Source organism: Salinarimonas sp. NSM, from assembly GCF_052380005.1.
Lineage (GTDB): Bacteria > Pseudomonadota > Alphaproteobacteria > Rhizobiales > Beijerinckiaceae > Salinarimonas.
The window spans coordinates 1-54140 of record NZ_JBQTCJ010000010.1; the positions used below are offsets into that span (position 1 = coordinate 1).

Sequence of the window (54140 nt, forward strand, 5' to 3'; positions counted from 1 at the left end):
GGCCGAGGGCCCGCGTCCGGCGGGCGGGGCGAGCCGCGCCGCGCCCTCCGGAGCCGCCTCGGTCCGCGGGTCGGCGGCCGGGGAACGGCCCCCGCCGAGCGCCTGCTGGATGGCGCGGGTCGCTTCGAGGACGCGCCCCGCCTGCGTCAGGGAAAGCGCCTCGCGCATGGCGGGCGGGAGATCGTGGCGGTTCATGAGCGGGGTCCTTCGGGGGATCAATGGATGCGCCCGGCCAGCGCCGCGCGCACGGCGGCGTCGGCCTGGAGGGATCCGAGAACGGTGATGGAGGCGATGGTCTCGCGTGCGAGATCGGGATCGACGTCGGCGGCGATGCGCACGAGGCCGATCACCTTGACGTGCAGGCGCGCCCCGGCGGCGCGGGCGGCCTCGAGGTCGGTGCGGTCGAGCACGCGCAGCCCCAGGTCGAAGGTGTGGCGCTCGATCGTGCGCGCCACGACCTCGCCCTCGCGCGTCAGCTGGTTGCGGATCGCGGTGCGGATGAAGTCGCTGCGGTTGCCGTAGAAGCCCTCCTGGACGAGGAGGTCGATGCGGCCGAGATCGACGTAGCCGAGGTTGAGGGTGAGCTTCTCGCTGTCGGGCCCCGCCTTATCGCGGGCCGTCCGCTCCTTGTCCGCCATCCTGTTCTCCATCCGTATGGATGGTATGTGGATGGCATCGGGAAGTGTGTCAAGGCGGACCGGGGCGGCCGCGCGGCTGCCCCGGGTGGAGCGGATCAGCGATCGAGGAAGTCCGCGTTCACCAGGAGCCCCTGCCGCACGAACCAGTCCGCCGTGCGCTTGAACCATTGCTGGTGATACGCCACCCGGGCCGGGTCGTTGCGCAGGCGGTTGCGGACCGCCGCCGCCGAGAGGCCGGTGGCCCTGGTGACGCCCGCGTCCTCGTAGGCGCGCGGGTTGTACATCTGGCCGATGAAGTGGAGGAAGATCTTCTGGATCGTGCGCGAGACGCGGGCCTTGGCCTCGCCGCTCGCGTCCCGCGCCAGGATCTCGGCGTGCAGCTGGGCGACGACGCCGCGGCCGAAGGAGATGTGGCGGCTCTCGTCCACGTGGTGGACGTGGTTGATCTCCTTGAGGATCGCCGGCACCGCGTCGTTGCGGCTGACCTTGTGATTGTAGAAGTCGACGAACTCCTCGAACACCAGCGTCGAGGCGAACATGTACAGGTCGCGCTCGAGCGGGTCCTCGATCTTGCCGGCGGGGATCGCCGGCGTCGGGTAGATCGTGCCGGTGTAGTCCAGGCAGAACTTCGCGAAGAACCACATGTGGGCGTTCTCCTCCGCGATGAAGAAGTGCAGGTACTCCGACCAGGGGGCGTAGCGGTCCTGGTAGATCGCCTGCATCACGAAGGAGAGCGCGTCCTTGATGCCGTGCACGTTCAGGCTGAAGAAGTTGACGCACTCCCAATGGCTGAGCGCCACCAGCGTCTCGCGCGGAAGCCGCTCGTGCAGCTCGGTGCCCCAGGTGGTCAGCAGGTCCTCGTCGCACCACAGGACATCGCGCGCGATGGCGTCCGGCGCCGGCCAGGCGAAGCGGGAATACGCGTCGTAATTGTTCTTGCGTGAGAGGTGGAGCAGCCGCTCGACGTGCTTGGGATCGGGCAGGTGCGGGGCGGCGGACGGGGCGGCGGACGTGGTGGCGGGGGCGGGGGCGGTGGCGACGGTCATCGGTCGGTCCTCCAGTGGGAGACGAGATCAGGCGAAGGCGGACTCCGTCGGAGCGGGTTGTGCGTCGAGCGAAGCGAGGCGCTCGCGCACGGCGTCGGGGCTCTCGAAGCGCTCCTGGAACATCGCGATCCAGCGCTCGAGCCCGAAGGCGACGCAGCTCGTATGCACCGGCGCGGGCCCGATCCGGATGCCGAACTTCGCGCCGAAGTAGTTGCGGTGAAGGTTGATCGAGGCGATGGCGCGGCCCGCCACGACGACCTCGCGCTTGGTCGGCGCGGCCTTCGACAGCACCGCGACCGAGCTCGACGCGTCGAAGAACGGGTCGGTGGCCGCCTCGAAGGCGAAGGGCACCGCGAGCGCCGCCATCAGCCGCTCGATTCGCGCCACGCCGTCCTCCGCGTGGGCGCGGGCGTCCTCGGCGCTGCCGAGGCAGACGATCTCCTTCATCGTGAAGTTGTAGCCACGATAGCGGTCGAGCGGCTTGTCCTCGTGGCGGAAGCAGCGCGCCACGCAGCCCACCCGAACGGGGCCGGGCAGCGTCTGGCCCTCGAGGTCGAGATAGACCTTGTAGCAGGTCGCGGGCAGGAGCCCGAGCCGGGTCGCCGGCGGGGCGTAGCCGGAATCGAGCCGCCGGCCGGCGGCGAAGGCGGGCAGGTCCGCCTCGTCGATGGCGCACATCAGGCAGGTCAGGTGCGGGAAGTTGCGCAGGTAGCCGAGGCGGTCGAGCTCGTCGGGCCGCAGCAGGCTGTCGAACTCCACGTTGTCCTCGGGCGGGAGCGCGAACAAACGCTCGATCGTCCCCTCGAGATCGCGCCGCAGCGCGGCCCAGCCGCCGGTGATCTTCATGACGTGGCCTCCAGGGCGCGCGACGCGGAGGTCGCCGAAGTCTCCCCGACGACGGGGCCGGGCGCGGCGGTGACGAGCCAGCTGCGGGCGACGCCGCGCACCTCCCGCGGGCGCGGCGGGTAGGGCCAGCGATCGGCGCCGGCGCCGGGGCTGCCGGGCTCCTTGAGGTCCTCGACCCGCCAGCCGGCCCGCGCCAGGAAGTCCTCGGGCTCGTCGGTGCCGAACCGCCAGGGATTGCCCTCGGCCTCCAGCACCTTCAGGAATCCCTGCGTGAAAGGGCTGCGCAGCAGCGCCGCACTCGTCATGTCGACGACGAGGCGGCTCCCCTCGGCGCTGAGCGAGCGGCAGGTCTCCAGCACGCCGCGCGCCTGGGCGTCGGTGAGGAAGAAGAGCAGGCCCTCGACGAGCCAGAGCGTCGGCGCCTGCGGGTCGAAGCCGGCGTCGAGCAGGGCGGGCGTCCAGCCCTGCGACAGGTCGGCGGCGACGGGCACGCGCCGCGTGCGCGGCATCGCGCCGGCCTCGGCGAGCCTGCGCGCCTTCTCGGCCAGCAGCGCCTCGTGGTCGATCTCGTAGACGCGGGCGTCCGCCGGCCAGTCGAGCCGGAAGGCGCGGGTGTCCATGCCCGCGGCGACGATGGCGATCTGGCGCAGATCCGGCCGGGCGGCGAGCACGGCGGCGCTGGCGTCGTCGAAGTAGCGCGTGCGGATCGTCACGAACTCCTTCACGCCGCCGCCGCGGTAGCGCTCGATCAGCGCGAAGCCGTCCGGCTCGGAGAGGCGGCGGGCGAGGGGGTCGACGAAGAGCGCGCCCTCGGGACGCTCGCTCTCCATGGCGCGGATCGCCGCGGTCCATTGCGCGGTGTAGGAGACGGGCTGCATGCGGAACCTCCCCTTGCGATAACAAAGCGATTCAGAGTTGTGTCGTGAGGCACGACTGGACCTTCCGGCGCGGCCCGCGGGCCGCGTCGGGGATGCAGCGTGATGCCTCGGCCGACGCGGGCAGCGACCGCGGCGGCTCAGCCGCCGGCGGCCTCGCGGCGGCGGAAGCGGCTGAGGAGGACGAGCGTCAGCACCGGCTTCGCCTCGCCCGGGCGGGAGAGGCTGCCCTTCTTCTCGATGGTGACGATGTCCTTGCGGAACGGGCTCGGCACGATCCGGCCAACATCGCAGCGGCCCTCGAGCGTGTCGCCGGGGCGCACGGGGGCGTGCCAGCGCACGCTCTCGAGCCCCGGCGAGCCCTCCACGGCGGCGCCGTCGAGCAGCGCGCGGACGTAGAGCCCCATCCAGATCGCGGTGGTGTGGAAGCCGCTCGCGACGAGCCCGCCGAAGAAGGAGGCCGCGCCCGCCTCCGCGGAGACGTGGTAGGGTTGCGGGTCGAACCGGCGGGCGAAGTCGACGATCTCTTCCGCACTCACGACGGTGCTGCCGAGCGCGTAGACCGCGCCTTCCGCATAGTCCTCCGCGTGGGTCGGCCCGCCGCCGCTCACGACGCCACCGCCTCCGGCGCGGCGGGCGCGAACCAGGCGGTGCGTATGGCGTCGAGGGTCCGGAAGGCCTCGATGTCGATGTCGTCGAGGGGGATGTCGCGCCCGCACAGCTCGGAAACGAGCAGCACGAAGTCGACGAAGCGCAAGGAATCGATCAGCCCCGTCTCGATCAGGTCGTCCTGGTCGGTGAAGGAACGCGGCTCGTCCTGGTTGTCCCGAATGAAGGTCCTCAGGCGCTCGATCGGGTCGGTCGTCATTGTCGGTTCCTCCGATGGATGAGGGGTGGAAACGAGGGTCTGCGGGGGATCAGGCGGCCCGGCGTGCGCCCGCGAACGGCAGAACCGCCGCCAGCGCGAGCAGGACGGCGCCGAAGACGAGCGCGTCGTCGAGATCGCCCCGGTCGCCGATCAGGCCGGCGGCCACGGGGCCGATCGCCTGCCCGATGGCGAACAGGACCGTGAAGAAGGTCATACCCTTGGCGATCTGCGCCGGCGGCATCGACCGGCGCACGATCAGCGCCACCGCGGAGGGCGCGATGAAGACGCCGAGCCCGAACACGATCGCCGAGACGAGCAGTGCGGGCGTCCCCGCCTCGACGAGCGGGATCGCAGTGCCGACGAGGCAGGCGGCGCAGGCGGCCGCCAGCGTCAGCCGCGGCGCCCAGCCCTCCAGCGCGCGGCGCCAGACGAAGGGCGAGACGCCCACCGCCACGGCGAGGGCGAGCCACACGCCTGTCGCCGCGCCCCAGGAGAAGCCCGCCTCGCGCAGCCAGGCGAGGATGAAGGTCATGTAGACGATGTAGCCCGCCGCGAAGAGGCAGTAGCTCGCCAGCGGCGCACCGAGACCGGCGAGCGCGAGGCCCTCCGGCGCGGCCGAATCTGTGGCGCCGCCGCGGCCGCGGCGGGCCTCGACGAGCGGCCAGATCGACAAGGCGACCGCCAGCGCGCCGAGCGCGAGCCAGGCCTCCGGCCAGCCGCCGGGGCCGGTGGCGGCGAGGAGCGGGTTCACGGCGAGCCCCGCGGCGGCGATGCCGATGCCGGCGCCCGCGAAGAAGAGGCCCGTCGCGGTGCCCATCAGCTGCGGCGTCTCCCGGTAGCGCGCCGCGATCAGCGCGCCGCCGCAGGAGAACGTCCAGGCCGCGCCGATGCCCGCCGCGATCCGCGTGGCGGTGAGCCACGCCTGGCTCTCGTGGAGCCCGGTGGCGAGGAGGCCGGCGAAGGTCAGCCACAGGCCCGCGGCGAAGAGCTGGGCCGGCCGGAAGCGGCGCAGGAGCAGGTACGCCGTCACCGCGCCCGCCACGTAGCCGAGCGCGTTCGCGGTGTTGAGCCAGCCCGCCTGGGTGTAGGTCCAGGAGAGGTCCTCCTGCATCGCGGGGAGGATCAGCGCGTAGGCGAAGCGCGCGAGCCCGTTGCCCACGGCCACGGCGAGGCCGAGCCCGAAGGCCGGCCACAGCGAGGCCGCATGGGGCAGGAGGGGAGGGGAGAGGGTCTGCGCGGTCATGGGGTCAGTAATGTTCCCAATCGCACACCCTGTCAATAGTTGTGTTTTATGCCGTAACGTAATTTTTGCATTGCAATATCGGCGCGTATGGGTTGTTTCTTCAACGTGGGCCTGACGGAGCGGCACAGGTGGACGATAGGGCACGGATTCGGCACGCGCCGGGTGCACCCGCGTGCCCTGCGGCCGGACGCGCCATCGTCCACGAGCGTGCGGCATCCCCGGGGGAGCTGCCCGGGGATGCCGGTGCCGGTCCCGTCAGCGGCGCGGGGATCGCCGCGTCGGGCTCACGCCGCCTGGAGCGTGGCCCTCAGCCGTGCCTGCCGTGCCGCCTCGGCCCCGCCGCGGCCGCCCTCGATCAGCATGAGGGTCGGTCGCGACGATCGCGTGCGCTCCAGGCGTCGAAGCGCGAGGCGGTAGGAAGGGTCCACCCGGTAGGGCTCCCGCAGGGCGTGGCGGACGTCGGAGCGCGTGACGCCGATGTCCTGGAGGAGGCGGTCGTCGAGCTCGGAGAGCCGCACCACGGCGCGGCGGTTGACCATGGCCTTCCAGAGCGCGGCGAGGGTCGCCGCGATCGAGACGAGGACGAAGCGGGCGAGGATCTCGCCCTTCGACGAAGCGGTCGGGGGGAGGATCTTGCCGGTCATGGTCGGCTCTCCTTTCGGGAGGGGTGGTGCGCCCGGCGCGGGTGCGGGCGGGCGCGAATGCGAAACGGCGGGCGCCGTGGTGGCGGGCCCGGCAGTCCAGATCGGCCTGGGTTTGCTGCCCCGCTTTCATGCCAGCTTCGGGCGGATGACGGAAACGAATGTTCCTGATAGGACGGATCACGCGCGCTAATGACACGGGGGCCGCGATGGCGCACATGATCGACGTCGAGCAACTGCGGACCTTCGTGGCGATCGCAGACCACAAGTCGTTCACGCGAGCGGGCGACGTGGTGCACAAGACCCAGTCCGCCGTCTCCATGCAGATGAAGCGCCTCGAGGAGCGCGTCGGCCGCCCGCTCTTCGCCCGCGACGGGCGCGGCGTGCGCCTCACCGAGGACGGCGAGCGGCTGCTCGACTACGCGCGGCGCATCGTGCGGCTCAATTCCGAGTGCCTTGCGAGCTTCGAGGAGGCGGCGCTGACCGGGCGCGTCCGCCTCGGCGTGCCGGACGACTACGCCGAGCGCTACCTGCCGGAGATCCTCGCGCGCTTCTCGCGCACGCACCCGCAGGCGGAGGTGACCGTGGTCTGCGAGCCGTCGCCGATGCTGATGGACCGCGTGCGCGGCGAGGACCTCGACCTCGCCATCGTCACCCACGTGGCGAGCCGCGGCTTTCCCGCCGAGATCGTGCGCATCGAGCGGCTCGTCTGGGTCGCCTCGGCGCGCCACGCCGTGCACGAGGCGAGCCCGCTGCCGCTCGCGCTCGGGCGCCCGACCTGCGATTGGCGCCAGGCGGCGACGGGGCGGCTCGAGGCGCTCGGCAAGCCGTTCCGCATCCTCTACGCGAGCTGGAACTCGAGCGCGGTCGGCGCCGCCGTCCAGGCGGGGCTCGCGGTCTCCGTCCTGCCCGAGAGTGCCGTGCGCGCGGGCATGCGCGTGCTCGGCCCCTCGGACGGCTTTCCGGCGCTGCCCACCTGCAAGATCGCCATCCTGCGCAACCGCGCCGCCGCGACCGCGCTCTCCGCGGCGCTCGCCGACGAGATCCGCGCGAGCCTCGACAACCTGGGCTCGGCCGCCGCGGCCATGGCCGAGACCGCGGCGGAGTAGCCCCCCGAGTCGAACGGTCGCGGGCCGTCGGCGGCTTCCATGTGGACAAGGGTCGACCCTGCGCTTGTCCCTGGGGGCCGAATCTTCGACGGTCGAACCACTTTGCAAGTCGGGAGTCGGGCGGGCTAAAGTCGAGAGCGAGGTGATTCGCGGGTCGCGCGTCGGTGAAGCCCGGCCGCGGCGGCGATTCATCCGGCGACCTCGGTCCGGGGCAGCGTATTTGCCCACCGTCACTCGTCCTCGACGTGCCCTCGACCCTCACTCGCGCCCCGCGGCGCCAATCGGAACGCCATGACCGATCTCCTCCTCCTCGACAGCGACCGCACCGAGCACCCCCTCGACGTGGTGGAGCGCGTGGCCGCGATGTGCGACTGGGCGTTCGACCGCGCGGAGGCGGACGAGATGTCCGTCGCGGTGCGCGGCACGCATGCGGACTACCAGGTGGCGTTCACCTGGATCGAGGACGTCGAGGCGCTCCACGTCGCCTGCGCGTTCGACCTGAGGGTGCCGGAGCGCCGGCGGGGCGAGATCCTCAACCTGGTGTCGATGATCAACGAGCAGCTCTGGGTCGGGCATTTCGATCTGTGGTCCAACGAGGGCGTGGTGATGTTCCGCCACGCGCTGCTGCTCACCGGGGGCGCCGAGCCGCGCCGCGGTCAGTGCGAGATGCTGATGCAGGCCGCCGTCGAGGCCTGCGAGCGGCACTATCAGGCCTTCCAGTTCATCATCTGGGCCGGCAAGTCCGCCCGCGAGGCCCTCGACAGCGTGCTCTTCGAGACCGAAGGTGAGGCCTGACCAGGCCGGCACCCCTGGGATCTCCGGAGCGTTCGCGATGACCGACGAAGCTTTTCCCGCGCGCCTCGCCCTCGTCGGCGCGGGCAAGATGGGCGGCGCCATGCTGGAAGGCTGGCTCGCCGCGGGCCTGCCCGGCGCCGCCGTCTCCGTGCACGATCCGCAGCCGTCCGAGGCGATCGCCGCCCTCGCGGCGGCGCGCGGGCTCGCCCTCGACCCCGATCCCGCGGCGCTCGGGCCGGTCGACGTGCTGGTGCTGGCCGTCAAGCCGCAGATGCTGGAGGCGGCCGCCCCCGCGCTCGCGCCCCTCGTCGGCCCGGGCACGCTTCTCGTCTCGGTGCTCGCCGGCAAGACCGTGGCGAACCTCCAGGCGGCGCTCCCCGCCGCCCGCGCGGTGGTGCGCGCCATGCCCAACCTCCCCGCGTCGATCGGCCGGGGCGCGACGGGCGCCTTCGCCAACGCGGCCACGAGCGACGCGCAGCGCGCCGTGGCGGACACGCTGCTGCGGGCGTCCGGCCTCGTCGAATGGGTCTCGGACGAGGCGCTGATCGATGCCGTCACCGGCGTCTCGGGCTCCGGCCCGGCCTACGTCTTCGCGCTCGTCGAGGCGCTCGCCGAGGCCGGCCGCGCCGCCGGCCTGCCGGAGGACCTCGCCATGCGCCTCGCCCGCCAGACGGTGGTCGGCGCGGGCGCGCTGCTGGGCGAGAGCGATCTCCCCGCCGCGACCCTGCGGGCGAACGTCACCTCGCCGGGCGGCACGACCGCCGCCGGCCTCGCCGTGCTCCAGCGTGAGGAGAACGGCCTCGCCGGCCTCGTCCGCGACACGGTGGCCGCCGCGAAGCGCCGCGCGGGGGAATTGTCCGGCTGACTTTTCCCGCTCGCCGGTCGCCCAAGCATGGATGCAGGCCGCCGACGCTCACCCCTCTTCACGAGGGAGAGGGGAGCTCCCGATCGTTCGACCGTACGGTCCGGCCCGACCGTCGGGCGTCGTACGCCGTATCCGGATTCGATGCGGATGCCATCCGCGCCGCGGCCTGCTAGGAAGGCGGCCTGTCAGCGGAGCCTCGCATGCACGACCCGTCCCCGCCCGCGTTCCTCCCCTGCCGGATCGACGGCTATACCGACCTGCCGCCCGGCAAGCTCGCGAACCTCGTCACCTACCTGGAGGTGACGCGTCCGCCGCCGCCCCGCGCGACCGTGCGGCCCGACCTCGCACTCGTCGAGACGACGCGGGACCTCGAGGCCTACCGCGCGCTCTACCGGCGCATCGGCGCGCGCTGGCTGTGGATGGGCCGGCTCGCGCTCTCGGACGCCGCGCTCGCCCGCACGCTCTCCGACCCGCGGCTGGTCTCGCGCACGCTCCTGCGCGGAGGCGACGCGATCGGGCTGATGGAGCTTCAGTTCGAGGAGGACGGCGAGGCCGAGCTCGCCTATTTCGGCCTCGTGCCGGAGGCGATCGGCGGCGGCATCGGGCGCTGGCTGATGGACGCCGCGCTGGCCCAGGCCTTCGCCCGGCCGATCGCGCGGCTCATGGTCCACACTTGCACGTTCGACCACCCGGACGCGGTCGCCTTCTACGTCCGCTCGGGCTTTCGCCCCTACAAGCGCGCGATCGAGATTCACGACGACCCGCGGCTCGCCGGGTACTACCCGCACGAGACGGCGGCGGAGCGCTGGCCGGTGGTGGAGGGGTGAAGCCCGGCGGGTCGGCCCTCACCGCGCCGCGCGGGAGAGCGCGATCGCGTCGAGCGCCGCCTGCTCGCGGGAATTGGCCGCCGCGCGCTCGCTGCCGCGCTCGCGGTCGTCGAGAATCTCGACCTTCTTGAGGTCCTCGAAGGCCTCCGCGAGCTGCCCCTGCGCGTCGTCGAGCTGGACCTTGAGGTCGTCGGCCGACGAGCGCAGGTTGTCGCGGCGCTGGGCCGCGGCCTTGGCGTAGGTGGGGTAGGCGAAGTGCGCCGGGTCCGAGATGCCGGCCTTGAGCTCCTCGGCCGCGATCTCCCTGTCGAGCTCGACGGCCATGCGCTCGAAGTCGGCCATCATCGCCTCGATCTGCGCGACCTTGCGGCGCTTCTCGTCGAGCTGAAAGCGCTTCAGGCGGATGAGCGTCTCACGCGACTTCATCGCAGTTCATTCTCCAGGGGATCACGCGCCTCGCTCGGCGTCGAGGAGCCGGGCGAGACGGCGGTAACCATCGCCGATGGAGGTTGACTCTTCCTTACCCTGCCCGAGGAAGGCCTCGAGCGCCGGATTGAGCCCGATCGCCTCGTCCACCTCCGCCGAGGATCCGCTGCGGTACGCGCCGAGCCGGATCAGCTCCTCCATGTCCGCGTAGGTCGCCATCACCTGGCGCGCACGCTGCACGTGCGGATAGAAGGCGGGATCGCAGGAGCGGGGCATCGTGCGCGAGACGCTCTTGAGCACGTTGATCGCCGGGTAGCGCCCGCGCTCGGCGATGGCGCGCTCCATCACGATGTGGCCGTCGAGGATGCCGCGCACGGCGTCCGCCACCGGCTCGTTGTGGTCGTCGCCCTCGACGAGCACGGTGAACAGCCCCGTGATCACGCCCTCCCCGGTGCCCGGGCCGGCGCGCTCGAGCAGGCGCGGCAGCTCGCCGAAGACGGTGGGCGTATAGCCCTTTGCGGTGGGTGGCTCCCCGGCGGCGAGACCGATGTCGCGCTGGGCCATGGCGAAGCGGGTGATCGAATCGATCATGCAGAGCACCGAGCGCCCCGCGTCGCGGAAGTGCTCGGCGAGCGCGAGCGTGAGGTAGGCCGCGTTGCGGCGCATCAGCGCCGGCTCGTCGGACGTGGCGACCACGACCACCGAGCGCGCGAGACCCTCCTCGCCGAGGTCGTCCTGCAGGAATTCCTGCACCTCCCGTCCGCGCTCGCCGACGAGGCCGATCACGGCGACGTCGGAGCCCGCGTTGCGGGCGAGCATGGAGAGCAGCACCGACTTGCCCACGCCCGAGCCGGCGAAGATGCCCATACGCTGGCCTTCGCAGCAGGTGAGGAAGGTGTTGAGCGCGCGCACGCCGAGATCCAGCGGCGGGCCGACGCGCCGGCGCGCGTGCGCCGGCGGCGGGTCGGCGCGGAAGGGGCGGAAGACGTCGCCCTGCGGCAGCGGCCCCTTGCCGTCGATCGGCCGGCCGAGCGCGTCGACGACGCGGCCGAGCCAGGCGGAGGAGGGCTTCACGCCCCCGGCGCTCGCCTCGACGCGGGCGGGGCAGCCCCGGCGCACGCCCTCGAGCGCGCCGAAGGGCATGGCCAGCGCCCGCTCGCCGGAGAAGCCGATCACCTCGCAGGGAACCCGCGCGCCCGCGGCGATCTCGATCGTGATGCGGCCGCCGAGCGTCATGGCCGAGACCGGGCCGGCGATCTCGATCAGCAGGCCCCGCACGGCGGCGACGCGCCCGTAGAGCGACAGCGGCTCGACCGATTCGAGCGCTCGGATGGCCGAATCGAGGCGGGAGGGCTGGTCGGACGGTTCTCTCACGGACGTCAACCTTCTGTTTACCCGCTTCGTTAAGACTGGATGAGGCGAGATTAAGCCCGAGGGGCGGATTTGCGCCAGTGCGAGTCGCGAGAGTCGCTTGGACGAGTTTCTTCATGCGTGACGTGAGCTGGATGGAGACCTGAATCGAACGGCAGGACAGGGATTTGGACGGATTCGTGAAGACGATGCCTCTACCCCCTTGCGCCGGAGAATCAGTTTGTTAACCATCGGGGCGTAGCGTCGCGAGTCGCAAATGGTGGGAGCGCCTCCGGCCACGGCCGGGGGAGGGCGGGATGTCCCGTCGGGCTCCACGACCAGGCTGGGGATGGAAGGATGCGCGTACTTCTCATCGAGGACGACAGCGCGACGGCGCAGAGCATCGAACTGATGCTGAAGTCCGAGAACTTCAACGTCTATACGACGGATCTCGGCGAGGAGGGTGTCGATCTCGGCAAGCTGTACGATTACGACATCATCCTCCTCGACCTGAACCTGCCGGACATGTCCGGCTACGAGGTGCTCCGGACGCTCCGGGTCGCCAAGGTCAAGACCCCGATCCTCATCCTGTCCGGCCTCGCCGGCATCGAGGACAAGGTGCGGGGGCTGGGCTTCGGGGCGGACGACTACCTGACGAAGCCCTTCCACAAGGACGAGCTCGTCGCGCGCATCCATGCGATCGTGCGCCGCTCGAAGGGTCACGCGCAGTCGGTGATCACCACGGGGGATCTCGTCGTCAACCTCGACACCAAGACGGTGGAGGTCGCCGGCGCCCGCGTGCACCTCACGGGCAAGGAGTACCAGATGCTGGAGCTCCTCTCCCTGCGCAAGGGCACCACGCTGACCAAGGAGATGTTCCTCAATCATCTCTACGGCGGCATGGACGAGCCCGAGCTGAAGATCATCGACGTCTTCATCTGCAAGCTGCGCAAGAAGCTCGCCAACGCGAGCCAGGGCAAGAACTACATCGAGACGGTCTGGGGCCGCGGCTACGTGCTGCGCGAGCCGGAGACCGGCGAGGACCGGATGGCCGGCTGACGCCGGCAGGTGCCTCGCGCGCCGGGCCGATCATCCCCCGACCGGCGGCGCGACCAGCACCATCCCCGACGAAGACGGGCCCTGCCGCGAGGCGGGGCCTTCTTCGTTTCGCATGCCGCTCTCGCATGACGGTCGAGCGCAACGGTCCGGCACCTACGGCGAGAAGCTCGCCGGCAGCGGCGGCTCCTCGCTGAGCAGCGTGATCGTCACCCGTCGGTTGGGCGCGATGTAGGGGTTGTCGGGGAAGGCCGGCTCGGTGTCGGCGCGGCCGGTCACCGACTCGAAGCGATCGCCGGGGAGCCCCGCGCCGGAGAGGATCTCGCGCACGGCGAGCGCCCGGCCCGCGGTGAGGCTCCATGGGTCGATCGCGGCCGGCTCGCCCGGACGCGCGGCGGCGGTGTAGCCGCGCACCGCGATCCGGTTCGGCATCTGCCGGATCGTCGGCGCGATCGCCTCGAGCACGAGCCGGGTGCGCTCGTAGGGGTAGATCGAATCCTCTGGAAACATCGCCCGCCCGTCCTGGTCGACGAGCGAGACGTCGAGGCCCTCCTCCGTCGGCTCGATCACGAGGTTGCGCGAGAGCTCGGCGATCTCCGGCATGTCCTGCAGCGCCTGGCGGATGCTGGCCGCGGCGCTGTGGAGGGCCTGCATGTCGGCCGCGGGCCGGCCGGCGCTCGTGTCGCTGGCGCTGGCCTGCGCGCCGCCCTCCTGCCCGGTGGTGCCCATCCGCGCATCGCCGGGCGACGAGAGCGCGCGCCGGATCGCCTCGGCCTGCGCGCCCGACGACTTGCTGCCCGACTCGTCCATGGCGTTGCCGCCGAGCACGCCGCCGGCGCCGCTGTTGCTCGGGCTGAGCGCCTCCGGCGCGAAATAGTCGGCGAGCCCGATCTTCTGCTCCTGCGTGGTCATGTTGATCAGCCACATCAGCAGGAAGAACGCCATCATGGCGGTGACGAAGTCCGCATAGGCGATCTTCCAGGCGCCGCCGTGGTGCGCATGCGCGGCCTTCTTCACCTTCTTGACGATGATCGGCTGGTTCGGCTTGGCCATCGGCTTCCCGCTCGCGATCGGGTCAGGTCGTGGCGGGCAGGTTGGAGGTCGCCGCTTCCACCTCGTTGAAGGTCGGCCGAACCTCGCTCATCAGCGCCTTGCGGGCGAATTCCACCGCCATCACCGGCGGCTGGCCCGCGATGTGCGCGAGGAGGCCCGCCTTGAGCGACTGGTAGTACTTCGACTCCGCCTCGAAGATGATCCTCAGCGACTGCGCCATCGGGCCGAAGAAGCCGTAGGCGACGAAGACGCCGAAGAAGGTGCCGACCAGCGCACCGCCGATCAGGTGCCCCAGCACTTCCGGCGGCTCGGAGATCGCCCCCATGGTCTTGATCACGCCCAGCACGGCCGCGACGATGCCGAGCGCCGGCGTCGCGTCCGCGATCGACTGCACGGCCGAGACGATGCGTTCCTGCTCCTGGTGGTGGGTCTCGAGCTCCTCGTCCATGAGGTTGTCGATCTCGTGGACGTTGTCGACACCCAGCGACACCATGCGCATGTAGTCGCAGACGAACTCGACCGCGTGGTGATTCGACGCGAAGGTCGGGAAGGCGTTGAACAGCGTCGAATTCGCCGGATCCTCGATGTGCTGCTCGATCGCCAGCACGCCCTTCTGCTGCACGAGCCTGTAGAGGGCGAACTGCATCGCCAGGAGCTCGACGTAGGCGGCCTGCTTGTACTTCGGGCCGCGCAGCAGCGTCGCGAGCACGGAGGGCATGGCCTTGAGCACCGGCCCCGTGTTGCCGATGATGAAGGCGCCGATCGCCGCCCCGAGGATGATGACGAACTCGAACGGCTGCCAGAGAACGTAGAGCTTGCCACCCATCGCGGCATAGCCGCCCATGACGCAGGCGAATACGACGACGATACCGATGAGGAGCCGCATGGAATGCCACCTTGGCACGGCAGCGGATCCGCCCGGTGCGGCGCCGCTGCTGCATCGGCACGGTGAGCGCGCCCGGTTAAGGGCGAGTGTAGAGGGGTGGCTCGGCGGTCCCACGTCGATGACCGTTGGCGCAGTGACTCACGCGACGACCTCGACCACGACCTCGTGGGGCGTATTGTTGCAGTAGCCGCGCGGATTCCACGCGGCGCCGCCCATCGGCTGGCTGCGGCCGGACGCGTCCCGCGCGCACGCGGTCAGTACGAGACGCGGCTGTGCCGGTACCACCACCTCGGTCTCGAACGCCCGCCAGGCCCAGCGCTCCGGCTGCGGCGCCAGCGTCGCGCGAAGCGGCGGCTCGCCCGCGACGTGGATCGTCACCTCCGTCACCGGCGCATCCCCGCTCCATGCGAAGCCCTGGACCCGAAGCGTCTCGCCGGCCCGCACGCGTGCGCCAGCGAGCGGCGCGGTGATCATGGCGTTCACCGGCATCGACTCGATCACGTCGAACTCGGTCGGATCGGCGGGCTCGCCGGGGCGATGGGGCCGGCGCGGCAGGCGGTAGTCCGTGCCGTTCATCTTCGCGCCGTCGTGCACGCGATCGCGGACCTCGACGCGCGCGAGCCACTTCTGCCAGGCGGACCCCGGCATGCCGGGCGCGACGATGCGCAACGGTGCGCCGTGGAGCGGTGTCAGCGGCGCGTCGTTCATGGCGAAGGCGAGGAGGGTCTCCGGCGCGAGCGCCTTGGCGATCGGCAGGCCGCGAGAGAGGGCCGGACCGCCGCCGGAGGTGCGATCCGGCGCGTGATGCCCCGTGTAGTGGGCCTCCGGGCGCACGCCGCAGGCCAGCAGCACGTCCGCGAGCCGCACGCCGGTCCATCGTGCGCAGCCGACCGCGCCGCGGCCCCACGGCAGGCCGTCCGTCGGAGGGTCGAAGCCGCTGCGGGTGTTGCCGGCGCACTCGAGCACTGCGGTGAGGCTTACGACCTCGAAGCGTTGCCGGAGCTCGTCGAGCGTGAACCGCGCCGGAGCCTCGACGCAGCCGTCGACGTCGATCGTCCAGCGGCTGGGGTCCGCGACGTGCGGCGTGTCGCCGTTGTTGCGCACGAAGAAGGCCGAGATAGGGGTCCGCTCCCCACAGAGGAGCGACAGCGGCGGCTCGGCGTTTAGCGCTCCGTCGGGGAGGATCTTCAGCCCTGGCTTCGCGGCTCGCAGGTCCGCGACTTCGGGTATGACCTTCATGTGCGAACCTCCGACCGCTCTCGCGCTCTTGGGAAAGGCTAGCCGAGCCGGGTTCCGATGAGAAGTGGTCGAGCGACGGTCGCAACTTCCCGTACTCCGTGATCGAGGCGCGTCCGGATCGTGACGTGCCGGCAGCCGCTCTCAGCCCGCCGGCGTGGCCCGCACCGCGCCGACCCGGGCGTGCCGGGTGGCGGAGGTGCTCGCCGCCCTCACGGACGGACGCCGATCGGCCATCGAAGCAATCCCCGCTTGCCGCGGGCCAAATTCCTGATAGCGTCACTCCGCCGCGCGCAACGATTCGCGGCTGTCGGAGGGGGACGCTCATGATCGATCGCAGGCACTTCATCGTCGGTGCGGGCACGCTGGTGGCCGCGCCCTTCGTCATGCGCCGCGCGGCGCTGGGCCAGACGCCGCTCGTCCGCCGGGACGTGATGGGCATGTCGGCCGACGACCCGTTCTTCAAGGACTACGCCGACGCCGTCGCGGCCATGCACGAGCTGCAGACGTCGAGCCCGAGCGACGGGCGCAACTGGCGCGCCCAGGCGCTGATCCACCTGAACCATTGCCCGCACTCCGGCGCGCCGCCCTATCCCGGCGTGGCGATGCCCTTCGTGCACTGGCACCGGTGGTACATCCGCTACTACGAGGAGATCTGCGGGACGCTCATCGGCAAGAGCGACTTCGCGCTGCCCTACTGGAACTGGCAGGCGGGCATCGGCCAGATCCCCGACCCGTTCTACGACGTCGACCAGCTCAACGTAACCTTCTGGAACGACCCGTCGGACGCGCAGTCGGACAACTGGGGGCCCGACGAGGTGACGACGACGGGCCTGCGCGCGCTCGCCGAGGGATCGGGCGTCAAGCAGGGGCCGCGCGGCGGCGCCTTCAGCGACCAGAACATCAATTCCATCCTGGCGCAGACGCAGTTCGAGCAGTTCACGAACCTGCTGGAGCACTCGCCCCACAACACCGCGCACGTCATCGTCGGCGGCTCGCAGGGCCACATGGGCGACGGCATGTCGCCGCTCGACCCGATCTTCTGGCTGCACCATTGCAACGTCGATCGCCTCGGCGCGCAGTGGCAGGCGGCGGGCAACGTCATGCCGCCGCTCGACGACGACTTCTCCGGCCAGTTCGTGAACGGCGAGGGCCAGCCCGCGCCGGCGAGCTCGGCGACCGCGCTGAACATCACCGAGATGGGCTACGCCTACGAGACGCCGTCGGGCCTGATCGGCGGGCCGGCGACGCCGATGGCGATGATGTCGCTCTTCGCCGCGCCGGCGATGGTCACGCAGCAGCTCGGCGGCACCGCGGGCGACTTCCGCGCGGAGGCCAACGCGACGACGGACGTGACGGTCGACACCCGCGGGCTCGGCCAGACGCTGTTCTCGCCGCGCTCCTTCCGCCTGCTCGGCGCGACGGGCGAGCCGCGGATCGGCACCGAGCCCGGCCGCGTGCTCGCGCGGCTCACGAACGTCATGGTGCCCGAGGAGGCGCGCGGGCTGACGGTCAACGTCTTCGTCAACCTGCCCGAGGCCGGCCCCGACACGCCGCCGACGGACCCGCACTACGCCGGCACCTTCGCCTTCTTCATGGCGGGCATGACGGGTCACGGCAACGGTCACGGCGGCGGGCACGGGGGGACGAGCTACCCGGTCGACATCACCAACGCGCTGCTCTCGCTCGCGCGGCTCGGGCGGCTCACGGACGACGCGATCACGCTTCAGGTCGTGCCGATCCCGGCGCAGGGCCAGCCCGCGGACACGGGCTTCACCTTCGACGGCATCGAGATCGTGCGCACCTGAGCGCACCCACGCGGCCATGGTTTCGCCGCGCCGACGGGAGAGGCTCGCGCGCATGATGCCTACGACGACGCGCCGCGCCTCCCTTTCCCTGCGCCGCGCCGGCCTCGCCGGCGCGGTCCTCCTCGCCCTCGCGGGACCCGTGCTCGTCCACGGGGCGAGCGCGGGGGACACGACCGGATCGGCACCCATGCAGACGTCGGCGCCCGACGCCCCGCGCGAGGGACTTCTGGCGGAGGGCGCGGGCGCCGAGATCGCCCCCGAGGCGCCCGCCCGCCTCGTGCTGCCCCGCGATCGCGCGCGCGCGGCCGGGAGCCCGCTCTCGCTCGCCCTGACTCCGACCCGCATCGCCGAGGACGAGGCCTTCCTCGTCTCGGTGGTCGCGCTCCTGCCCGACGGCGCCGAACGCGAGATCGGCAGCTACGCCTTCTTCCCCCCGCCCCGCGCAGGCACCCCCCGCCGCTTCCCCCTCGACCTCTCGTCCCTCTCGCAGGGCGAGGGACCGATCACGCTCGAGGTCCGGCTGGTGCCGGTCGCCGCGGAGCTGGAGCAGACGCGGCTGCGGGTAGAGGGGGTGATGGCGGGAGAGTGAGGGGCATGCGGCTTGCGGCGGCCGCGAGAGCCGCACTCCCCCGGTCTGCGCATGCGCCACGGTCTGCGTCCACACCCTTCGGATCGCGAGAACCGAGAGGGAGCTTCATGAGACCTGGGCGGCGGTGCCACCACCTTCCCTGCCCAGCAGGTCCTGTCCTCAAGCGCTCGCGGCGAGCTTGGGTGCGGCGGCCGGGGCCTGGGCGCGGGCGGGGACGTAGAGGCCGCGGTGCTCGGGGTGCGGTTGGAAGGCGGCGGTGAGGCCGATCACGGTCTCGGCGGCGCCCAGGAACAGCGCGCCGTCGGCCGCGAGCGCGTTCGACATGCGGCGCAGAACGTCCGCCTTGGTCGGCTGGTCGAAGTAGATCAGCACGTTGCGGCAGAAGACGATGTCGAACTGCCCCAGCGCGGAGAAGTCGCGGATCAGGTTGAGCGGCCGGAACTGGACCATGCTCTTGATCGCCGGCGAGATCCGCCACTGCTCGCCTTCCTGCTTGAAGTGCTTGAGCAGCATCTGGATCGGCAGGCCGCGCTGGACCTCGAATTGCGAGTAGACGCCGGCCTTGGCCTTGGCGAGCACCTCGTCGGCGAGATCGGTGGCGAGTATCTCCACCTGCACGCCGCCGAGGCGGGGCTTCATCTCGTCGACGATCATCGCGAGCGAGTAGGGCTCCTGGCCGGTCGAGGCGGCGGCGCACCAGATGCGCAGCCGCTTCTGCGTCGCGCGCGCGGCGGCGAACTTGGGCAGGAGCTGGTCGCGGAAGATGTCGAAGGGCGTCTTGTCGCGGAAGAAGAACGTCTCGTTCGTCGTCATCGCCTCGACGACTTCCGTCTCGATCGCGGAGTTGCGCCCGCCGCGCAGCACCTGCACGAGCTGGGCGAGGCCCGGGATCTGGTGCTTGCGGCACACCGGGCCGAGCCGGCTCTCGACGAGGTAGCGCTTCTCCGGCGCGAGCGAGAGGCCCGAGCGCGACTTGAGGAGGGCGCGCAGGTATTCGAAGTCGGCGTCCGTCATGCCGCGCCTCCGGTGAGCAGGGACTTGAGGGCCGGCGCGAGCGCCGGCAGCGGCAGGATGTCGTGGGCGAGGCCCGCCTTGGCGATGGAGCCGGGCATGCCCCACACGGTGCTCGTCGCCTCGTCCTGGGCGTAGACGAGCCCGCCGGCGGCGACGAGCGCCTTCGCGCCGAGCGTGCCGTCCGAGCCCATGCCCGTGAGCACGACGGAGAGCGCCGAGGCGCCGTAGACGGCGGCCGCGTCGCGGAAGAGGACGTCGACCGCGGGCTTGCAGAAGTTCTCCGGCGGCCCGTCGTCGATGCGCACGTGCACCGCGCCCGTGGCGTCCTTGCGCAGGCCCATGTGCTTGCCGCCCGGCGCCACGTAGATGCGGCCGGGCTCGAGCTTCTCGCCGTCGCGGCCCTCCGCGGCGGGCATGCGCGTCTGCGTGCCGAGATGCTCGGCGAAGACGGCGGTGAAGATCGGCGGCATGTGCTGGACGATGAGGACCGGCACGGACTTCAGCGACGGCGCCAGCGCGGCGAGCACCTCGCCCACGGCGCGGGGGCCGCCGGTCGAGGCGCCGACGAGGAGCGCCTTGGGATGGACGAGCCCGGCGCGGGGCCGCACGGCGACCCGCGTCGTCTGCAGCCGCGACTGGGCCGCATCGGGCGCCGGGCGAATCTGGCCGACGACCGGCGCCGCGACGGGCGTGCGCGTCGTCGGCGCGAAGGCGGTGCGCTGGGTTGGCGCCGCGGCGGGGGAGGGCGCGCGCATCGCGGACATGGCGGGGCCGCGGCGGTGGCGCGCGGCGAGGCCCTGCACCTTGGCGATCAGCTCCTGGCGGAAGCTCGCGGACGTGGTCACGCCGCGGTGGCTCTCGGGCTTGGGAAGATAGTCGGTCGCGCCCATCGACAGGCACTTGAGCGACACCTGAGCGTTGCGCTGGGTGAGCGTCGAGATGACGATGATCGTCGCCCGCGGCGCCTTGGCGAGCAGCAGCGGCAGGGCCTGGAGCCCGTCCATCTCCGGCATCTCGATGTCGAGCACGATGATGTCCGGGCGCGCCCGCTCCACCTGCTCGACGGCGACACGGCCGTTCGAGCAGGTGGCGGCGACGACGAAGCCCTCCTCCTCGAGCCAGCGGGAGGTGAGCCCGCGCACGACGACGGAATCGTCGACGATCATGACGCGCGTGGCCTGTGGCGGCGCGTTGTGCGAGGTCGAGGCGAGGGCGGAGGACATGACGCGTGCTCGGAGGTAGCGCGGCGCGGCCGGCGGAGCGGCTGCGGAGCGAGGGCTGACGAACCGGGGGAGCGGCTCAGGCGAGCCCGACCTCCTGCATCTTGGCGGTCATGATCTCCTTGTCGAAGGGCTTCATGATGTACTCGTCGGCGCCCGCGCGCATGGCGCGGGCGATGTTGGCGACATCGTTCTCGGTGGTGCAGAACACGACCTTCGGATGCTGCCCGCCCGGGAGCGCGCGCAGCGCCCGAAGGAAGTCGTAGCCGTCCATCACGGGCATGTTCCAGTCGAGCAGCACCGCGTCGGGCATCTGCGCGCGGCAGGCGACGAGCGCCTGCTCGCCGTCCTCCGCCTCGCTGATGCGGAACGACAGGCCCTCCAGGATGCGGCGGGCGACCTTGCGGATGACGGCCGAGTCGTCGACGACGAGGCAGTGCTTCATGGCGGGCTCCTTCGCGCGGATCACGCCGCGCGGGCTTCGGCGTCGAAGGCGAGGACCGCGTCGACGTCGAGGATGATGAGCAGCCGGCCCGCGAGTCGATGCACGCCGTGCGAGAGCTTGACCCAGCGCGGATCCATGTGGACCGGGCTCGGCTCGTGCGTGTCGACGGAGAGCTTCATCACCTCGCCGACCGAGTCGACGAGAAGCCCGTAGCTCTCGCCCTTGTGCTCGAGCCCCACCGCCATCTCGTCGCCGGACGTGTCGCGGTCCGGCAGGCCGAGGCGCCGGCGCAGGTCGACCGCGGTGACGACCCGTCCGCGCAGGTTCAGGAGGCCCGCGATCTCGGGCGGGGAGAGCGGGACGGTGGTCAGCGAGGAGGCGATGAAGACGTCGTGCACCCGGTCGATGGGCAGGCCGAACATCTGGTCGGCCACCATCACGGTGACGAACTCCTCCATGTCGCCAGACAGGCGGCCGTCGCGCGCGGTGTCGTTCTGGTTGGCGGCGATCATGCGGCTTCTCCGAGGGAGCTGCGGATGTCGGGCTGCGTCTCGGCGAGCGCCGCGACGAGGCCCGAGCGGTCGAACTTGGCGACGAATTCCGAGATGCGCAGGCGGCGCGCGCGCTCGAGCGCCTCGGGCGTGATACCCGAGGAGAGCGCGATCACCGGCACGTCGTGCAGCCGAGCCTGGGCGCGCACCGCCTCGACGAGGGCGAAGCCGTCGCGGCCGGGCATCTCGATGTCGGTGACGATCACGTCGATGCGCTTGTCGGCGGCGAGCACCTGCAGCGCCTCCTCCGTCGAGCCCGCGGTGATCACCTTGAATCCGGCGGCCTTCAGCACCGGCGTGAGCATGTCGCGGAAGAAGGGGCTGTCGTCGACGAGCAGCAGCGTGCGCGAGAGGTTGGCGATGCGCGGCGGTCCGCCGCGGGTCCAGTCCTCGTGCGCCAGCGGCAGGTAGTGGGCGACGTTGACGATCTCGGTGGCGCGCCCGCGCACCACGGCCGAGCCGACGAGGTCGGAGCGGTCGTCGGTGAGCTCGATGTCGAGGACATCGTCGACGATGTCGACGATCTCGTCGACGGCGAGTCCCATCGTGCGTTCGCCGTCGGAGAACACCACGAGCGCCTGGGTGCCCTCGCTCTTGATCTCGATCGACGGATCGGCGGGAACGAGCGGCATCAGCTTGCCGCGGTACTGGATCAGCGGACGTCCGCCCACCCACTCGATCTTCGAGGCGTCGATCTCCTCGAGGCGCGTGACGAGCGAGAGCGGCACCGCCTTGAGGCTCGCGCCGCCGCCGCGGAAGACGAGCAGCGTCACGGTCTCGGTCTCCTCCGTCGCCTCGGCCTCCGCCTGCTCCTCGAAGCCGTAGCCCTGCTCGGACTTGCCGCTGTCGACCATCTTGGCGACGCCGTTGGGGTCGATGATGAGCACGACGGCGCCGTCGCCGAGGATGGTGTTGCCGGAGAAGAGCGGGATGTGGCGAAGCTTCGTCGACATCGGCTTCACGACGATCTCTTCCGTGTGGAAGACGCCGTCGACGAGGATGCCGAAGCGCTGGCGGCCCACCTGGGAGACGACGACGAAGCCCTCGTCGCCGGCGTCCGCGTCCGCGCCGTCGAGCCCGAGCACCTTGGCGGCCGGGACGATCGGCAGGAGTCGGTCGCGCAGCCGCAGCACCGGCGTGCCGTTGATGCGCTCGATCTGGTGGTCGGAACCCTTCTTGACGCGCACGAGCTCGAGCACGGCCACCTGCGGGATGGCGTAGCGCTGGTCGCGCGCGGCGACGATGAGGGCGGCCACGATGGCGAGCGTGAGCGGGATCTTGATGGTGAAGGTCGAGCCCTTGCCCTGCTCGGAGGCGATCTCCACCGTGCCGCCGATGAGCTCGATGTTCGTCTTGACGACGTCCATGCCCACGCCGCGGCCGGAGACCGCCGTGACGGCCTTGGCCGTGGAGAAGCCCGGGTGGAAGATGAACTTGGCGATCTGCGCCTCGCTCATCCGCTCGATCTCGGCCTCGGTGCCGAGGCCGCGGTCGACGGCCTTCTTGCGGATGGCCTCGAAGTTCAGGCCCTTGCCGTCGTCCGAGATCTCGATCGTGATGGTGCCGCCTTCGTGATAGGCGTTGAGGCGGATCGTGCCGCGCTCGGGCTTGCCGGCGGCGCGGCGCTCGGCCGGCGTCTCGATGCCGTGATCCGCCGAGTTGCGGATCATGTGCGTGAGCGGGTCCTTGATGACCTCGAGCACCTGCCGGTCGAGCTCGGTGTCGGCGCCCTGCATCATCAGCTCGATCTTCTTGTCGAGCTCGGACGACAGGTCGCGGATGATGCGCGGCAGCTTCTGCCAGGCCGTGCCGATCGGCTGCATGCGCGTCTTCATGACGCCTTCCTGCAGCTCGGCGGTCACGTGCGACAGCCGCTGGAGCGGCACCTTGAAGCCGTTGTCCTCGTGACGGCGCGCGATCTCGAGGAGCTGGTTACGGGTCAGCACCAGCTCGGAGACCATCGTCATCAGATGCTCGAGCGTGTCCACGTTGACGCGGATCGTCTGCACCTTGGCGACGTTCTCGCCGCTCGCGGCACCCTCCTGGGATGCGTTCTCCTTGCCGGCCTCGCGCGCCGCAGCGGGCTTGGCGGCCGGCCTGGGCGCCGGCTTGGCGGCCTCGGGGGCGGGGGCGGGGGCGGGGGCGGGGGCGGGAGCCTGGGCGGGGGCCGGCTGCGGCTCGGCCGCGACCGCGGCCGGGATCGGTGCGGGCGGAGCGAAGTCCTCGTCGGGACCCGGCGCCTCCAGGAAGGCGCGCTCGAGCTCGTCGAGCGACACCTCGCCGAGCCGCGGCGCGTCGCGCTCCGGCTCGGGCGCGACCGGCTCCGGCTCGGGCTCGGGTGCCGGCGCGGGTGCGGCGGCGGCCTCCGCGAGGAGCGTCGTCTCGTCGGCGCTCGCCATGCGCTCGAGCTCGCCGATCAGGTCGGAATCGACCCCCTCGGGCTCGGCGGCGGTCCGCTCGAGCTCGGCGAGGATCTCCTTGATCCGGTCCAGCGTCGCGAGGATCAGCGTCACGGCGCTCGAGGTCACCGGCAGCCCGTCGCGGAACCGACCCATCAGGGTCTCGGCGGCATGGGCGAGGCTCTCGAGGCGCGGCAGGCCGAGGAAGCCGCAGGTCCCCTTGATGGTGTGAACCAACCGGAAGATGTTCGAGAGAATCTTCTCGTTGTTGGGGTCCTGCTCGAAGCGAACGAGCTCGACGTCGACCGTGTCGAGGTGCTCGCTCGTCTCGGTCAAAAATTCGCGAAGCAGTTCATCCATGGATATCTCTCGATCCACCAGAGGGCTGGGCCGGGTCTGACCGAGAGTGGCTCGAAGTCGTTTAAGTTCCGTTTCCTCGAAGGGGCGAGCCCCACGCGAATGCTCGTCGCAACGGAGCTAACGGACCGTAATGGTGTCGTTTCGGATCAGAAACCGACCCTCGATGGAAAGCGCCACGGGCTCCGAGTCGAGCAGGCCTCCTCCGCCACCGCCGCGCTGGGCGTGGACGTGCAGATGTGGCTCGGTCGTGTTTCCGGAATTTCCCACGAGGCCGATCGGGTCTCCGACCGCGACAGGTTCCCCGACCGATACCGCGAGGCTGTCCCGCGCGAGGTGGGCGAGCAGCAGATCGAACCCGTCGCAGGCGATCACGACGTGGTTGCCCGCGAGATTCTGCCGATCCGCCCGGGGCGGCTGCAGGTCGGGAAGGTCGCCGCGCGCGCGGATCACGCGACCGGCGCATGGCGCAACCACGGGCTTGCCGAAGATCGCGTAGGCAGCGGGATCGGCGGGAAGGATGCCCGTGGCGCGCAGGCCCCAGCGATCGACCGCGAGGAAATCGATCGCGTGCGCCTGGCCTCGCAGCTCCGCGCGTCCCGTGCCGAGCACCCGACGATGGTTGTTGACGAGATCGTGGAAACCGCCCGAGCCGACGACGTACCGCCCGTCCGCGAGAGGGAAGGCGATATCGGCCACGGGACCGGGGGGCGGCTGACGGGCACCGGCCAGCGAGATACCGAGCCCCGCGAGCGCCATCGCGAGCACGCCGAGGAGGAGGGCGGCGCCCCGGTCGAGCCCGCTCTCGGGCCAGGCCAGGCGCAGCCGCCACGCGTGCGTCATGGCCCGCGCCGCGGCCAGCCCGAAGCCGATGAAGAGGGCGACGAGGACCGCCCGCGGAACGATCGCCCAGGAGCCGATCGTCGCCGCGACGGTGACGAACGTGCCGGTGAAGGCGATGGCCGCGAGCGACGTCGCGGCGTCCCGCGGCGGGGCCAGCACGAGCCAGCAGAGGAGGGCGAGGGGGGTGGCCAGCTGAAGGACGAAGACCCCGAGGAAGGCGACGGTCATCCGGCCTCCGGGTTTCGGCGGCGACCCGTCAGGCCGGGGCCGAGGTGATCGTCAGCGTCTCGCCGTCGAGCGCGAAGTCGATGCTCATGCCGGCGGCGCGGGCGACGAGCCCGGTGTAGTAGGTCTGGATCGCGTGCGCGTCGACCGTGCCGTCCTCCGCCTCGCCGCGCACGAGCGCGGGGGCGTGCGTGGGAATGCGGGCGTTGCGCCCCTGCGCCTTGACCATGAAGGTCGAGGTGGTCTCGTCGCCGCCCACCGTCACGTCGATCGCGCCGCCGCGGGGGATGCCCTGGGCGGCGATGACGAGGAGGTTGAGGAGCAGCTTCACCCGGTTCTTCGGCAGCAGCATGCGCCGCGCCGTCCAGGTCAGCGTCGTGCGATCGTCGGTGAAGAAGCCCTTCGCCACGCTCTCCGCATCGCCGAGGTCGATGGCCGCGCCCGCCGAGCCCGCGGCGCCGAAGGCGATGCGGGCGAACTGGAGGCGGGCGGAGGCCTGGCGCGCGCTCTTGCGGATGAGGTCGAGCGCGAACTCCTTCATCTCGGCGTCGCCGCCTTCCTCCTCCATCACCTCGAGGCCGTTGACGATCGCGCCCACGGGGCTGATCACGTCGTGGCACACGCGCGAGCACAGGAGCGCGGCGAGATCGAGGGAGTCGAGCGAGACCGTGGCCATGGGGACCTCCGCGGGACCTGGGCGGCGAGCGGCGACGGCCTCCAGCGAGGGCGCCGCCGCATGCGATTCGGGCGCGCGTGCGCCACCGCCCTTGGTAACCGCAAGGCGTCGCGTTGCAAAGCCGTCACGAGGGCGCGAGCCACGCGCCGGTCAGCGTCCCCCCGCCGGATCGACCAGCCCCGCCGAGACCCGTGGCCAGGCCTGCTCGGCCTCCACGAGGACCGCGCCCGCCGCGATCGCGTCGAAGTGCGCGAGGCTCTGCGCGTCGTGGAACAGGTAGAGCCTGCCGTCGACCACGCGGTGGAGGTCCGGTCGGCCCGCCGCCAGGCGCCCGCGCGCCAGCGCCACGGGGTCGTAGCCGCCGAGCCGCGGGGCGAAGCGCTCCGGCCCGGCCGCGAAGGCGGCGCGGTTCGAGGCGGAATGGAAGCGCCAGGCGGCACCGCTCCAGATCAGCTCGTAGGCGCCCCGCCCCGCCCGAGGGCCCTCGGGGAGGAAGTAGGAGACCGGGTCGAGCCCGTCGAGCGCGAAGCCCGACAGCGCATGGAACGCCACCTGCTCCGTCACGCCGATCGCATGCGGCAGCGCGGCGAGCAGCGAGCCGCCGTCGGTCCCCGCGCGCGCGGCGCTCGCCGAGCGGCTCTCGCCCGCCGGGAGCGTCGCCAGGACGAGCGCGAGCGCCGCCAGCGTTAAGGGTCTGTTGTGCATCTCGAGCGAATTCTTCCCTGCCGCGAGCCGCGTGCGCGGCCCCGCCCCGTGTCGGCCGCAAACATGGCCATCATGGCTGAAGATCACGTCGAGCCGACCGTTCGAATTGTAGCGATCGGCCAAAACGCCGGAGACGAAGACATGCGCGCCGCCCGAAAGGTCCTCGCGAGCCTCGCCCGTCTCGCGCCCGCTGCTCCCGCGGTGGCCGCCCTCGTCGCGGCGCTGGTGCTCGTCGCGCCGAACGTCGTGGCCGCGCAGCCGAACGATCCGCGGGCGACCAACGCGCAGATCATGCGCGACACCCAGACCTACACCACCGCCGAGACCATCGAGGCCGGCCACCGCTTCTTCGGCTCGACCTCGCGCGGCATCGCGCTCGCGATCGAGCAGGCGGTCTCCCGCTGGGGCCAGCCGAACGGCTACATCCTCGGGCAGGAGGGGTCGGGCGCCTTCTTCGGCGGCCTGCGCTACGGCGAGGGCACGCTCTACACCCGCAACGCCGGCCAGCGCCCGGTGTTCTGGCAGGGGCCGACGCTCGGCTTCGATGTCGGCGGCGACGGCGCGCGCACGATGATGCTCGTCTACAACCTCCCCGCCACGGAGGCGCTCTACCGCCGCTTCGTCGGCATCGACGGCTCGGCCTACCTCGTCGGCGGCGTCGGGATGACGGCGCTGATGGCGGACAACATGGTGGTCGTGCCGATCCGCACCGGCGTGGGCGCGCGGCTCGGAGTCAACCTGGGATACTTGAAGTTCACGGCGCAACCCACCTGGAATCCCTTCTAGGGGCACGCGGTCCGCTGCAACGCTGGCGTCGCGCGTGCGTTTGGCGTAACTGACGCATGCTGTCCCGTGCCTCGGAAGGCGACGCGTGATCGAAGCCGCGATGTTCATAGCGCTGGGGTTCCTGGCGGCGACCTTCCTGGCGCTGCTGATGGCGCCCGCGCTCGCGGCGCGCGCGGATCGGCTCGCGCGCCGGCGCCTCGAGGCCCAGCTGCCGCGCTCCCTCGTCGAGCTCAACGCCGAGCGCGATCATCTGCGCGCGCAGCTCGCCCTGCGCGAGCGCCGGATCGAGCAGCGGCTCGAGGCGACGCTCGCCGGAAAGCACGCCGACCTCGCCGAGCTCGGGCGGCGCGCCGTGCGCATCGAGGCGCTCGGCCGCGACGTCGCCGATCGGGACGCGCGCATCGCCGCGCTCGAGGCCGATCTCGCGCAGACGCGCACGAGCCTCGCCGAGACCGAGGCGACCCTCGCCGATACCCGTGGCGACCTCGCCGACACCCGCGAGGCCTTCGCCCAGCTCAAGCGCACGCATGCCGACCTCGCCGCGCGCCACGACGCCACGCTCCAGGAGAACGACGCCCGGCGCATCGCCATCGCCGATCTCGAGACGCGGCTGACGACCCAGACGCGCCGCGGCGACGATCTCGACAAGCGCCTGGCCGACCGCCGCGTCGAGCTCGCGGCGGAGCGGACCGCCCACGAGCAGACCCGCGCGGCGCTCGCCGACGAGCAGGCTCGCGGCGCCGTTCTCGACCGGCGCTTCGCCGAGGCGACGGCCGCTGCCGAGCGCGAGGCTGCCAGCGCCGCCACCCGCGCCGCCGAGCTCGCCGAGACGCGCGGTGAGCGCGACCTCGCCCGCGCCATCGCCGCCGACGCTCACGCCGCCTTGGCGGCGGCGCAGGAGACCGCCGCGCGGCTCGAGGCGCGCATCGGCGAGATTCAGGCCCGCGAGCGCGCGCTCGGCGCCGCGCACGAGACGGCGCTGCGCGCTCTCAACGAGCGGATCGAGGTCCTCAAGGCCGAGAAGGGCTCGCTCGAAGGCGCGCTCGCGACGGCCCGGGCGGAGCGTACGCGCGGCGGGCGCAAGGCCGCGGACGAGGCCGGCGATCTCGCCCACCGTGCGCAGGTCGTCGATGCCCGCGTCAGGCGCTCGGCCGGGCGGCTCTCTCCGGAGGCCGGCCGGGAGGCCGACGCCGACGCGCCCGGCAGCGCCCCCAAGAGCGCGGCCACCCCGAGCACGGCCACCTCGAGCGCCGGCCAGCCGGCCGAGCCTGGCGCCACCGGCGCGCAGGCGTCGGCGGGCGCGCGGTCCTGACGGTCCGTGAGTCTTGTCCTGGGACGCGCCCGAGACCGTGCTCGCCGCACTGGACGGCTGCTGGACGATCGACCGCGTCGTCGAGGGCCTGGCGACCCTGCGCGGCTCCGCGCGTTTCACGCCCATCGGCGGCGGCGAGGTCGCCTATGCGGAGAGCGGCACGCTCGTGCTCGCGGACGGGCGGGGGCTGCGGGCCGAGCGGCGCTACGTCTTCCGCCCCGCGCTCGGCGGCTTCGACGTCCTCTTCGACGAGACGCCGCGGCGCCTGTTCCACCGCATCCTGCCCGTGCCGCAGGGTGATGCCCTCGTCGGGAGGGCCGCGCATCTCTGCGGCGCCGACACCTACGAGAGCACCTATCGCTTCGAGCCCGACGCCAGCTTGCGGATCGTCCACCGCGTCCGCGGGCCGACGAAGGACTACGTCAGCCGCACGCTCTACCGCCGCGGCGCGCGTCACTCCCGCGGAGTCTCGGGGCGCGGCGGCAGCGAGAGCAGGTAGGCCGCCATCGCCTCGCGGTCCTCACCGGAGAGGCGCGCGGTGTTGTCGACGACGGCGGCCATCGAGCCGCCGATCACGTCGAACTCCGGCGTGAAGCCGCTCGCGAGCAGCTCGACGATCTCCGCGCGCGACCAGCCGCCGATCCCCGTCTCGTGGGGCGTGATGTTGGGGATGAAGCCGCGCCCCTCCGGGTTCGGGCCGCCGGCGAAACGGGCCTCCTCGCGGATCGCGCCGAGCGCATCGCGGGGCGAATGGCATTCGGCGCAGTGCCCGGGCCCCTCGACGAGGTAGGCGCCGCGGGCGAGGAGCGGGTCCATGCCCTCTGGCGCCGCGAAGGGCTCTGCGTCGAGGTAGGCGAGCTTCCAAAGGCCGACGCCGCGCCGGATCGAGTAGGGGAAGTGCAGGTCGTGGTCCGGGACGGTGCCGTCCACGGGCTCGAGCGTCATCAGGAAGCCGTGGAGATCCCTCAGGTCCGCGGCCGCCATGCGGGCGTAGGACGTATACGGGAAGGAAGGGTAGTAGTGCTCCCCGTCCGGCGAGACGCCCCCGCGCATGGCGCGCACGAACTGCGCCGTCGTCCAGCCGAAGATGCCGTCGCGCGACGGCGAGAGGTTGGGGACGTTGAAGGTGCCGTAGTCGGTCTCGAGCGCGAGCCCGCCGCCGAGATGCAGCGGGTCCTCCCCTCCCGGCGTGGCGTGGCAGGAGGCGCAGCCGCCGGCCCAGAACAGCGTCTCGCCGTTGGCGAGATCGGCCTCCCCGCCGGGCGGGCGCTCGAGGCCGGTGCCGTCCAGGTCCGGATCGGTGAGCAGGAAGAAGCCGAAGGCGGCGAGCACCGCGAGCGTCGCCGCGACCACGGCCGCCTTCTGGAGCGCGTCGATCATGCGCGCGGCCCCGTGGCCGCTCAATTGTCGATCCGGAACTGCTCGTGGCAGGTCCGGCAGGACTGCGTCGCGGTGCCGAGCGCGGCCTGGAAGGTCGCCTCGTCCGTCGTCGCCTCCAGGCCGGCCGCGGCGCGCTCGCCGAACTCCGCGAACAGCGCCTCGAAATCGTCCTTGCGCTCCCAGATCGCCGGGGCGGCCTCGGTGTCGCCGCCGGTCTGCGTCCCGTCCGGGAAGAGGCCGGGCATGCGCTCGGACGCGTCGATGTAGACGGCGAAGGTCTCGCGCGCGGTGTCGAGGTCGAAGGGCGCCTCGCCGCGGACCATCTGCACGCCGCTGCGGGTCGCGTTGCCGACCCCCTTCATGATCTCCTGGCGCTCGGCGATCGGGTCGCCCTGCGCCAGCGCACCCGGCGTGAGGACGAGTGGCGCGAGGGCCAACGGGGCGGCGAGAAGGGCGGCGAGGCCGGTCACGGCGGCGATGCGGGTCGGGCTGAGCGTCACGGGGTCCCCCTCGGGCTGGCGCGTCCGGCACGATCTCCGGATCGGAGTGTCCGGATCGGAACGGCTGCAATGAGGATAGCGCGGCTTTCCGCCGCGGACAGCCCCGCGACGGGTCTTTCCCCGTGGGCTTCGCGGACCGGTCACGCGAGTGTGATCGGTTCGCGCACGCCCTCAGGCGACGCCGTGCAGCGCGCTCGCCTCCGCCACCGGGGCGCGCCGATCGGCGCGCCGGTGCTGTACGAGACCGGCGAACCAGTCGATCGTCGGTGGCAGGCCCGCCGAAAGCGGCGTCGTCGGGCGCCACCCCAGGTGCGTCTCGGCGCGCGACACGTCCGGGCGGCGGCGCTGCGGGTCGTCGGTCGGCAGCGGCTCGTGTGCGACACGCGAGGTGGTCTCGACGAGATCGAGGACCATCTCGGCGAGCTCGAGGATGGTGAACTCCCCGGGATTGCCCAGGTTGACCGGCCCGTCCGGGGCGGGATCGACGCGCATGAGCCGCACCAGCCCCTCGATCATGTCGTCGACGTAGCAGAACGAACGCGTCTGCTCGCCGGTGCCGTAGATCGTCAGCGGCTGGTCGGCGAGCGCCTGGCAGATCAGGTTCGAGACGATCCGACCGTCGTCGGGGCGCATGCGCGGGCCGTAGGTGTTGAAGATGCGGGCGACGCGCACGTCGACGGCGCCTCCGCCACCCTTGCCGCGGCGATAGTCGAAGCACAGCGTCTCGGCGGCGCGCTTGCCCTCGTCGTAGCAGGCGCGCGGGCCGATCGGGTTGACGTGACCCCAGTAGTCTTCGCGCTGCGGGTGCTCGCGCGGATCGCCGTAGACCTCGCTGGTCGAGGCCTGGACGAAGCGCGCCCCGTGCGCGGCGCAATGATCGAGCAGATGGTGCGTGCCCATCACGCACGTCATCATCGTATGGACGGGGTCGGCCTGGTAGCGCGGCGGGGAGGCGGCGCAGGCGAGGTTGAAGACCGCATCCACCTCGAGCGACCGCGGGACGGGGTCGCAGACGTCCTGCTCGACGAGGGAGAACCGCGGCTCCCGGGCGAGCGCGGCGAGGTTCCCGGTCGTTCCCGTCTGCATGTTGTCGAGGCAGATCACGCGCTCGCCGTCGGCGATCAGGCGCTCGCAGAGAGTCGAGCCGAGAAAGCCGGCGCCGCCGGCGACGAGGACGGCGCGGGAGCGCGTCTTGCTATGTTGGCGGAAAGTATTCATACTGGATCACCTTTCCGAAAGTCGCCGATCCCTCGGGGCATCGGGTGGATTTCCACGCCCCAACGCACCGGGCCGGAGAGAAGATGCATGCCCGGCTCACAGGCCGGCGACTTTTTTCCGTGCCTGCGCTTCGCGGGCGGCGCGGGCCTCGACGAGACCGGCGACGAGCTCGCGCGCACGGGCGGTGCCCGTGTGCGCGCCGAGGACGATCGCGCGCGCCCGCGCCGCGATCGCGTCGCGCCGCATGGCGGGCAGCTCCCCGAGTATCCGCACCACGTCCTCGGTCTCGTGCGCGACGAGCATCGCCTCGCCGTCCGGCAGGAGCGTGCCGAGACCTTCCCAATCGTCGCCGACGACGGCGGTGGCGCAGGCGCCCGCCTCGAACAGCCGCACGCTCGGCGCCCAGCCGGCGGCGATCATGTCCGCCCGCGTCACGTTGAGCGTGAAGCGCTGGCGGGCGTAGAAGGACGGGTGCTCCGCCGGCGGCAGGTGGGGGATGCGCGTGACGTTCTCGGGCCAGGCGATGTCGTCGGGATATTGCGGCCCGGCGACGACGAAGCGCTTGCCCGGCAGGCGCCGGGCGGGCTCGATCAGGAGCCGCTCCAGGGTCGGCTGCCGGTCCGGCGAGTAGGTGCCGAGATAGCCGAGGTCCCATTCGTAGGGCTCGCCGGTCGGGCGGTAGCGCTCCGGCTCGACCGAGCAGTAGAGCGCACGCGCCGCCCGCGCGCCGAGGTCGCGCTCGAGCCGGTCCAGGGTCGGGCCGCCGGTGAAGGAGAAGTAGACGTCGAAGAGCGGGATCTGGCGTGCCTCGAGCGACGGCGTCTCGCCGCGCGCGAGCTGCGCCAGGGTCACCGGCGTATCGATGTCGTAGAAGGCGACGACGCCCCGGGCGAGCTCCAGCACGCGATCGACGACGGCGGGCCCGTCGGGCACGTAGGAGCCGACGATGACGGCGTCCGCATCGCGGATCGTCGCTGCATGGGCCTCGAGGGCGGCGAGGTCCGGATAGAGGTGCAGGTCGCAGAAATCCGGGTCGGGCAGGTCGCGGTGGTCCGCGTACCAGGGCACGTCGCGCTCGAGGAAGGTGATCCGGTGGCCGAGATCCGCCGCGCCGCGCAGGAGCGCGCGGAAGGTCGTCGCGTGGCCGTTGCCCCAGGACGAGGACAGCGACAGGCCCAGGACGACGATGTGGAGGGGCTTCGTCATGCCGCGGCTCCTGCGCGCCCCTCGGCGCCGGCGAGCGCCCGCAGGATCGCGTCCGCCTCCACCGCCCGCGTCGCGTAGGTGTGGTCGCGCAGCGCCCGGTCGAGGGCGCAGCCGCCGATGCGCCGCGCGTCGGCGGGTGTCAGCCAGGCCATGATCTCGGCGACGTCGGCGCCGTCGCGGGCGACGAGGATCTCCTCGCCCGGCGCGAAGAACTCCGCCACGCCCTCCCAATGGTCGGTGATCAGGCAGGCGCCGGCGCCCGCCGCCTCGAAGACGCGGGTGGGCGGCGAGAACCCGACATGGGCCATGCTCTCGCGGTTGACGTTGAGGACCGCCTTGGGCGTGACGTTGAAGGCGTTGTGGTCGCCCTGGCCGACGTGACCGATGGCGCGGACGTTGTCCGAGAGCTGCCACGGCTCCCAGCCGGAGCCGCCGAGGAGGAAGCTCTTCTCCGGCGCCGCCGCCGCGGGCTCCAGGAAGAAGGCGCGCACCCGCGCCTCGCGGTCGGGCATCCGGTTGCCGAGGAAGGCGAGATCGGCGGAGAAGCGCGGGTTCGGCGTCACCGGGTGGTGGGTGTCGGGGTCCAGCGCGTTGTAGATCGGCCGGCAGGCGCGGGCCCCGAAGCCTTCGTAGCGGGTCACCACCGGCACGCCACCGCCGTAGGTCATCACCGCGTCGAGCCGCGGAAGCATGCGGCGCACCGCGTGGCTTTCGTCGGCGGCCATCTCGGCGAGCGTCGCCGGCGCGTCGACGTCCCAGAACAGCTTGACCGCGTCGGCGCGCGCGGCGCCCATCACGGCCTCGAGCAGCGCGTCGTCCGCGTAGCCGACGCCGCTCGCCTTGATCACGACATCCGCCTGCGCCGCCCGCGCTGCGGCGCCGCGCAGGCCCTCGGGGCTGGCCTGCCAGACGACGACGCGCGCCCAGGGCGGCTCGTCCATGTCGCGGTGCGCCTGCCGGTCGAACGCGTCCGGCTCGTAGAAGGTGATCTCGTGGCCGTGGGCGGCGAGCGCCTTCAGGAGGCCCCGGTAGTATGTGGCGGCGCCGTTCCAGTAGGACGACAGGAGGCTCGACCCATAGAAGGCGATCTTCACGGTGCGGTCTCCGTGTCGCGGTGGTCGACGCGAAGATCGGCGAGGATGCCGATCAGCTCGTCGACGCGGTGGGAACAGGTGTGGCGGGCACGGATGGTCTCGAGCCCGGATGCGGCGAGCGCCGCGGCGCGCTCCGGATCGCCGAGAATGGCGCGCAGGGCAGCGCGCATCTCGTCGCCGTCTCGCGCCACGAGGTAGTCCTCGCCCGGGCGGAACAGGCCCTCGGCGTCGTCCCAGGGGGCGCAGACGAGGGGGATGCCGCAGGCGAGCGCCTCGAAGGGGCGAATCGTCGGGATGCCCGGCAGGCTCTCGACGTAGGGCCGTCGCGGCACGTGGACCGTGACGCGGTGGCGGGCGAAGGCCTCGGGTGCGTCCGCGTTGGCGATCCAGCCGCCGTAGGCGATGCCGGCCTCGTCGAGCGCGGACCGCGCGTGGGGCGGGTAGCGCACGCCGCGCGCCTCGGCCACGAGCCCCAGGTCGCGGACCGGCTCGACCAGGAATTCCCGCAGCTGCGCGTCGCGCTCGCCGTCGCCCCAGTTGCCGATCCAGATCAGGTCGCCGGTCTTCTCGACCTCCGGCATCGGCCGGAACAGCCGCGTGTCGGCGGCTTCGTGCCAGACCCGGACCTGCCGGCCCCAGCCGGCGGCGCGGTAGCGCGCGGCGAGCGTCTCGCCGAAGGCGAGCACGCCGTCGTAGTCGGCGAGCGCGAGCCCGGCGATCGCGCTCCGCGCGGAGACCGCCCGATGGTGCGTGTCGTGGAACAGCAGCGTGAAGGGCGCGCCCTCCCGGCGCAGCCGGCCGATCTCGGCGACGAGCGCGGGATCGGTCCACTCGTGCACGACGACGACATCGGCACCGTCCAGTGCCGCGGCGTGGTCGAAGCCGTCCTCCCAGAGCCGCTCGTCGAGCTCGGGGAAGTCGTGCGCGAAGCGGTCGAGAGCACGGAAGCCCTGGTCGGCGACGAGGTTCGCCCGGCTCCAGGCGTCGAAGGGGGCGAGCGCGGTAGCCGAATGGCCGCGCGCGACGAGCTCGCGCATCACGCCGCGCAGGAAGTGCGCGTTGCCGTGGTTCCAGTCGGAGGTGAGCGAGTGCGTGTAGAAGACGAAGCGCATCACGTCGTCTCGACCAGGGAGGAGGGGGGCGATCGCAGGGGATCGTCGGGGGCGTTCGCCAGGACCTCGGCATAGACGTCGAGGAGCCGCGCCGCCTGGGCCGTCGGCGCGTAGGCCTCGGCGCGCTCGCGCGCGAGCGCCACGCGCGCGGCCCGCAGGCGGGGGTCTGCGGCGATGGTGTCGATCGCCTCGGCGAAGCCGTCCGCGTCGTCGGCCTCGACGAAGAGCGCCGCGCCGTCCCACACCTCGCGGAAGGTGGGGATGTCGGAGAGAACGAGCGCGCAGCCCGCCTGCGCCGCCTCGAGCACGGCGAGTCCGAAAGGCTCGTAGCGCGCCGGCGAGACGAAGACGCCCGCGTGGGCGAGGGCTGTGCAGGTGTCCTGCGCCGAGAGCGTGCCGCGGGCCTCGACATGGACGAAGCCGACGCGCTGTCCCTGGGGGCCCTCGGTCGGGCCGATCGCCGCGATCGGCGTCGTCGCCCGCGCGGCCGTGGCGTCGAGGACGTCGGCGTTCTTCGCCTCGTCCCACCATCGCCCGACCGCGCAGGCGCGCACGACGCCCGCCGGGCCGTCGTCGCGGGTGTCGCCGGGCGCCGGGGTCGGGTAGCGCGCGTTGTGCACGACGGCGAGACCGGGGATCGGTCCGTAGGCGCGCCGCAGGGCGTTCGCATGGCTGCGGCTCGGGGCGAGCACGCGGTCGGCGCGGGCGAGGCCCTCGTGCACGAGCCTCCGGTTCAGCGCGAAGGCGTCGGGCATCGGCCCGTCGCGCATCGTCTCCCACCAGGTCGCGAGGCAGGAATGCGACATGGCGACCACGGGCCGGCCGGTGACGAGCCCGCGCGCCTGCGAGGGATAGTTCAGGTGCAGGAGGTCGACGTCGTAGACCTCGGCGACGCCGTCGATGACGGCGGGCACGCCCGCGAGCGCCGTCTCGTCGCCGGCGAGCCAGTCGAGCGGATGGTCGAACCAGAGCAGCGTCAGGCCGCGCACCGCGCGCGCCTCCTCGCGCTGCTCGGCCACGGGCTCCGGCCCGAAGGCGACGAGCACGACCTCGACGTCGTGCCGCGCGAGCGCGCGGGCCATGTCGAGCGCGTGGCGCCACAGCCCGCCGACGGCGTCGCAGGTGACGAGGATGCGCCGGGGAGCGGAGTGGGGCGCACGGGTCATGCGCGCAACCCGCAGCAGGCGCTCTCGAGCTCCGGAAGCGGCCGGGGCCGCTCGTCCTGGATGTCGCTGAAGCGATCGAAGGCGGCGAGATAGTGCTCGTGCGCCCGCTCCCAGGCCCGGTCGTCCGGCATCCCCCAGAGGTCCCGGTAGGAGGGGGACGACGGATAGGGGTAGAGCGGCACGGGGTCGTTCGCCCACACGCCGCGCGAGATGAGGTGCTCGCGCCAATGGGCGACGATCTCCTTGGAATCGGTCGGCGTGCCGATCAGGTTCGCCTGCACGAAGGGCACGTGCGCGCGCGCCTTCACCAGCAGCGCCGCGAGCTCGGGCGTGTCCATGCGGCAGCGCTTGGCCAGCATCGCGCGCCCTTCCTCGGTGAGGCTCTCGAGCCCAGCCTCGATGGAGACGCAGCCCGCCTCGCCGAGCAGCTCGAGCAGGTCGGGCTTCCAGAGGTCGATGCGCGTCTGCACGCCGAAGACGACGGGGCGATCGATCAGCGCCTCGAGCAGCGCCTTCTGCGGCAGGAAGATCTCGTCGATGAAGTAGAGATAGCCGACGCCCTGCTCGATCAGCCCGTCGATCTCGGCGAGCACGTGATCGAGCTTCCGGCGGCGGTACTTGTCGCGGTAGTCGATCTTGGCGCAGAAGGCGCACTCGTATGGGCAGCCACGGGATGCCTCGACCTCCGCGCCGAAGCCGACGAAGGGGCCCTCGTCGAAGCGGTGGTGGTGGTGCGGGTGGTGCTCGAGCCATTCCCGCGGCCAGCGCAGCGGCGCATGGTCGACGAAGGGGCTCGCCATCGTCGGCCCGCGGCTGACGAGCTCCCCGTCGACGAGGCGTGCGACGCCGTCGACGCGGTCCCACTCGGCCGTCGCCGCGAGCTTCACGAGCGTCTCCTCGCATTCGCCCCGCACGACCGCTTCGACGCCGAGCTTCTCGAGCGTGGGCCGGGGCGTCGCCGAGCCGTGCGGGCCCACCGCGACCGTGCGTCCGCCGCGTCCGTCGAGCGCCGCGAGGAACTCGGCGGGCACGCGCAGCTCGGGCGGGGCGCAGCGCCAGAACAGGTAGGTCGGCGCGGTGGCGACCACCGTCATCGCGGGCCGGAAGTCGGCGACCTCGGCTGCGAGCGCGGCGTTGCCGGCGCGCATCAGCTGGCCGTCGAGCATCAGCACCTCGTTGCCCGCCTCCTCGAGCAGAGCCTTGGAATAGCCGAGCTCGAGCGGCAGATGCTCGTGTCGGCAGCCGAAATAGATCGAGCCGTCGTAGCTCCAGGCCGGGTTGACGAGCGCCACCTTCATGCCGTGAGCCTCCTTTCGGGCGTCTGGCGTGCGGCGCCGGGGGCGCCCTCGCGCAGGAAGTCCTGTGTCGCGAGCCAGCGGGCGAGATCGGCGAGGCCCTCGCGCCAGCCGGTGCGGGCGCGCCAGCCGAGCGCTTGCCCGATGGCGCGCGTGTCGGCGACGAACCAGAGCTGGTCGCCCTGGCGCCAGTCGGCGCGCTCCAGCCGGACGGGGCCGGCGAGATCCTCGATCGCCTCGATCACCGCACGCAGGCTCACCGCGTTCGCGGGCCCGCCGCCCAGGTTGAAGGCGCGGCCCCGCACGGCGTCGATGCGCTCGAGCGCGGCGCGGTAGGCCGCGACCGCGTCCGACACGTGCAGCACGTCGCGCACCTGCTTGCCGTCGCCGAAGATCGTGATCGGCTCCGCCCGCAGCGCGCGGATGAGGAAATGCGCGACCCAGCCCTGGTCCTCGGTGCCGAACTGGCGCGGGCCGTAGACGCAGCTCATGCGCATCACGGCCGTGCGCAGCCCGAAGGAGCGGGCGTAGTCGAGCACGTACTGGTCCGCCACGCCCTTCGAGCAGCCGTAGGGCGTGTGGAAATCGAGCGGCTGCGCCTCCGGCACGCCGTGCGCCGCGAGATCGGCGTCCGCGGGTGCCCAGCGCTCCGCGCCCTCGTGCATCGCATGCCCCGAGAGGTCGCCGTAGACCTTGTTCGTCGAGGCGAAGATCACCGGCACCCGCGGGTTCGTCCGCCTCACCGCCTCGAGCAGGCCGAGCGTACCGGCGGCGTTGACGGAGAAGTCCTCCATGGGGTCCGCCAGCGACGTCGTCACCGCGACCTGCGCCGCGAGGTGGACGACGCCACGCGCACCGGCGATCGCGCCTTCGAGCGCGGCGGCGTCGCGGACGTCGGCGCGGACGTGCCGCACACGATCGCCGTGGCGCGCCTCCAGCCAGGCGAGATTGCGCTCGACACCGGGCCGGGCGAGGGTGTCCACGATGGTGACGCGGCCGCCCGCGTCGAGCTCGCTCTGGGCGAGGTTCGCGCCGACGAAGCCGGCGCCGCCGACGACGACGAGGGGAGAGGGACCCGCGTCGCGCGTCACGTCACGAGCCCTCTGGCTTCCAGATGGCGGCGCATCTCGGCGCCGCGATCGGCCGTCTTCTGCGAGGCGACCCATGCGACGAGGGGACCGAGCGCCGTCTCCAGCCGGAGCCGCGGCTCGAAGCCGAGGATCTCGCGCGCCTTGCCGATGTCCGCGAAGCAGTGGCGGATGTCGCCTGCGCGGGACTTGCCGAGGATCTCGGGATCGATCTCGGCGTCCATCGCCTCGCCGAGCAGGCGGGCGACGTCGCAGACCGTGTAGGCGTGCCCCGAGCCGACGTTGATCACCTCGCCGTTCGCCGCGGGGGTCTCCATGGCCAGCCGGAAGGCGCGGGCGACGTCCTCGACGTGGACGAAGTCGCGCTTCTGCTGCCCGTCCTCGAAGATCGTCGGCGCCTCGCCGTTGAGGTAGCGCGCGGCGAAGTTGGCGAGCACGCCCGTGTAGGGGTTCGACAGCGCCTGGCCCGGTCCGAACACGTTGAAGAGCCTCAAGCCCACGCATTCCATGCCGTAGGCCGGGCAGGCGATCATCACCGCGCGCTCCTGCGCGTACTTGCCGAGCGCGTAGATCGAGGCGAGGTCGACGGGCTTGGTCTCGTCGGTGGCGATCGGGGTCAGCGCGGCGTTGCCGACGACGGGGTCCCAGCGCCCGGCCTCGATGGCGCGCCGATCGCGCCGCGCGTCGCCGATGCGCGAACCGTCGGGCGCACGGTACCAGCCCTCGCCGTAGACGCTCATGGAGGAGGCGACGACGACGCGCTCCACCGGCTGCTCGATCAGCTCCTGGAGCAGCACCGCGGTGCCGACGTCGTTGGCGCTCGTGTAGCGCTCGATCTCGTACATGGACTGGCCGACGCCCACCTCCGCCGCGAGGTGGAAGACGCCGTCGACGCCGGCGATCGCGCGACGCACCGCGTCGGCGTCACGCACGTCCGCGCGGATGAAGTCGCAGCCGTCGGGGACCGGGGGCGCACCGGCGCCGCGGATCTCGCCGTGAACCTGCTCGACGAGGCTGTCGAGCAGGCGCACCGCGTGACCATGCGCCGTCAGCTCGGCGGCGAGCGCGCGGCCGATGAAGCCCATGCCGCCGGTGATCAGGTAGGTCTTCGTCATAAACGCTCCCTGCGGAACCTCGCCGTGGGCACGGCGCGAGGGCTGAAGAAGATGCTCGGCGAACGTGGCGCACCCTCGACGGTTCCGCCGGCCAACGCGAAAACCGAGGTGCCGTTCCTGGGAACGCGAGCGCGGAAGGAAAATACGCCCCGCCGCCGGCAGCGGACGGCGGCAGCGGACGGCGGCGGTGTGCGGGGTGGGGCCCGGGGGCCCGTGCGGCGGGCGATCGGTGCAGGTCGCGATTCGACTCTTCGGCCGCGAGACCCTACATCTTCAGGCGTTCGCACACCGCAGCAGGAGGCGACGCCCATGGCGCGCACGCCGCGCACCCCCGCCGATCTCGCCCGGCGCTTCGGCGCGCGGGCGGCGGAGCGCGCCGGGGAGCGGGGAGAGGGCGCCGCGATCGTCTCCCACGGCGACGCCTTCGCGCGGCAGACCTATCGCCTGCCGCGCGATCAGGCGCGCGAGACCGCGCGGGACTGGTTCGCCCGCTACCCCAAGGCCGCCTACATGACCCGCGTCGAGAGCTGGCGCGTGCTCGACGACGGGCTGATCGAGTTCACCATGCGCCGCCTGCCGACGGCGGACTGAGGGGACCCGGCCTCACCCGGCCTCCAGCGCGGCGAGGAGCCGGGCGAGGTCGGCCGGCGGCGCGCTCTCGAAGCGCAGGGTCTCGCCCGTGCGCGGATGCGCGAAGCCCAGAACGGCGGCGTGGAGCGCCTGGCGATCGAGCGCCGCCAGCGCCGCGCGGGCCGCCTCGGAGAGCCGCGCGGCCTTGGTGCGGAAGCCCGCGCCGTAGAGCGCGTCGCCGAGCAGCGGGTGGCCCGCATGCGCCATGTGCACGCGGATCTGGTGCGTGCGCCCAGTCTCGAGCGCGCAGCGCACCCGCGTCGCGACCGGCGTCCCGTCCGCTCCCGGATAGGTCTCCTCGACCTCCCAGTGCGTGATCGCCTCGCGGCCCTTGCCCGCGGCGACGACGGCCATCTTCTCGCGGTTGATCGTGCTCCGCCCGACCGGCGCGTCGATCGTGCCGTGCGGCCGCCCCGGCGCACCCCAGACGATCGCGACGTACTCGCGCTCGAGCGGCCCGGTGCGGCCGTGGTCGGCGAACTGGGCGGCGAGCGCCTTGTGCGCGGCGTCGTTCTTCGCCACGACGAGGAGGCCGGACGTGTCCTTGTCGAGCCGGTGCACGATGCCCGGGCGCCGCACGCCGCCGATGCCCGAGAGGCTCTCCCCGCAATGGGCGAGGAGCGCGTTGACGAGCGTGCCGGTCTCGTGCCCCGCGGCGGGATGCACGACGAGGCCCGCCGGCTTGTCGATCACGACGAGGTCGTCGTCCTCCCAGGCGATCGACAGCGGGATCGCCTCCGGCTCCGGCTCCGCCGGCAGGGGCGGTGGGACGACGAGGGCGAGCGTCGCGCCGTCCGCCACCTTGGCCGAGGGGTTCGCCACCGGCCGGCCGTCGAGGCCGGCATGTCCCGCGCGGATCAGGTCCTGCACCCGCGCCCGCGAGAGATCGGGGAAGGCGCGGGCGAGCACGCGGTCGAGCCGCTCGGGCGGGCCCTCGTGCACGTGCGCGCGCCGCTCCTCGCCCGGCGACGGCGCCAGCACCTCGTCCTCGATCTCTTGCGCGATCTCGTCCTCGACCGTCCGTCCCTGAACCAAGCGTCCTCGCCTTCCGGACCGGCGGCCCGAACTTTTTTCGAAAATCGACGCGGGGGGACTTGTGCCGCCCGCGGGGCCTGGATATACGAACGGCCTCGCGCCGGCCAGCTCCCTTCGTCTAGTGGCCCAGGACGTCGCCCTCTCACGGCGAAAACAGGGGTTCGAGTCCCCTAGGGAGCGCCACGGCGGCGAGGCGATCCTCCGCAGTTCGGCACGTAACCGCGTCCTGCGCCCGTCGCTACAGCTCTCCTTTCAGAAAGTCCACGAAGGCCCGGACCCTCGGAATGGTCCGCCGGCTCGGGAGAACCAGCGCCGTGAGCGGCTTGGGGTCGTCGTCGTGCTCCCCCGCGAACAGCTCGATCAGGGCGCCCGTCGCCAGAGCCTCCTCGCCCAGGAAGTCGCCAAGGCGGATGATGCCGACGCCGTCGAGCGCCATCTGCAGCAGCACGTCGGCGCTGTCGGACGTGACCGGGCCGCTCACGACGATGTCCCGGCGCTCGCCGTCCAGCCGCATGGGCCAGACCGCCTGCTCGGCGAAGCCGGAGAGCAGGAGGCAGGCGTGGCGCATGAGGTCGTCCGGCCGGCTCGGCCGACCATGGATCGCGCAATAGCGCGGGCTCGCGGCGATGATCCGTCGAACCGTGCCGAGGCGGACCGCGACGAGGTCGCTGTCGCTCGACGTCCCTACCCGAATCGTGACGTCCATCTGTTCCCGGATCGGGTCGATGCGGCGATCGCTGACCGAGACCTCCACCGTGATGCCCGGATGCGTCTCGAGGAACCGCGGCAGGAGGCGCGTGAGCTTGTGGCGCGCGAAGGCGGTGCCGCAATTCACGCGCAGATGCCCGCGCGGCGTGCCGACCGCCAGCGACAGATCGGCCTCGATCGCCTCCTCCAGCGCCATGATCCGGCGGGCGTGAGAGAGGAAGATCTCGCCTTCGGGCGTCAGCGACAGCCTGCGCGTCGTGCGGTGGAGCAGTTTCACGCCGAGCCGCTCCTCCAAGCGGCTGACCAGCTTGGAGACGGCGGACGCGGTGTACCCGTATTCGTCCGCGACGGCCGCGAAGGAGCCGAGAGCGACGAGCCGGACGAAGAGGGAGATGCTCGGGACGAGAGACGTCTTCATGGATGGCCCAAACCGTCTCGCGCCGCCTCTCCGTCCGTTCGCACCGCACGATAACTGAAAAGCGCTCACCTACCAACGGGCGCTCCTGACGAACGGCGGAGCCGCCGAGCAGGAGGGGCGACGATCATTCGTGAAGAATCCTCACGACAGAATGTCAGCATGCGTGATTATCGCAATACCATCTTTGATTTTAAAGTTCGTCCAAGGGCGTTCCGCCCAGTCGCACCGTTCCGAACTCGCCCGAGCTTCGCCGACGAAGTCGTCAGGAAATCAGCTTGGAGGACCAATGGACATCGTTCTTTCACCCGACGCCGAGGCCGTCGAGGGCTACGACCGGTCCCGAGGCAGCGAGCACGTCATCCGTACCCATGCATTCGGCCTGCATGCGGATCATCTCAAGGCCCTCGCCGCCGGGCGGATCCGCGTGGTACAGGTCGAGGCCTTTGCCAACGAGACAGCCTGCGACGTCATCTCAAAGGGGCAGGTCGATCTCGGCTTCAAGCCGTACATCAACGTCGACCAGGTCCGCCGCATCGGGATGGCCTTCTACGAGACCGAGAACCAGCCCGACCTCATCGAGGACTACTTCCGGATCGCACGGGAGAACCAGAACGCGTTCCGCAGCGCCTGCCAGCCGCTCGGATCTCCCCTCGACACGCTGCGCTGCCTGCTCGACGAGATCTGGCAGCCGGGGGCGAACTTGCAGACGATCTACGGCCGGAAGATGTTCGTCGGCCTGTCACGCATGGTCGAGCCGAACACGACCTTCCTCGCGCATCACGACATCTTCGCGGAGGACGCTCCCGGACGCGAGGAGGCCGAGTCCCTCCTGGCCCAGTTCGCAGCCAACATCTACTTCGAGGTCCCGGAACGGGGCGGCGAGCTGCTCATGTGGCACCGTGGCATGAGCACCGAGGAATTCGACGAGCGACGCAAGGGTCAATACGGGATCGAGATCCACGACCTTCCGCCTCCGGACGTCGTGGTCAAGCCGGGTCGCGGCGATCTGCTCATCTTCGATTCCCGCAAGATCCACGCCGTCGCGTCGCCTCGCGATCGCGCGCGCGTCGCGGTCTCCTTCTTCATCGGCTACCGCGGCGACGACCAGCCACTGACGTACTGGAGCTAAGCAGATGCTCGATACGCTGACGAGAGAGATCCGGGTCGCCGAGGCCCTGACGAAGCGGGATCTCGACGACCTGATCGCCAACGAGATCCAGGTGCTGCGCATCCCGGACTTCATCCCGAAGGAGACGTGCGGCACGATCTCCACGGGGCTGAAGTCGACAGGCTACGTCGACTATCGCAACGCCCCGCAGGTCGGCCGTATTGGCATGTCGTACTTCGAGACCGCCCGCGATCCGGAGATCGTCGACTTCTACTTCAAGAACGCGCTCGCGAACATCGACCTGCTGCGCCGCGCCTGCTCGCCCTACCCGTGCCCGATGGATACGTTCCGGTGCCTCGTCGACGAGATCTGGAACCCGGGCTGCACGCTCCAGACGCTCTTCGGCAAGAAGATGTTCGTGGGCCTCTCGCGTAGCATGAAGCCGGGCGTTCCGCTCAAGGCGCATCACGACATGTTCGGACGTCACGCGCCCGACACGCCGGAGGCGGACTCGCTCATCAGCCAATTCGGCGTGAACGTCTACGTCGACGTCCCGGAGATCGGCGGGGAGCTGGCGATGTGGGATGTGGAGATCTCCGACGAGGAGTTCCTGGAGAAGCGGGGTGGCGACTATGCGATCCCCCTGGACCAGCTGGGGCCGCACGATTATGCCGTGAAGCCGGAGAACGGCGACCTGATCCTGTTCAACGCGCGCAAGCTTCACGCGGTGCTGGCGGGGACCGGGACCGACCGCCTGACCATCTCCGCGTTCCTCGGCTACCGTGGCGCCGAGGAGCCGCTGACGGTATGGAGCTGAGATCTCCCCTCGCGCCCGACGGCCGCTCGATCGTGTTCCTGATGGCCGTCTTCGCGGCCGGATACCTGCTGTCGTCCCTGCTGCGCGGCATTACCGCCGCGCTCGCGCCGTTCTTCGGGCGGGACTTCGGCGTCTCGCCGGCGGAGCTCGGGCTGCTGGCGGGGTCGTACTTCGCCTCCTTCGCGCTCCTGCAGCTGCCCATGGGCATGTTCCTCGACCGCTGGGGCGTGCGTGCGGTTATGGTCGGGTCGCTCTCGATCGCGGCTATCTCCTGCCTCGCCTTCGCAGCGGCCCTCTCCTATCCGGGGCTTTTGTGGGCGAGGCTCCTGAGCGGCATCGGGGTGAGCGCCTGCCTCATCGCACCGCTCACCGCGGCTCGGCTCTGGACGCCCGTGCCGATGCAGCAGCGGATCAATTCGTGGATGCTCATGGCGGGCGCCATGGGCCTGGTGATGGGCACGCTGCCCGCGGAGAGCATCGCCACCGCGTTCGGCTGGCGTCCGCTCTTCGCGGCGCTCGGCGTCCTCTTCGCCGTCGTCGCCGTCGTCATCGCCCTTCGCGTGCCGCGGCACGAGCGATCGGGCTTGCCCGGCTCGGGCGGTGTCCTGGCGAGCTACGGCTCGATCGTGCGCGCCGCCTACACCTGGAAGATCGGTGCGGTGGGCCTCTTCAACTACGCCATCCTGGTGGCGGTCCAGACGCTGTGGATCGGGCCGTGGCTGACCGACGTCGGCGGCGAGAGCGTCCGGGGCGCGTCCCTCGGGCTCCTGGCGATCAACGGCATCATGCTCGTGGTCTTCCTCGTGATGGGGTACCTGAGCCCCAGGATCATCCGCTCTCCCGACGACGCCGAGGCCCTGCTGCGGCGCTTCACGCCGCTCGGCATCGGCGTGCTGGCGTGGATCGCGCTGCTCGGTCCCGCGGCGCAATGGTATCACTTCGCCGCGTTCTGCGTGGCCGCGTGGCCGCTCTCCGTCACGCATCCGCTGGTCGGCCAGCGCTTCGGCCCCGGCGAGGCGGGCAGGGCGCTCGCCTTCTTCAACCTGCTGCTCTTCGTCGGCGTCTTCCTCTGGCAATGGACCTTCGGCCTGATGGTGACGGCGCTGTCGGGACCCCACGGGACCGCTGCGGCCTACCAGCTCGCGCTGGGGGCGCTCGTGCTGGTCTCGGCGGTCGGCTATGCGGCCTTCCTCGCGCTCCCGAGCGGCAGGCCCTCGCTCGCAAGCGCACCGACCGCGGCGCGCACGCAGGACGGCACGACGCCTTGAGCCCCGGTCGCGCCTGCACGGAACGCTTCCCCCCTTCCGCGGCTTGACGGTGGAACCCCGAACCTCGCCGGCTCGTCCCCCGTGGGCGCCGGCCCGGGAGACCCCATGGCCCCGCCACAGCACGGCCCGATGAGCGCGCGGCGTCTCCTCCTCCTCGGCGCGGGGGTCGCCCTCCTCGCCGCCGCCTGGATCGGCCCGCTGCCGGCGCTCGCCATGACGCGCTTCTGGGCGCACATGACGATGCACCTCGCGGTGGTCGCGCTCGCGGCCCCGTTGATCGCCGCGGGGCTGGCGGGAAGCCGCTGGGACCCGGCGGCGCGCGCGCCCGTCCTGTTCGCGCCGCTGCCGGCGGCGTTCCTCGAGCTCGTCGTGATCTGGGGCTGGCACGCGCCCGCCGCCCACGATGCGGCGCGGATGCGGCCAGAGATGCTCTTGGCCGAGCAGGCCTCCTTCCTCGTGGTGGGCCTCCTCGTCTGGATCTCGGCGCTGGGCGGCGCGGCGCGGGTGCGGCGGGAGCGGGCGGCGGGAGGCGTGGGGGCGCTCCTCCTCACCTCGATGCACATGGGGTTGCTCGGCGTGCTGCTGGCGCTCGCCCCGCGCCCGCTCTACGAGGCCTGCCTCGGCCTCCTCGACCAGCAGATCGGCGGGGTGATGATGCTCGCGGTCGGCGGCACCGTGTACCTCGTCGGCGGGCTCGTGCTGCTGTCCACGCTGCTCCGGGAGGAGGCGCGGCCATGAGACGGCGCGCGCACCCCCTTGCGCAGGAGGGCTGGCTCGGCGCAATCAGGCGCGGAGATTGCCACCCACCCCCCGGAGCACCTTGGAGCCGCCCATGCTCGATCCCGCCGGCATCGCCCGCCGCGACGCCTTCCTCGCCGCCCTCGCTGCGCGGCGGCTCGTGATGGGCATCCTCAACGTCACGCCCGACAGCTTTTCCGACGGCGGCCTGCACGCGGCGCGGGACGAGGCGATCGCCCGCGCCCGGGCGATGGCGGCGGAGGGGGCGGACGTGATCGACGTCGGGGGGGAATCGACGCGGCCCGGCGCGACGGCGGTGGACGCGGCGGAGGAGCTCGCCCGCGTCGCTCCGGTGCTCGAGGCGCTCGGGCGCGTTCTCGCCGTGCCGCTCTCGATCGACACCTACAAGGCGGACGTCGCCCGCGAGGCGGTGCGGCGGGGCGCGGTGATCGTCAACGACGTCTGGGCGCTCGCCCGCGACCCCGCCATGGCGGACGCCGTCGCGGAGACGGGTGCCGCGCTCGTGATCATGCACAACCGCGAGAGCGTCGACCCCGATCTCGACATCGTCGCCGACGTCGAGGCCGTGCTCGGGGCCGCGCTCGCGCGCGCCGCGCGGGCCGGCGTGCCGCGCGCGCGCATCCTCGTCGACCCCGGCATCGGCTTCGGCAAGACCGTGGAGCAGAACCTCGCCTGCCTGCGCGCGCTGCCGCGGCTGTCGTCCGCGCTCGGCCGGCCGATCCTGCTCGGCGTGTCGCGCAAGTCGATGTTCGGCCGCCTGCTGGGCCGTGCCGTCGACGAGCGGCTGCCGGCGACGCTCGCCACCAACATCGCCGGCGTCCTCGCCGGCGCGGCGGTGATCCGCGTGCACGACGTCGCCCCGCACTTCGATGCGCTGGCGATGCTGCGCGCCACGGGAGCGCTGGCATGACCGACCGCGTCTTCGTCTCGAACCTGTGCCTGTTCGCGCATCACGGCGTCTTCCCAGAGGAGACGCGGCTCGGCCAGCGCTTCTACGTCGACATCGACTGCGGCACCGACGTCGAGGAGGCGGCACGGAGCGACGACCCGGAGGCGACGGTCGACTACGGCGCGCTCTGCGCGCTCGCGAGCGAGGTCTCGGCGTCGGGGCCGTTCAAGCTCGTGGAGACGCTCGCCGAGCGCATCGCCGGGCGCGTGCTCGACGCCTTCCCGAGCGTGTTCGACGTGCGCGTGCGGGTGCGCAAGCCCGCTGCCCCGATCGCGGCGTCGATCGACCACGCCGGCGTCGAGATCCTGCGGGTGCGCCGCACGCCGATCGCGCTCGCGCTCGGCTCCAACGTCGGCGACAGCCGTGCCACGCTGCGCGCCACGCTCGCCCGGCTCGGCGCCGCGCCGGGGCTCGCGATCGAGGCGGTCTCGCACGTCTACCGGACGGCGCCCTGGGGCCGCGAGGACCAGCAGGACTTCCTCAATGCCTGCGCGATCGGCTGGACGAGCCTGCCGCCGCGGGCCCTGCTGCGGCTGTGCAAGGCGCTCGAGGTCCAGCTCGGGCGCACGCCCGAGGTGCGCTGGGGGCCGCGGGTCATCGACATCGACGTCCTGCACTACGGCGATCTCGCCATGCGCGGCGCCGAGCTGACGCTGCCCCATCCCGAGCTCTTCGCCCGCCCCTTCGTGCTCGTCCCCCTCGCGGAGATCGCGCCGGATCGGGTGATCGCAGGCATGCGCATCGCCGACGCGCTCGCGCGGCTCGCGCGCAAGCCGGGCGACGTGGTGCGTCTCGACGATCCGGGATAAGGCACCGGCACCCGTCCGCGGGCGCCGGCACCGGAGGACGCCCGGCCGGCGTCAGTTCATGCCGAGCCGCTCGCGCAGCGTGTCCGCCAGCGCATCTACCGTCGGGCGCGGCTCTGCGCCCTGGGTGACCTCGACGAGCGAGGCCGCGATCAGGTCGGTGACGGCGACACCCTCGGGACCCGGGAAGGCGTACCAGGGGCCGCCGTAGGTCACGACCTGCTCGTGGGCGATCTTGGCGTTCGGGTTCGCCGCGTACCAGGCGCCGAGATAGGCCTCGTCCTCGAGCACGATGCCGTTGGCGGGCGCGTAGCCGGTGTTCTCGACGATGATCTTCTGGCCCTCGGGACCGGTGACGAAGGCGATGAACTCCCAGGCGGCCTGCTGGCTGGCCTCCTCCTCGGTGAGCATCACCACCGCCGAGCCGCCGGTGGGGAAGTAGACCGCCTCCGAGTTCTGCGCGACGACGGGCAGCGGCTTCACGACGATGTCGAAGTTCTCGCCGGACGCCTGCTCGAAGCGGGCGAGGAGCGAGGAGGACTCCAGCATGATCCCGAGCGTTCCGGCCGGGAAGGCCTGGCGCGCCTGGTCGGTGCCGTAGCTCGGCATGCCGCCTTCCGACGCGAACCGCGCGAACAGCTCGGCCGCCGCGTAGCCGGCCTCGTCGTCGAAGGCGACGTCGCTCTCGTCGGCGGTGAGCGGACGCCCGCCGTGCGAGCCCAGCAGGGACTGGAAGCGCCAGTCGTGCGGCTGGATCCAGATGCCGTCGATGTCGTCGCCCAGCGCGTCGATCTTCGCCGCGAGCTCGATGACGCCGTCGAACGTCGTGGGGAAGTCCTCCATCGACCCGCCCGCCTGCGCGACGAGCTCGGGGTTGACGTACATGACGAGCGTCGAGCCGGAGGTGGCGAGGGCGTGCTGCACGCCCTCGTATTGCCCGAGCGAGCGCAGCGCCGGCGTGTAGCCGGCCTCGGCCCACGCCGCGTCGTCGCCGAGGAAGCCGTCGAGCGGAACCGGCAGGTCGCGGGCCTCCAGCACGCGCCACAGGTTCAGGCCGACGAAGGCGACGTCGGGGAGGTTACCGGCGACCGACTCGCGCAGCAAGCGCTGCACGCCGTCCTCGTAGCTCTCGGCGGGTCCGTCGTAGACGATGTCGATCTGCGGATGCGCGGCCTCGAAGGCGGCCTCGAGGGCCTGCTTCGAATCCGTCCAGATGGTCGGGATGGAATAGTGCACGCGCAGCTCGGTGGTCTGCGCCTGCGCCGCGCCGGCGGTCATCAGGGCGAGCGCGGTCGCCGTCAGGAAGGTCCTCATCGCTGTCGTCTCCTGGTCCGTGTCTGTGTGAGACTCGACGCTTGGGCGCGTTCTTCTTCGGTTTCTCAGCCCTTGAGCCCGCTTCCGGCGATGCCCTGGGTGAAGGCGCGTTGCGCGACGAGGAACCCGATCACGAGGGGCGCCGTGACCACGGCGGCCGCGGCCATCAGGGGGCCGACGTCGGACCCGGATTCCTGGTCGTTGAAGTAGACGATGCCGCGCGGCGGGGTGGCGAGCGCGCGGTCGGAGGTGGCGATGAGCGGCCAGAACAGGTCGTTCCAGTGGGCCGTCACCGAGAACACCGCGAAGGCGGTCGCCGCCGGCCAGGCCATGGGGAAGGCGATGCGCCAGACGATCGCCGTCTCGGAGAGCCCGTCCACCCGTGCCGCCTCGAACAGATCTGAGGGGATCTGCGCGAAGAACTGGCGAAACAGGAACATGCCGAACACCGAGGCGACGAAGGGTGCGATCAGCGCCGTGTAGGTGTCGAGCAGCCGCAGCTGCGCGAGCCCCAGGAAGATCGGGATCGCGGTGACGTGGTAGGGCACGAGCAGCCCGGCCAGCACCATGCCGAACACGAGCGTGCGTGCTCGGAAGCGGCGCTGCGCGAGCGCGTAGGCGCAGGGCACCGCGAACAGGATCTGGAAGACGAGGATGCCCGCGCAGACGATGACGCCGTTCATCAGGTAGCGGGTCAGGTCGACGGCGGTGAAGGCCTCGACGTAGTTCTCCCACTCGAAGCGGCTGGGGAGGAAGGCGATCTCGCGGGAGAAGATCTCGTCGGCGGGCTTCAGCGACACCGACAGCATCCACGCGAAGGGCAGGAGCACGATCGCCGCGCCGATCAGCACGAGCGTCGTCGAGACGGTGCGGCGCAGGAGCCGGCGGGGGAGGAGGCGGGCGCTCATCGATAGTGTACCCGCCGCTCGAGGATGCGGAACTGGGCGAGCGTGAGCGTCAGCACGAAGGCGAAGAACACCATCGTGATGGCGCTGGCGTACCCCGCCTTGAAGTAGACGAAGCCCTCCCGGTAGAGCGCGTAGACGAGCGTGTCGGAGGCGAAGGCGGGGCCGCCGTCGGTGAGCGTCGCCACCGTCTCGAAGACGCGGAAGGATTGCGTCGCCGTGATCACCGCGACGAAAAGGGTCGTGGGCCCGAGCATCGGCCAGGTCACGGTCCAGAACCGCTCCCACGGCCGCTCGGCGCCGTCCACCGCGGCGGCGTCGTAGAGGTGCTGCGGGATCGCCGCGAGGCCGGCGAGGAACAGCACCATGTTGTAGCCGATCGTCTGCCAGATCCCGATCGCGGCGAGCGTGTAGAGCACGAGCGAGCGATCCGAGAGCAGGTCCTGGCGCGGGAAGCCGAGGCTGCTCAGCGCGGCGTTGAAGAGCCCGATCGAGGGATGCAGCAGCATCTGCCAGGCGAGCGCCATGGCCACCAGCGTCGCGGCGACGGGCAGGAAGTAGGCCGCGCGCAGGATGCTCGAGAGCGTGCGCGACCACGTCGCCATCTCGTGGAGCGCGATCGCGACGAGAAGGGCGAGCCCCATGGAGAAGGGGATCACCACGGCGACGTAGATCAGCGTGTTGGTGACCGCCCGCCGGCCGATCGGGTCCGTGAACAGCGTGACGTAGTTGCCGAGGCCGATCCAGCGGAAGGAGCGGGCGCCGAACTGGTAGTCGGTGAAGGATAGCACCGCCACGATCAGCACGGGCACGAAGATCAGCACGATCATCATCAGCGTCGCCGGGCCGGCGAGCCAGAAATTCGTGAGCGCCTCGCGGCGGGAGCGCGTGAGGAGCCTCATGCCGCCGCCCTCTCGAGGCCGAGCGGCAGGCGCGCGCCGCTCTCGGCGTCGAAGACGTGGACGTGGCGCGCCTCGAAGCCGAGCGCGATCTCCGCACCCGCGGCGGGGGGCGCCCAGTCCGCCGGGGCGAGCGCCCGCACCGACGTGCCGTCGGCTGCGCGCAGGTGGAGCAGCGTCTCGGCACCGAGATACTCCACCGCCTCGAGCCGCGCGCGAACGGCGCCATGCTCGGTCGGGACGAGGTGCTCCGGGCGGATGCCGATCACCGCGCGCGCCGGCGGCGCCGCGCCGCGGGGGCGCCAGCCGGCGAAGGGGCCGGAGACCGCGCCGGCGGCGAGCGACACCTCGACGAGGTTGATCGGCTGCGCGCCGATGAAGGCGGCGACCGGGCGGCTCGCGGGGCGCTCGTAGAGGTCGCGCGGGGCGCCGAGCTGGGCGATGCGGCCCTCGAGCACCACCGCGACGCGGTCCGACATGCTCATCGCCTCGACCTGATCGTGCGTGACGTAGACGAAGCTCTTGCCGGTGCGCTTGTGGAGCGCGGCGAGCTCCGCCCGCATCTGCACCCGCAGCGCGGCATCGAGGTTCGACAGCGGCTCGTCCAGCAGGAAGAGCGTGGGATCGCGCACCAGCGCGCGGCCGACCGCGACGCGCTGCTTCTGCCCGCCCGACAGCTGGCCGGGCTTACGCTCGAGCAGCCCCTCGATGCCGAGCATCTCGGCGATGGCGGAGACGCGCGCCGCGTGCGCCGCGCGCTTCGCCCGCGCCGAAGGGAGGAGGCGGTGGAGGACGGGCAGGCGCTCCGCCCGCGACATGTGCCGCATGGCGAGCGGCAGCGCGATGTTCTGGGCGACCGTCAGGTGCGGATAGAGCGCATAGGACTGGAAGACCATGGCCACGTTGCGCTCGGCGGGCGTCAGCTCGGCGACGTCGCGCCCGTCCATCAGCACGCGGCCGGAGGTCGGCCGGTCGAGGCCGGCCATGATCCTGAGCGTCGTCGACTTGCCGCAGCCGGACGGGCCGAGCAGCGAGGTGAAGCTGCCCTCGGGCACGGCGAGGGAGACGTCGTGGAGTACGGCCGTCTCGCCGAAGCGCCGCGTCACCTCCCGCAGCTCCATCATGCCCGAACCCCCGACGTGTCCGTAAACTACCGGTCAGATACGGGTGTTGGGTGTAAGTTTTATGACGCTGTCGAGGGCGATCTCGAGTGAGGGGCTCGCGAGAGGCCGATGCAGGGCGCCGACGTCCTCCCCTCTCCCTCGTGGAGAGGGGCCGGGGGTGTGGGGCGTCCAGGATGTGTTCGACAGGAATGCAGCCTGCCGCCGCCCTGAGCGCGCTCCGCATCGGCGTCCTTATCGTTTTGCACGCCCCCCACCCCCGGCCCCTCCCCACGAGGGGGAGGGGAGAGCGTCGGCGGCCTTCAATCAGGGTTCCACCTCGGTTCCCGCTTCCCTCACACGCCGTCGAGCGAGAGGAATCGCCGCGCGAGGCGGTTGCAGACCTCTTCGAGATCCGCGCAGCGGATCGCGCCGTCCACCGCGGGCGCGTCCTCGAGCGCGAGGACGAGGCGGTCGAAGTGCAGGCCGAAGGAAATCTCGCTCAGTGTGCCGTAGCCGCCGCCCACCGCCACCAGCGCGAACGAGGCGCGGGCGATCAGGACGTTGCGCGCGGGGCCGATGCCGGTGGCGATCGGCACGGCGACGAAGGGGTTGGCGGCATCCCACTCCTCGTCGGGCACGAGGCCGATCGGTCGTCCGCCGGCCTCGAGGTTGCCGCGGCAGACGGCTTCCATGACGCCATTCTTGCCGCCGCACAGGAGCTGGAGGCCCATCCGCGCGAGGTGCGCGCCCAGCGCGGCGGCGGTCTCGACCTGGCGGTCGGTCGCGACCTTGGGGCCGATGACGCCCACCGGCAGGGCACGCACGGGGGAGGCCCGGTGCAGTGCCGCGCAGGCGTCGGCGGGCGTGAGATCGGCGGCGTCGGGGCGCGGGTCCGCGCAGGCTTCCCAGCGCAGCGCCCACGGATCGAAGGCTTCGCCCGGGCGTGTCAGCCGCCGGGTGCGCGAGCACAGGCGAAGCGTCGTTTCCCGAGCGTCTCGCGGCGTCGTCCCCATCCGATTCTCCCTCTCGCCTCCCGGATGCCCGCCTCCGGCCGGGATCGCCTTTTGACATCAGCGGCACGCGATGTAAATAATCTTCCAGACACGGGGAGCGCGCGCATGGACACCATCGAGCCTGTCGAGGACGGCGCCACGACGCGTCAGCGCGAGATCCTCGCGCTCGTCGAGGCGCGCGGCTTCGTCACCATCGAGGACCTCGCCCGCCAGTTCGACGTCTCCGCCCAGACCATCCGCCGCGACATCATCCGGCTCGACGAGCGCGGCGTGCTCCAGCGCTTCCACGGCGGCGCCGGGCTGTCGGAGGCGCGCCGCCGTCCGGCCTATGCCGAGAAGCAGGCGATCCACGTCGCCGCCAAGGAGCGCATCGGCGCGCGTGCCGCGGCCGAGGTGCCGCGCGCAGCGGCTGTGTTCATCGACGTCGGGACCACCGCGGAGGCGGCGGCGCGGGCGCTCGCGACGCGCGCCGATTGCCGGGTGTTCACGAGCAGCCTCGCTGTGGCGGCGATCCTCGGCGGCGCGCGCGACGGGCCGGACGTGC

Annotated in this window: 57 protein-coding genes and 1 tRNA gene (1 of these 58 running past the window's edge); 19 read left to right on the forward strand and 39 right to left on the reverse strand. The window is 71.9% G+C overall.

Annotated features, from left to right (window positions below):
- The 9 genes from ACTZWW_RS06060 to ACTZWW_RS06100 form a co-directional block, all read right to left on the reverse strand.
- Positions 1 to 195 (reverse strand): hypothetical protein (locus tag ACTZWW_RS06060; RefSeq protein WP_444780046.1); only part of this gene is annotated, 195 nt, incomplete at its 3' end.
- 20 nt (positions 196 to 215) lie between these two features.
- Positions 216 to 638, reverse strand: coding sequence for a CopG family transcriptional regulator (locus ACTZWW_RS06065; RefSeq protein WP_444780047.1), 423 nt, complete (start codon positions 636 to 638; stop codon positions 216 to 218).
- Between the two features lie 95 nt (positions 639 to 733).
- On the reverse strand, positions 734 to 1684 hold the full coding sequence (locus tag ACTZWW_RS06070; RefSeq protein WP_444780048.1) for a diiron oxygenase: 951 nt from the start codon (positions 1682 to 1684) through the stop codon (positions 734 to 736).
- A 27-nt stretch (positions 1685 to 1711) separates the two neighbouring features.
- A complete protein-coding gene (locus tag ACTZWW_RS06075) occupies positions 1712 to 2530 on the reverse strand; it encodes an aminoacyl--tRNA ligase-related protein (RefSeq protein ID WP_444780049.1) in 819 nt (272 codons plus the stop codon).
- Positions 2527 to 3408 carry an SAM-dependent methyltransferase gene (locus ACTZWW_RS06080; protein WP_444780050.1) on the reverse strand — a complete coding sequence of 294 codons (882 nt, stop codon included), beginning with the start codon at positions 3406 to 3408 and terminating at the stop codon, positions 2527 to 2529. Before ACTZWW_RS06080 ends, ACTZWW_RS06075 begins: the two co-directional genes overlap by 4 nt.
- 137 nt (positions 3409 to 3545) lie before the next feature.
- Entirely contained in the window at positions 3546 to 4016 is a 471-nt protein-coding gene (locus tag ACTZWW_RS06085) for a MaoC/PaaZ C-terminal domain-containing protein (protein ID WP_444780051.1), read from the reverse strand.
- Positions 4013 to 4273 carry a hypothetical protein gene (locus ACTZWW_RS06090; protein ID WP_444780052.1) on the reverse strand — a complete coding sequence of 87 codons (261 nt, stop codon included), beginning with the start codon at positions 4271 to 4273 and terminating at the stop codon, positions 4013 to 4015. The genes ACTZWW_RS06085 and ACTZWW_RS06090 overlap by 4 nt, the downstream gene beginning before the upstream one ends.
- A gap of 49 nt (positions 4274 to 4322) precedes the next feature.
- Entirely contained in the window at positions 4323 to 5516 is a 1194-nt protein-coding gene (locus ACTZWW_RS06095) for a YbfB/YjiJ family MFS transporter (RefSeq protein WP_444780053.1), read from the reverse strand.
- 284 nt (positions 5517 to 5800) lie between these two features.
- Positions 5801 to 6160, reverse strand: coding sequence for a DUF1127 domain-containing protein (locus ACTZWW_RS06100; RefSeq protein WP_444780054.1), 360 nt, complete (start codon positions 6158 to 6160; stop codon positions 5801 to 5803).
- Between the two features lie 206 nt (positions 6161 to 6366).
- Here ACTZWW_RS06100 and ACTZWW_RS06105 point away from each other — a divergent pair, with 206 nt between their 5' ends.
- From ACTZWW_RS06105 to ACTZWW_RS06120, 4 genes are all read left to right on the forward strand, one after another.
- Positions 6367 to 7266: a LysR substrate-binding domain-containing protein gene (locus ACTZWW_RS06105; RefSeq protein ID WP_444780055.1), complete on the forward strand. Its 900-nt coding sequence runs from the start codon at positions 6367 to 6369 to the stop codon at positions 7264 to 7266.
- A 291-nt stretch (positions 7267 to 7557) separates the two neighbouring features.
- Positions 7558 to 8061, forward strand: a complete 504-nt coding sequence (locus tag ACTZWW_RS06110) for a type III secretion system chaperone family protein (protein ID WP_029030492.1) — start codon at positions 7558 to 7560, stop codon at positions 8059 to 8061.
- Positions 8062 to 8098: 37 nt separating this feature from the next.
- Positions 8099 to 8926, forward strand: a complete 828-nt coding sequence (gene proC, locus ACTZWW_RS06115; protein WP_444780056.1) for a pyrroline-5-carboxylate reductase — start codon at positions 8099 to 8101, stop codon at positions 8924 to 8926.
- 200 nt (positions 8927 to 9126) lie between these two features.
- Complete coding sequence (locus ACTZWW_RS06120) at positions 9127 to 9753, forward strand: GNAT family N-acetyltransferase (RefSeq protein ID WP_444780057.1); 627 nt, start codon at positions 9127 to 9129, stop codon at positions 9751 to 9753.
- 18 nt (positions 9754 to 9771) lie between these two features.
- Here ACTZWW_RS06120 and fliJ read toward each other — a convergent pair whose 3' ends face one another.
- Together fliJ and fliI are read right to left on the reverse strand one after the other, a co-directional pair.
- The gene (gene fliJ, locus ACTZWW_RS06125; RefSeq protein WP_444780058.1) at positions 9772 to 10179 is read right to left on the reverse strand and encodes a flagellar export protein FliJ; all 408 of its coding nucleotides are present in this window, start codon (positions 10177 to 10179) and stop codon (positions 9772 to 9774) included.
- A gap of 21 nt (positions 10180 to 10200) precedes the next feature.
- Positions 10201 to 11553, reverse strand: a complete 1353-nt coding sequence (gene fliI / locus ACTZWW_RS06130; protein ID WP_444780059.1) for a flagellar protein export ATPase FliI — start codon at positions 11551 to 11553, stop codon at positions 10201 to 10203.
- Between the two features lie 333 nt (positions 11554 to 11886).
- Here fliI and ctrA point away from each other — a divergent pair, with 333 nt between their 5' ends.
- Complete coding sequence (ctrA, locus tag ACTZWW_RS06135) at positions 11887 to 12588, forward strand: response regulator transcription factor CtrA (RefSeq protein ID WP_029030502.1); 702 nt, start codon at positions 11887 to 11889, stop codon at positions 12586 to 12588.
- 153 nt (positions 12589 to 12741) lie between these two features.
- Here ctrA and ACTZWW_RS06140 read toward each other — a convergent pair whose 3' ends face one another.
- The 3 genes from ACTZWW_RS06140 to ACTZWW_RS06150 form a co-directional block, all read right to left on the reverse strand.
- A complete protein-coding gene (locus ACTZWW_RS06140; protein ID WP_444780060.1) occupies positions 12742 to 13638 on the reverse strand; it encodes a flagellar motor protein MotB in 897 nt (298 codons plus the stop codon).
- A gap of 22 nt (positions 13639 to 13660) precedes the next feature.
- Complete coding sequence (motA, locus tag ACTZWW_RS06145) at positions 13661 to 14524, reverse strand: flagellar motor stator protein MotA (protein ID WP_444780061.1); 864 nt, start codon at positions 14522 to 14524, stop codon at positions 13661 to 13663.
- A 138-nt stretch (positions 14525 to 14662) separates the two neighbouring features.
- A complete protein-coding gene (locus ACTZWW_RS06150) occupies positions 14663 to 15763 on the reverse strand; it encodes a sulfite oxidase (RefSeq protein ID WP_444780062.1) in 1101 nt (366 codons plus the stop codon).
- A 323-nt stretch (positions 15764 to 16086) separates the two neighbouring features.
- On the opposite strand from ACTZWW_RS06150, the gene ACTZWW_RS06155 reads away from it, so the two are divergent.
- Both ACTZWW_RS06155 and ACTZWW_RS06160 read left to right on the forward strand, forming a co-directional pair.
- Positions 16087 to 17568 (forward strand): tyrosinase family protein, encoded by a 1482-nt coding sequence (locus ACTZWW_RS06155; protein ID WP_444780063.1) that lies wholly within the window; start codon positions 16087 to 16089, stop codon positions 17566 to 17568.
- A 52-nt stretch (positions 17569 to 17620) separates the two neighbouring features.
- Positions 17621 to 18157, forward strand: a complete 537-nt coding sequence (locus tag ACTZWW_RS06160) for a hypothetical protein (RefSeq protein WP_444780064.1) — start codon at positions 17621 to 17623, stop codon at positions 18155 to 18157.
- A gap of 159 nt (positions 18158 to 18316) precedes the next feature.
- Here ACTZWW_RS06160 and ACTZWW_RS06165 read toward each other — a convergent pair whose 3' ends face one another.
- The 8 genes from ACTZWW_RS06165 to ACTZWW_RS06200 form a co-directional block, all read right to left on the reverse strand.
- Positions 18317 to 19171, reverse strand: coding sequence for a CheR family methyltransferase (locus ACTZWW_RS06165; RefSeq protein ID WP_444780065.1), 855 nt, complete (start codon positions 19169 to 19171; stop codon positions 18317 to 18319).
- Positions 19168 to 20394, reverse strand: a complete 1227-nt coding sequence (locus ACTZWW_RS06170; RefSeq protein ID WP_444780066.1) for a protein-glutamate methylesterase/protein-glutamine glutaminase — start codon at positions 20392 to 20394, stop codon at positions 19168 to 19170. The genes ACTZWW_RS06165 and ACTZWW_RS06170 overlap by 4 nt, the downstream gene beginning before the upstream one ends.
- Before the next feature lie 76 nt (positions 20395 to 20470).
- A complete protein-coding gene (locus tag ACTZWW_RS06175) occupies positions 20471 to 20836 on the reverse strand; it encodes a response regulator (RefSeq protein ID WP_029030508.1) in 366 nt (121 codons plus the stop codon).
- Between the two features lie 20 nt (positions 20837 to 20856).
- Positions 20857 to 21348 carry a chemotaxis protein CheW gene (locus ACTZWW_RS06180; RefSeq protein ID WP_444780067.1) on the reverse strand — a complete coding sequence of 164 codons (492 nt, stop codon included), beginning with the start codon at positions 21346 to 21348 and terminating at the stop codon, positions 20857 to 20859.
- Complete coding sequence (locus ACTZWW_RS06185; protein WP_444780068.1) at positions 21345 to 24146, reverse strand: hybrid sensor histidine kinase/response regulator; 2802 nt, start codon at positions 24144 to 24146, stop codon at positions 21345 to 21347. Before ACTZWW_RS06185 ends, ACTZWW_RS06180 begins: the two co-directional genes overlap by 4 nt.
- A 117-nt stretch (positions 24147 to 24263) precedes the next feature.
- Positions 24264 to 25214 carry a M23 family metallopeptidase gene (locus tag ACTZWW_RS06190; protein WP_444780069.1) on the reverse strand — a complete coding sequence of 317 codons (951 nt, stop codon included), beginning with the start codon at positions 25212 to 25214 and terminating at the stop codon, positions 24264 to 24266.
- A gap of 28 nt (positions 25215 to 25242) precedes the next feature.
- The gene (gene chpT / locus ACTZWW_RS06195; RefSeq protein WP_444780070.1) at positions 25243 to 25887 is read right to left on the reverse strand and encodes a histidine phosphotransferase ChpT; all 645 of its coding nucleotides are present in this window, start codon (positions 25885 to 25887) and stop codon (positions 25243 to 25245) included.
- Positions 25888 to 26037: 150 nt separating this feature from the next.
- Positions 26038 to 26592: a YHS domain-containing (seleno)protein gene (locus ACTZWW_RS06200; RefSeq protein ID WP_444780071.1), complete on the reverse strand. Its 555-nt coding sequence runs from the start codon at positions 26590 to 26592 to the stop codon at positions 26038 to 26040.
- Positions 26593 to 26733: 141 nt separating this feature from the next.
- On the opposite strand from ACTZWW_RS06200, the gene ACTZWW_RS06205 reads away from it, so the two are divergent.
- The 3 genes from ACTZWW_RS06205 to ACTZWW_RS06215 all read left to right on the forward strand — a co-directional run bounded on the left by ACTZWW_RS06205 (position 26734) and on the right by ACTZWW_RS06215 (position 29189).
- The gene (locus ACTZWW_RS06205) at positions 26734 to 27378 is read left to right on the forward strand and encodes a DUF1134 domain-containing protein (protein WP_444780072.1); all 645 of its coding nucleotides are present in this window, start codon (positions 26734 to 26736) and stop codon (positions 27376 to 27378) included.
- A gap of 85 nt (positions 27379 to 27463) precedes the next feature.
- The gene (locus ACTZWW_RS06210; protein ID WP_444780073.1) at positions 27464 to 28690 is read left to right on the forward strand and encodes a hypothetical protein; all 1227 of its coding nucleotides are present in this window, start codon (positions 27464 to 27466) and stop codon (positions 28688 to 28690) included.
- A 13-nt stretch (positions 28691 to 28703) separates the two neighbouring features.
- On the forward strand, positions 28704 to 29189 hold the full coding sequence (locus ACTZWW_RS06215) for a DUF6314 family protein (RefSeq protein WP_444780074.1): 486 nt from the start codon (positions 28704 to 28706) through the stop codon (positions 29187 to 29189).
- Here the strand turns inward: ACTZWW_RS06215 and ACTZWW_RS06220 are convergent.
- The 10 genes from ACTZWW_RS06220 to ACTZWW_RS06265 form a co-directional block, all read right to left on the reverse strand.
- Positions 29144 to 30070: a c-type cytochrome gene (locus ACTZWW_RS06220; RefSeq protein ID WP_444780075.1), complete on the reverse strand. Its 927-nt coding sequence runs from the start codon at positions 30068 to 30070 to the stop codon at positions 29144 to 29146. The two genes, ACTZWW_RS06215 and ACTZWW_RS06220, sit on opposite strands and share 46 nt — an antisense overlap.
- Before the next feature lie 20 nt (positions 30071 to 30090).
- Positions 30091 to 30570: a c-type cytochrome gene (locus tag ACTZWW_RS06225; RefSeq protein WP_444780076.1), complete on the reverse strand. Its 480-nt coding sequence runs from the start codon at positions 30568 to 30570 to the stop codon at positions 30091 to 30093.
- Between the two features lie 171 nt (positions 30571 to 30741).
- Positions 30742 to 31788 carry a UDP-glucuronic acid decarboxylase family protein gene (locus ACTZWW_RS06230; RefSeq protein WP_444780077.1) on the reverse strand — a complete coding sequence of 349 codons (1047 nt, stop codon included), beginning with the start codon at positions 31786 to 31788 and terminating at the stop codon, positions 30742 to 30744.
- Positions 31789 to 31884: 96 nt separating this feature from the next.
- Positions 31885 to 32994 carry a CgeB family protein gene (locus ACTZWW_RS06235; protein ID WP_444780078.1) on the reverse strand — a complete coding sequence of 370 codons (1110 nt, stop codon included), beginning with the start codon at positions 32992 to 32994 and terminating at the stop codon, positions 31885 to 31887.
- Positions 32991 to 34088 (reverse strand): CgeB family protein, encoded by a 1098-nt coding sequence (locus ACTZWW_RS06240; protein ID WP_444780079.1) that lies wholly within the window; start codon positions 34086 to 34088, stop codon positions 32991 to 32993. The genes ACTZWW_RS06235 and ACTZWW_RS06240 overlap by 4 nt, the downstream gene beginning before the upstream one ends.
- The gene (locus tag ACTZWW_RS06245) at positions 34085 to 35200 is read right to left on the reverse strand and encodes a CgeB family protein (RefSeq protein WP_444780080.1); all 1116 of its coding nucleotides are present in this window, start codon (positions 35198 to 35200) and stop codon (positions 34085 to 34087) included. The genes ACTZWW_RS06240 and ACTZWW_RS06245 overlap by 4 nt, the downstream gene beginning before the upstream one ends.
- Positions 35200 to 36366: a glycosyltransferase family 4 protein gene (locus tag ACTZWW_RS06250; RefSeq protein WP_444780081.1), complete on the reverse strand. Its 1167-nt coding sequence runs from the start codon at positions 36364 to 36366 to the stop codon at positions 35200 to 35202. The genes ACTZWW_RS06245 and ACTZWW_RS06250 overlap by 1 nt, the downstream gene beginning before the upstream one ends.
- The gene (locus ACTZWW_RS06255) at positions 36363 to 37664 is read right to left on the reverse strand and encodes a TIGR04295 family B12-binding domain-containing radical SAM protein (protein WP_444780082.1); all 1302 of its coding nucleotides are present in this window, start codon (positions 37662 to 37664) and stop codon (positions 36363 to 36365) included. Before ACTZWW_RS06255 ends, ACTZWW_RS06250 begins: the two co-directional genes overlap by 4 nt.
- Positions 37661 to 38752 (reverse strand): NAD-dependent epimerase/dehydratase family protein, encoded by a 1092-nt coding sequence (locus ACTZWW_RS06260; protein WP_444780083.1) that lies wholly within the window; start codon positions 38750 to 38752, stop codon positions 37661 to 37663. The genes ACTZWW_RS06255 and ACTZWW_RS06260 overlap by 4 nt, the downstream gene beginning before the upstream one ends.
- The gene (locus tag ACTZWW_RS06265; protein WP_444780084.1) at positions 38749 to 39864 is read right to left on the reverse strand and encodes an NAD-dependent epimerase/dehydratase family protein; all 1116 of its coding nucleotides are present in this window, start codon (positions 39862 to 39864) and stop codon (positions 38749 to 38751) included. Before ACTZWW_RS06265 ends, ACTZWW_RS06260 begins: the two co-directional genes overlap by 4 nt.
- 309 nt (positions 39865 to 40173) lie before the next feature.
- Between ACTZWW_RS06265 and ACTZWW_RS06270 the strand changes: the two genes are divergently transcribed.
- Positions 40174 to 40455, forward strand: a complete 282-nt coding sequence (locus tag ACTZWW_RS06270; RefSeq protein ID WP_444780085.1) for a hypothetical protein — start codon at positions 40174 to 40176, stop codon at positions 40453 to 40455.
- Positions 40456 to 40467: 12 nt separating this feature from the next.
- On the opposite strand, the gene ACTZWW_RS06275 is transcribed toward ACTZWW_RS06270, so the two are convergent.
- Positions 40468 to 41472 (reverse strand): RluA family pseudouridine synthase, encoded by a 1005-nt coding sequence (locus ACTZWW_RS06275; protein ID WP_444780122.1) that lies wholly within the window; start codon positions 41470 to 41472, stop codon positions 40468 to 40470.
- 164 nt (positions 41473 to 41636) lie between these two features.
- Between ACTZWW_RS06275 and ACTZWW_RS06280 the strand changes: the two genes are divergently transcribed.
- Positions 41637 to 41712, forward strand: a tRNA-Glu gene (locus tag ACTZWW_RS06280).
- Between the two features lie 55 nt (positions 41713 to 41767).
- Here ACTZWW_RS06280 and ACTZWW_RS06285 read toward each other — a convergent pair.
- Positions 41768 to 42655: a LysR family transcriptional regulator gene (locus ACTZWW_RS06285; RefSeq protein WP_444780086.1), complete on the reverse strand. Its 888-nt coding sequence runs from the start codon at positions 42653 to 42655 to the stop codon at positions 41768 to 41770.
- 130 nt (positions 42656 to 42785) lie between these two features.
- On the opposite strand from ACTZWW_RS06285, the gene ACTZWW_RS06290 reads away from it, so the two are divergent.
- From ACTZWW_RS06290 to folK, 6 genes are all read left to right on the forward strand, one after another.
- Positions 42786 to 43784: a 2OG-Fe(II) oxygenase gene (locus tag ACTZWW_RS06290; protein WP_444780087.1), complete on the forward strand. Its 999-nt coding sequence runs from the start codon at positions 42786 to 42788 to the stop codon at positions 43782 to 43784.
- Between the two features lie 4 nt (positions 43785 to 43788).
- On the forward strand, positions 43789 to 44580 hold the full coding sequence (locus ACTZWW_RS06295) for a 2OG-Fe(II)-dependent halogenase WelO5 family protein (RefSeq protein WP_444780088.1): 792 nt from the start codon (positions 43789 to 43791) through the stop codon (positions 44578 to 44580).
- Positions 44571 to 45848 (forward strand): MFS transporter, encoded by a 1278-nt coding sequence (locus ACTZWW_RS06300; protein WP_444780089.1) that lies wholly within the window; start codon positions 44571 to 44573, stop codon positions 45846 to 45848. Before ACTZWW_RS06295 ends, ACTZWW_RS06300 begins: the two co-directional genes overlap by 10 nt.
- Positions 45849 to 45953: 105 nt before the next feature.
- Positions 45954 to 46586, forward strand: coding sequence for a cytochrome c oxidase assembly protein (locus tag ACTZWW_RS06305; RefSeq protein WP_444780090.1), 633 nt, complete (start codon positions 45954 to 45956; stop codon positions 46584 to 46586).
- Between the two features lie 94 nt (positions 46587 to 46680).
- Positions 46681 to 47517, forward strand: coding sequence for a dihydropteroate synthase (gene folP / locus ACTZWW_RS06310; RefSeq protein ID WP_444780091.1), 837 nt, complete (start codon positions 46681 to 46683; stop codon positions 47515 to 47517).
- The gene (gene folK, locus ACTZWW_RS06315; protein WP_444780092.1) at positions 47514 to 48365 is read left to right on the forward strand and encodes a 2-amino-4-hydroxy-6-hydroxymethyldihydropteridine diphosphokinase; all 852 of its coding nucleotides are present in this window, start codon (positions 47514 to 47516) and stop codon (positions 48363 to 48365) included. The genes folP and folK overlap by 4 nt, the downstream gene beginning before the upstream one ends.
- A 51-nt stretch (positions 48366 to 48416) precedes the next feature.
- Here the strand turns inward: folK and ACTZWW_RS06320 are convergent, their stop codons facing one another.
- The 5 genes from ACTZWW_RS06320 to ACTZWW_RS06340 form a co-directional block, all read right to left on the reverse strand.
- The gene (locus ACTZWW_RS06320; RefSeq protein ID WP_444780093.1) at positions 48417 to 49676 is read right to left on the reverse strand and encodes an extracellular solute-binding protein; all 1260 of its coding nucleotides are present in this window, start codon (positions 49674 to 49676) and stop codon (positions 48417 to 48419) included.
- A gap of 65 nt (positions 49677 to 49741) precedes the next feature.
- Positions 49742 to 50584, reverse strand: coding sequence for a carbohydrate ABC transporter permease (locus ACTZWW_RS06325; protein WP_444780094.1), 843 nt, complete (start codon positions 50582 to 50584; stop codon positions 49742 to 49744).
- On the reverse strand, positions 50581 to 51483 hold the full coding sequence (locus tag ACTZWW_RS06330; protein ID WP_444780095.1) for a carbohydrate ABC transporter permease: 903 nt from the start codon (positions 51481 to 51483) through the stop codon (positions 50581 to 50583). The genes ACTZWW_RS06325 and ACTZWW_RS06330 overlap by 4 nt, the downstream gene beginning before the upstream one ends.
- Positions 51480 to 52604: an ABC transporter ATP-binding protein gene (locus ACTZWW_RS06335; RefSeq protein ID WP_444780096.1), complete on the reverse strand. Its 1125-nt coding sequence runs from the start codon at positions 52602 to 52604 to the stop codon at positions 51480 to 51482. The genes ACTZWW_RS06330 and ACTZWW_RS06335 overlap by 4 nt, the downstream gene beginning before the upstream one ends.
- A gap of 332 nt (positions 52605 to 52936) precedes the next feature.
- Positions 52937 to 53596, reverse strand: a complete 660-nt coding sequence (locus tag ACTZWW_RS06340; RefSeq protein ID WP_444780097.1) for an SLOG cluster 4 domain-containing protein — start codon at positions 53594 to 53596, stop codon at positions 52937 to 52939.
- A 105-nt stretch (positions 53597 to 53701) separates the two neighbouring features.
- Here ACTZWW_RS06340 and ACTZWW_RS06345 point away from each other — a divergent pair, with 105 nt between their 5' ends.
- On the forward strand, positions 53702 to 54140 hold the 5' portion of the coding sequence (locus tag ACTZWW_RS06345) for a DeoR/GlpR family DNA-binding transcription regulator (RefSeq protein WP_444780098.1). It continues 338 nt past the right edge of the window; 439 of the gene's 777 nt are visible here — the first part of the coding sequence; the start codon lies at positions 53702 to 53704; its stop codon lies off the right edge, out of view.

Coding starts and splice junctions, on each gene's coding strand:
- ACTZWW_RS06065 (WP_444780047.1), bottom strand. CDS start 638: ATGGCGGACAAGGAGCGGACGGCCCGCGATAAGGCGGGGCCCGACAGC.
- ACTZWW_RS06070 (WP_444780048.1), bottom strand. CDS start 1,684: ATGACCGTCGCCACCGCCCCCGCCCCCGCCACCACGTCCGCCGCCCCG.
- ACTZWW_RS06075 (WP_444780049.1), bottom strand. CDS start 2,530: ATGAAGATCACCGGCGGCTGGGCCGCGCTGCGGCGCGATCTCGAGGGG.
- ACTZWW_RS06080 (WP_444780050.1), bottom strand. CDS start 3,408: ATGCAGCCCGTCTCCTACACCGCGCAATGGACCGCGGCGATCCGCGCC.
- ACTZWW_RS06090 (WP_444780052.1), bottom strand. CDS start 4,273: ATGACGACCGACCCGATCGAGCGCCTGAGGACCTTCATTCGGGACAAC.
- ACTZWW_RS06095 (WP_444780053.1), bottom strand. CDS start 5,516: ATGACCGCGCAGACCCTCTCCCCTCCCCTCCTGCCCCATGCGGCCTCG.
- ACTZWW_RS06100 (WP_444780054.1), bottom strand. CDS start 6,160: ATGACCGGCAAGATCCTCCCCCCGACCGCTTCGTCGAAGGGCGAGATC.
- ACTZWW_RS06105 (WP_444780055.1), top strand. CDS start 6,367: ATGGCGCACATGATCGACGTCGAGCAACTGCGGACCTTCGTGGCGATC.
- ACTZWW_RS06110 (WP_029030492.1), top strand. CDS start 7,558: ATGACCGATCTCCTCCTCCTCGACAGCGACCGCACCGAGCACCCCCTC.
- proC (WP_444780056.1), top strand. CDS start 8,099: ATGACCGACGAAGCTTTTCCCGCGCGCCTCGCCCTCGTCGGCGCGGGC.
- ACTZWW_RS06120 (WP_444780057.1), top strand. CDS start 9,127: ATGCACGACCCGTCCCCGCCCGCGTTCCTCCCCTGCCGGATCGACGGC.
- fliJ (WP_444780058.1), bottom strand. CDS start 10,179: ATGAAGTCGCGTGAGACGCTCATCCGCCTGAAGCGCTTTCAGCTCGAC.
- ctrA (WP_029030502.1), top strand. CDS start 11,887: ATGCGCGTACTTCTCATCGAGGACGACAGCGCGACGGCGCAGAGCATC.
- ACTZWW_RS06140 (WP_444780060.1), bottom strand. CDS start 13,638: ATGGCCAAGCCGAACCAGCCGATCATCGTCAAGAAGGTGAAGAAGGCC.
- motA (WP_444780061.1), bottom strand. CDS start 14,524: ATGCGGCTCCTCATCGGTATCGTCGTCGTATTCGCCTGCGTCATGGGC.
- ACTZWW_RS06150 (WP_444780062.1), bottom strand. CDS start 15,763: ATGAAGGTCATACCCGAAGTCGCGGACCTGCGAGCCGCGAAGCCAGGG.
- ACTZWW_RS06155 (WP_444780063.1), top strand. CDS start 16,087: ATGATCGATCGCAGGCACTTCATCGTCGGTGCGGGCACGCTGGTGGCC.
- ACTZWW_RS06160 (WP_444780064.1), top strand. CDS start 17,621: ATGATGCCTACGACGACGCGCCGCGCCTCCCTTTCCCTGCGCCGCGCC.
- ACTZWW_RS06165 (WP_444780065.1), bottom strand. CDS start 19,171: ATGACGGACGCCGACTTCGAATACCTGCGCGCCCTCCTCAAGTCGCGC.
- ACTZWW_RS06170 (WP_444780066.1), bottom strand. CDS start 20,394: ATGTCCTCCGCCCTCGCCTCGACCTCGCACAACGCGCCGCCACAGGCC.
- ACTZWW_RS06175 (WP_029030508.1), bottom strand. CDS start 20,836: ATGAAGCACTGCCTCGTCGTCGACGACTCGGCCGTCATCCGCAAGGTC.
- ACTZWW_RS06180 (WP_444780067.1), bottom strand. CDS start 21,348: ATGATCGCCGCCAACCAGAACGACACCGCGCGCGACGGCCGCCTGTCT.
- ACTZWW_RS06185 (WP_444780068.1), bottom strand. CDS start 24,146: ATGGATGAACTGCTTCGCGAATTTTTGACCGAGACGAGCGAGCACCTC.
- ACTZWW_RS06190 (WP_444780069.1), bottom strand. CDS start 25,214: ATGACCGTCGCCTTCCTCGGGGTCTTCGTCCTTCAGCTGGCCACCCCC.
- chpT (WP_444780070.1), bottom strand. CDS start 25,887: ATGGCCACGGTCTCGCTCGACTCCCTCGATCTCGCCGCGCTCCTGTGC.
- ACTZWW_RS06200 (WP_444780071.1), bottom strand. CDS start 26,592: ATGCACAACAGACCCTTAACGCTGGCGGCGCTCGCGCTCGTCCTGGCG.
- ACTZWW_RS06205 (WP_444780072.1), top strand. CDS start 26,734: ATGCGCGCCGCCCGAAAGGTCCTCGCGAGCCTCGCCCGTCTCGCGCCC.
- ACTZWW_RS06220 (WP_444780075.1), bottom strand. CDS start 30,070: ATGATCGACGCGCTCCAGAAGGCGGCCGTGGTCGCGGCGACGCTCGCG.
- ACTZWW_RS06230 (WP_444780077.1), bottom strand. CDS start 31,788: ATGAATACTTTCCGCCAACATAGCAAGACGCGCTCCCGCGCCGTCCTC.
- ACTZWW_RS06235 (WP_444780078.1), bottom strand. CDS start 32,994: ATGACGAAGCCCCTCCACATCGTCGTCCTGGGCCTGTCGCTGTCCTCG.
- ACTZWW_RS06245 (WP_444780080.1), bottom strand. CDS start 35,200: ATGCGCTTCGTCTTCTACACGCACTCGCTCACCTCCGACTGGAACCAC.
- ACTZWW_RS06250 (WP_444780081.1), bottom strand. CDS start 36,366: ATGACCCGTGCGCCCCACTCCGCTCCCCGGCGCATCCTCGTCACCTGC.
- ACTZWW_RS06255 (WP_444780082.1), bottom strand. CDS start 37,664: ATGAAGGTGGCGCTCGTCAACCCGGCCTGGAGCTACGACGGCTCGATC.
- ACTZWW_RS06265 (WP_444780084.1), bottom strand. CDS start 39,864: ATGACGAAGACCTACCTGATCACCGGCGGCATGGGCTTCATCGGCCGC.
- ACTZWW_RS06270 (WP_444780085.1), top strand. CDS start 40,174: ATGGCGCGCACGCCGCGCACCCCCGCCGATCTCGCCCGGCGCTTCGGC.
- ACTZWW_RS06285 (WP_444780086.1), bottom strand. CDS start 42,655: ATGAAGACGTCTCTCGTCCCGAGCATCTCCCTCTTCGTCCGGCTCGTC.
- ACTZWW_RS06295 (WP_444780088.1), top strand. CDS start 43,789: ATGCTCGATACGCTGACGAGAGAGATCCGGGTCGCCGAGGCCCTGACG.
- ACTZWW_RS06300 (WP_444780089.1), top strand. CDS start 44,571: ATGGAGCTGAGATCTCCCCTCGCGCCCGACGGCCGCTCGATCGTGTTC.
- ACTZWW_RS06305 (WP_444780090.1), top strand. CDS start 45,954: ATGGCCCCGCCACAGCACGGCCCGATGAGCGCGCGGCGTCTCCTCCTC.
- folP (WP_444780091.1), top strand. CDS start 46,681: ATGCTCGATCCCGCCGGCATCGCCCGCCGCGACGCCTTCCTCGCCGCC.
- folK (WP_444780092.1), top strand. CDS start 47,514: ATGACCGACCGCGTCTTCGTCTCGAACCTGTGCCTGTTCGCGCATCAC.
- ACTZWW_RS06320 (WP_444780093.1), bottom strand. CDS start 49,676: ATGAGGACCTTCCTGACGGCGACCGCGCTCGCCCTGATGACCGCCGGC.
- ACTZWW_RS06325 (WP_444780094.1), bottom strand. CDS start 50,584: ATGAGCGCCCGCCTCCTCCCCCGCCGGCTCCTGCGCCGCACCGTCTCG.
- ACTZWW_RS06330 (WP_444780095.1), bottom strand. CDS start 51,483: ATGAGGCTCCTCACGCGCTCCCGCCGCGAGGCGCTCACGAATTTCTGG.
- ACTZWW_RS06335 (WP_444780096.1), bottom strand. CDS start 52,604: ATGATGGAGCTGCGGGAGGTGACGCGGCGCTTCGGCGAGACGGCCGTA.
- ACTZWW_RS06340 (WP_444780097.1), bottom strand. CDS start 53,596: ATGGGGACGACGCCGCGAGACGCTCGGGAAACGACGCTTCGCCTGTGC.